The 57671-nt window shown below is 71.1% G+C and carries 46 protein-coding genes (1 of these 46 running past the window's edge); 28 read left to right on the top strand and 18 right to left on the bottom strand.

Annotated elements, in window-relative coordinates:
* The first annotated feature begins 491 nt into the window (after positions 1–491).
* Complete coding sequence (locus tag SYYSPA8_RS25895) at positions 492–890, top strand: RidA family protein (RefSeq protein WP_323449729.1); 399 nt, start codon at positions 492–494, stop codon at positions 888–890.
* A gap of 74 nt (positions 891–964) precedes the next feature.
* On the opposite strand, the gene SYYSPA8_RS25900 is transcribed toward SYYSPA8_RS25895, so the two are convergent.
* On the bottom strand, positions 965–2140 hold the full coding sequence (locus SYYSPA8_RS25900) for a serine hydrolase domain-containing protein (protein ID WP_323449730.1): 1176 nt from the start codon (positions 2138–2140) through the stop codon (positions 965–967).
* A gap of 260 nt (positions 2141–2400) precedes the next feature.
* Between SYYSPA8_RS25900 and SYYSPA8_RS25905 the strand changes: the two genes are divergently transcribed.
* Positions 2401–3951, top strand: coding sequence for an MFS transporter (locus tag SYYSPA8_RS25905; protein WP_323449731.1), 1551 nt, complete (start codon positions 2401–2403; stop codon positions 3949–3951).
* 124 nt (positions 3952–4075) lie between these two features.
* Positions 4076–5569 carry a PP2C family protein-serine/threonine phosphatase gene (locus SYYSPA8_RS25910; RefSeq protein ID WP_323449732.1) on the top strand — a complete coding sequence of 498 codons (1494 nt, stop codon included), beginning with the start codon at positions 4076–4078 and terminating at the stop codon, positions 5567–5569.
* A gap of 83 nt (positions 5570–5652) precedes the next feature.
* Here SYYSPA8_RS25910 and SYYSPA8_RS25915 read toward each other — a convergent pair whose 3' ends face one another.
* The 3 genes from SYYSPA8_RS25915 to SYYSPA8_RS25925 form a co-directional block, all read right to left on the bottom strand.
* On the bottom strand, positions 5653–5976 hold the full coding sequence (locus SYYSPA8_RS25915; protein WP_323449733.1) for a DUF427 domain-containing protein: 324 nt from the start codon (positions 5974–5976) through the stop codon (positions 5653–5655).
* 69 nt (positions 5977–6045) lie between these two features.
* Entirely contained in the window at positions 6046–6864 is an 819-nt protein-coding gene (locus tag SYYSPA8_RS25920) for an ABC transporter permease (protein WP_323449734.1), read from the bottom strand.
* Entirely contained in the window at positions 6857–7831 is a 975-nt protein-coding gene (locus SYYSPA8_RS25925; protein ID WP_323449735.1) for an ABC transporter ATP-binding protein, read from the bottom strand. Before SYYSPA8_RS25925 ends, SYYSPA8_RS25920 begins: the two co-directional genes overlap by 8 nt.
* Positions 7832–7959: 128 nt before the next feature.
* On the opposite strand from SYYSPA8_RS25925, the gene SYYSPA8_RS25930 reads away from it, so the two are divergent.
* The 5 genes from SYYSPA8_RS25930 to SYYSPA8_RS25950 all read left to right on the top strand — a co-directional run bounded on the left by SYYSPA8_RS25930 (position 7960) and on the right by SYYSPA8_RS25950 (position 14089).
* Positions 7960–8679: a TetR/AcrR family transcriptional regulator gene (locus SYYSPA8_RS25930; RefSeq protein ID WP_323449736.1), complete on the top strand. Its 720-nt coding sequence runs from the start codon at positions 7960–7962 to the stop codon at positions 8677–8679.
* A 240-nt stretch (positions 8680–8919) separates the two neighbouring features.
* Positions 8920–9990, top strand: a complete 1071-nt coding sequence (locus tag SYYSPA8_RS25935; RefSeq protein WP_323449737.1) for an iron ABC transporter substrate-binding protein — start codon at positions 8920–8922, stop codon at positions 9988–9990.
* A gap of 20 nt (positions 9991–10010) precedes the next feature.
* Complete coding sequence (locus tag SYYSPA8_RS25940) at positions 10011–11573, top strand: ABC transporter permease (protein WP_323449738.1); 1563 nt, start codon at positions 10011–10013, stop codon at positions 11571–11573.
* Positions 11570–12640, top strand: coding sequence for an ABC transporter ATP-binding protein (locus tag SYYSPA8_RS25945; protein WP_323449739.1), 1071 nt, complete (start codon positions 11570–11572; stop codon positions 12638–12640). The genes SYYSPA8_RS25940 and SYYSPA8_RS25945 overlap by 4 nt, the downstream gene beginning before the upstream one ends.
* Before the next feature lie 393 nt (positions 12641–13033).
* A complete protein-coding gene (locus tag SYYSPA8_RS25950; RefSeq protein ID WP_407706084.1) occupies positions 13034–14089 on the top strand; it encodes an IS701 family transposase in 1056 nt (351 codons plus the stop codon).
* Here the strand turns inward: SYYSPA8_RS25950 and SYYSPA8_RS25960 are convergent.
* From SYYSPA8_RS25960 to SYYSPA8_RS25970, 3 genes are all read right to left on the bottom strand, one after another.
* On the bottom strand, positions 14062–15324 hold the full coding sequence (locus tag SYYSPA8_RS25960) for a glycosyltransferase (protein WP_323449740.1): 1263 nt from the start codon (positions 15322–15324) through the stop codon (positions 14062–14064). The genes SYYSPA8_RS25950 and SYYSPA8_RS25960 overlap by 28 nt on opposite strands.
* A gap of 143 nt (positions 15325–15467) precedes the next feature.
* Complete coding sequence (locus tag SYYSPA8_RS25965; protein ID WP_323449741.1) at positions 15468–16811, bottom strand: MFS transporter; 1344 nt, start codon at positions 16809–16811, stop codon at positions 15468–15470.
* Positions 16808–17521 (bottom strand): HAD family hydrolase, encoded by a 714-nt coding sequence (locus SYYSPA8_RS25970; protein ID WP_323449742.1) that lies wholly within the window; start codon positions 17519–17521, stop codon positions 16808–16810. Before SYYSPA8_RS25970 ends, SYYSPA8_RS25965 begins: the two co-directional genes overlap by 4 nt.
* Between SYYSPA8_RS25970 and SYYSPA8_RS25975 the strand changes: the two genes are divergently transcribed.
* Positions 17507–17668 (top strand): hypothetical protein, encoded by a 162-nt coding sequence (locus SYYSPA8_RS25975; RefSeq protein WP_323449743.1) that lies wholly within the window; start codon positions 17507–17509, stop codon positions 17666–17668. The two genes, SYYSPA8_RS25970 and SYYSPA8_RS25975, sit on opposite strands and share 15 nt — an antisense overlap.
* On the opposite strand, the gene SYYSPA8_RS25980 is transcribed toward SYYSPA8_RS25975, so the two are convergent.
* A complete protein-coding gene (locus SYYSPA8_RS25980) occupies positions 17665–19140 on the bottom strand; it encodes an amidase (RefSeq protein ID WP_323449744.1) in 1476 nt (491 codons plus the stop codon). The genes SYYSPA8_RS25975 and SYYSPA8_RS25980 overlap by 4 nt on opposite strands.
* A 388-nt stretch (positions 19141–19528) precedes the next feature.
* On the opposite strand from SYYSPA8_RS25980, the gene SYYSPA8_RS25985 reads away from it, so the two are divergent.
* The 5 genes from SYYSPA8_RS25985 to SYYSPA8_RS26005 all read left to right on the top strand — a co-directional run bounded on the left by SYYSPA8_RS25985 (position 19529) and on the right by SYYSPA8_RS26005 (position 24521).
* On the top strand, positions 19529–20680 hold the full coding sequence (locus SYYSPA8_RS25985; protein WP_323449745.1) for a 50S ribosomal protein L11 methyltransferase: 1152 nt from the start codon (positions 19529–19531) through the stop codon (positions 20678–20680).
* An 87-nt stretch (positions 20681–20767) separates the two neighbouring features.
* Positions 20768–22186: an iron-containing redox enzyme family protein gene (locus SYYSPA8_RS25990; protein WP_323449746.1), complete on the top strand. Its 1419-nt coding sequence runs from the start codon at positions 20768–20770 to the stop codon at positions 22184–22186.
* On the top strand, positions 22174–22539 hold the full coding sequence (locus tag SYYSPA8_RS25995; RefSeq protein ID WP_323449747.1) for a Rieske (2Fe-2S) protein: 366 nt from the start codon (positions 22174–22176) through the stop codon (positions 22537–22539). The genes SYYSPA8_RS25990 and SYYSPA8_RS25995 overlap by 13 nt, the downstream gene beginning before the upstream one ends.
* Positions 22536–23828: an ATP-grasp domain-containing protein gene (locus SYYSPA8_RS26000; protein ID WP_323449748.1), complete on the top strand. Its 1293-nt coding sequence runs from the start codon at positions 22536–22538 to the stop codon at positions 23826–23828. The genes SYYSPA8_RS25995 and SYYSPA8_RS26000 overlap by 4 nt, the downstream gene beginning before the upstream one ends.
* Positions 23829–23852: 24 nt before the next feature.
* Complete coding sequence (locus SYYSPA8_RS26005; RefSeq protein ID WP_323449749.1) at positions 23853–24521, top strand: LysE family translocator; 669 nt, start codon at positions 23853–23855, stop codon at positions 24519–24521.
* A gap of 56 nt (positions 24522–24577) precedes the next feature.
* Here SYYSPA8_RS26005 and SYYSPA8_RS26010 read toward each other — a convergent pair whose 3' ends face one another.
* Genes SYYSPA8_RS26010 through SYYSPA8_RS26020 form a run of 3 tightly spaced genes read right to left on the bottom strand, consistent with a single transcriptional unit; the run spans position 24578 to position 27691 of the window.
* The gene (locus tag SYYSPA8_RS26010) at positions 24578–25477 is read right to left on the bottom strand and encodes an Ada metal-binding domain-containing protein (RefSeq protein ID WP_323449750.1); all 900 of its coding nucleotides are present in this window, start codon (positions 25475–25477) and stop codon (positions 24578–24580) included.
* Positions 25474–26217, bottom strand: coding sequence for an RNA polymerase sigma factor (locus SYYSPA8_RS26015; RefSeq protein ID WP_323449751.1), 744 nt, complete (start codon positions 26215–26217; stop codon positions 25474–25476). Before SYYSPA8_RS26015 ends, SYYSPA8_RS26010 begins: the two co-directional genes overlap by 4 nt.
* A 4-nt stretch (positions 26218–26221) precedes the next feature.
* Positions 26222–27691: an MFS transporter gene (locus SYYSPA8_RS26020; protein WP_323449752.1), complete on the bottom strand. Its 1470-nt coding sequence runs from the start codon at positions 27689–27691 to the stop codon at positions 26222–26224.
* A gap of 561 nt (positions 27692–28252) precedes the next feature.
* Here SYYSPA8_RS26020 and SYYSPA8_RS26025 point away from each other — a divergent pair.
* The 4 genes from SYYSPA8_RS26025 to SYYSPA8_RS26040 all read left to right on the top strand — a co-directional run bounded on the left by SYYSPA8_RS26025 (position 28253) and on the right by SYYSPA8_RS26040 (position 31315).
* Positions 28253–29032, top strand: a complete 780-nt coding sequence (locus SYYSPA8_RS26025) for a 2OG-Fe(II) oxygenase (protein ID WP_323449753.1) — start codon at positions 28253–28255, stop codon at positions 29030–29032.
* 136 nt (positions 29033–29168) lie between these two features.
* A complete protein-coding gene (locus SYYSPA8_RS26030) occupies positions 29169–29672 on the top strand; it encodes a methylated-DNA--[protein]-cysteine S-methyltransferase (protein ID WP_323449754.1) in 504 nt (167 codons plus the stop codon).
* Positions 29673–29734: 62 nt separating this feature from the next.
* Complete coding sequence (locus tag SYYSPA8_RS26035) at positions 29735–30457, top strand: 2OG-Fe(II) oxygenase (protein WP_323449755.1); 723 nt, start codon at positions 29735–29737, stop codon at positions 30455–30457.
* Between the two features lie 114 nt (positions 30458–30571).
* Positions 30572–31315, top strand: a complete 744-nt coding sequence (locus SYYSPA8_RS26040) for a M24 family metallopeptidase (protein ID WP_407706086.1) — start codon at positions 30572–30574, stop codon at positions 31313–31315.
* 151 nt (positions 31316–31466) lie between these two features.
* Here SYYSPA8_RS26040 and SYYSPA8_RS26045 read toward each other — a convergent pair whose 3' ends face one another.
* The 3 genes from SYYSPA8_RS26045 to SYYSPA8_RS26055 form a co-directional block, all read right to left on the bottom strand.
* Positions 31467–32996, bottom strand: a complete 1530-nt coding sequence (locus SYYSPA8_RS26045; protein WP_323449756.1) for a helix-turn-helix domain-containing protein — start codon at positions 32994–32996, stop codon at positions 31467–31469.
* Positions 32997–33240: 244 nt separating this feature from the next.
* Positions 33241–33732, bottom strand: a complete 492-nt coding sequence (locus tag SYYSPA8_RS26050) for a DNA-binding protein (RefSeq protein WP_323449757.1) — start codon at positions 33730–33732, stop codon at positions 33241–33243.
* A 222-nt stretch (positions 33733–33954) separates the two neighbouring features.
* Positions 33955–34221: a hypothetical protein gene (locus SYYSPA8_RS26055; RefSeq protein ID WP_323449758.1), complete on the bottom strand. Its 267-nt coding sequence runs from the start codon at positions 34219–34221 to the stop codon at positions 33955–33957.
* Positions 34222–34785: 564 nt separating this feature from the next.
* Between SYYSPA8_RS26055 and acnA the strand changes: the two genes are divergently transcribed.
* Entirely contained in the window at positions 34786–37500 is a 2715-nt protein-coding gene (gene acnA / locus SYYSPA8_RS26060; RefSeq protein ID WP_323449997.1) for an aconitate hydratase AcnA, read from the top strand.
* A gap of 79 nt (positions 37501–37579) precedes the next feature.
* Here the strand turns inward: acnA and SYYSPA8_RS26065 are convergent, their stop codons facing one another.
* Positions 37580–41365, bottom strand: coding sequence for a GH92 family glycosyl hydrolase (locus tag SYYSPA8_RS26065; protein ID WP_323449759.1), 3786 nt, complete (start codon positions 41363–41365; stop codon positions 37580–37582).
* A gap of 619 nt (positions 41366–41984) precedes the next feature.
* Here SYYSPA8_RS26065 and ngcE point away from each other — a divergent pair.
* From ngcE to SYYSPA8_RS26110, 9 genes are all read left to right on the top strand, one after another.
* Positions 41985–43433, top strand: coding sequence for an N-acetylglucosamine/diacetylchitobiose ABC transporter substrate-binding protein (ngcE, locus tag SYYSPA8_RS26070; protein ID WP_323449760.1), 1449 nt, complete (start codon positions 41985–41987; stop codon positions 43431–43433).
* Between the two features lie 46 nt (positions 43434–43479).
* Positions 43480–44403: a carbohydrate ABC transporter permease gene (locus SYYSPA8_RS26075; RefSeq protein ID WP_323449761.1), complete on the top strand. Its 924-nt coding sequence runs from the start codon at positions 43480–43482 to the stop codon at positions 44401–44403.
* A gap of 11 nt (positions 44404–44414) precedes the next feature.
* Complete coding sequence (locus SYYSPA8_RS26080) at positions 44415–45335, top strand: carbohydrate ABC transporter permease (protein WP_323449762.1); 921 nt, start codon at positions 44415–44417, stop codon at positions 45333–45335.
* Positions 45336–45593: 258 nt separating this feature from the next.
* A complete protein-coding gene (locus SYYSPA8_RS26085; RefSeq protein WP_323449763.1) occupies positions 45594–46817 on the top strand; it encodes an ROK family transcriptional regulator in 1224 nt (407 codons plus the stop codon).
* 92 nt (positions 46818–46909) lie between these two features.
* Positions 46910–48025, top strand: coding sequence for a substrate-binding domain-containing protein (locus tag SYYSPA8_RS26090; RefSeq protein WP_323449764.1), 1116 nt, complete (start codon positions 46910–46912; stop codon positions 48023–48025).
* Positions 48026–48161: 136 nt separating this feature from the next.
* Positions 48162–48941 carry an ATP-binding cassette domain-containing protein gene (locus SYYSPA8_RS26095; protein WP_323449765.1) on the top strand — a complete coding sequence of 260 codons (780 nt, stop codon included), beginning with the start codon at positions 48162–48164 and terminating at the stop codon, positions 48939–48941.
* Between the two features lie 50 nt (positions 48942–48991).
* Positions 48992–50305 carry a sugar ABC transporter permease gene (locus tag SYYSPA8_RS26100; protein ID WP_407706102.1) on the top strand — a complete coding sequence of 438 codons (1314 nt, stop codon included), beginning with the start codon at positions 48992–48994 and terminating at the stop codon, positions 50303–50305.
* 309 nt (positions 50306–50614) lie between these two features.
* The gene (gene dxs / locus SYYSPA8_RS26105; protein ID WP_323449998.1) at positions 50615–52537 is read left to right on the top strand and encodes a 1-deoxy-D-xylulose-5-phosphate synthase; all 1923 of its coding nucleotides are present in this window, start codon (positions 50615–50617) and stop codon (positions 52535–52537) included.
* 210 nt (positions 52538–52747) lie between these two features.
* The gene (locus SYYSPA8_RS26110; protein ID WP_323449767.1) at positions 52748–54265 is read left to right on the top strand and encodes an amino acid permease; all 1518 of its coding nucleotides are present in this window, start codon (positions 52748–52750) and stop codon (positions 54263–54265) included.
* Positions 54266–54273: 8 nt separating this feature from the next.
* On the opposite strand, the gene SYYSPA8_RS26115 is transcribed toward SYYSPA8_RS26110, so the two are convergent.
* From SYYSPA8_RS26115 to SYYSPA8_RS26125, 3 genes are all read right to left on the bottom strand, one after another.
* The gene (locus tag SYYSPA8_RS26115) at positions 54274–54675 is read right to left on the bottom strand and encodes a PIN domain-containing protein (protein ID WP_323449768.1); all 402 of its coding nucleotides are present in this window, start codon (positions 54673–54675) and stop codon (positions 54274–54276) included.
* 79 nt (positions 54676–54754) lie between these two features.
* A complete protein-coding gene (locus SYYSPA8_RS26120) occupies positions 54755–56884 on the bottom strand; it encodes a 3-hydroxyacyl-CoA dehydrogenase NAD-binding domain-containing protein (protein ID WP_323449769.1) in 2130 nt (709 codons plus the stop codon).
* Positions 56881–57671, bottom strand: partial view of a thiolase family protein gene (locus SYYSPA8_RS26125; protein ID WP_323449770.1) — the 3' portion only. 430 nt of this gene lie beyond the right edge of the window; the window shows 791 of its 1221 coding nt (coding positions 431–1221); its start codon lies off the right edge, out of view; it ends in the stop codon at positions 56881–56883. Before SYYSPA8_RS26125 ends, SYYSPA8_RS26120 begins: the two co-directional genes overlap by 4 nt.

Below are 57671 nucleotides of genomic sequence, written 5' to 3' on the forward strand. Positions count from 1 at the left end.
GGTGCGGGTTGGCGGGGCCTCCGGGCTCACCTCCTCGGGGTCGGCGAGCGTGTTCACGGGGTTGTGTGCGGGTCGGCCTCCGCCGATCCCCTGCGGGGGCGACCCTGCACCCCCGCCCACGGACCAGCCGGAGGGTGGCCGGTACCCCAGGCGGGGGAGGAAGGGGTGCGGGACACCGTACCGACACGGGTCGGGCAGCCGGGACCCCGGACGAGCGCGAGCAAACCGTACCGACACGGGCCAGCAGGGCCAGGCCCTGGACGGGAGGCCGAGGCACCCGTACCGACACGGGCAGGCCACCGGGGCCCCGGACGAGCGCCCCGCACACGTACCGACGCGGCCCGGGCGGCCCGGGGCCTGGACGAGCGCGACGTCCCCGTACCGACACGGGCGGGCAGCGCGAGGCCACCTCGCCCACGCGCGGGTGAGCCCGTACCCCTCGCGGGGGAGAACGGGGGCGAGGACCCCGTTCCGCCCAAGGAGAGGCCACGATGAACCTTCATCGGCACAATCCCGCCGCACTGTCCCCGCCCACCGGCTTCTCGCACGCCGTCACCGCCACCGGCACCCGTCTCGTCTTCCTCGCCGGCCAGACCGCGCTGGACGGAACGGGCGCGGTGGTGGGGGAGTCCCTGCCGGAGCAGTTCGCGACCGCGCTCGCCAATCTGCTCGCGGCGCTCGCCGCCGCCGGGGGCGCCCCCCACCAGCTCGCGCGGGTCACCGTGTACACGACGGACGTCGAGGAGTACCGGAACCAGTCCGCCGAGTTGGGCCGGATCTGGCGGCGGCTGGCGGGCCGGGACTATCCCGCGATGGCGGTCATCGGCGTGGTCCGGCTCTGGGACCGCCAGGCGCTGGTGGAGCTGGACGGGACGGCCGTCCTGCCCTGATCCCTGTGACCCGCGCCGGACGGCGAGACGGCTCTGATCCCTGCGACCCGCGCCGGACGGCGAGACGGCTCTGATCACTGGGACCCGCGCCGGACGGCGGACACGGCGTTCCCACAGAACTCCGCGTTCCGCACGGCCGCCAGGCCGTCCCGCAGCGCGTCCAGTCCGTTGAGGCTGAACGCGAGGGTGTGCCGGCCGTCCTCGGTGGTCATGGCGTCCGTGCCCCAGCCCACGATGCCGCCCGCGTGGCCCCACAGCTTCGTACCGCAGGAGGTGGTGGCGGTGTAGATCCCGAGCCCGTACTCCGTGCCGTCCGCGGCGGGCAGGGTGGTCTTCATGGCCTTGAGCTGCTTCACCGGCAGCACCTCGCCCCCGAGGAGCGCGCTGAAGAAGCGGTTCAGGTCGGCGGTGGTGGAGATCATGTCGCCGGCGGACCAGGCGATGGTCGGGCTGAGTTCGGTGGTGTCGTACCCCTTGCCGGGGTGGCCGAGGTCGTCGTACCCCCGGGCGCTGGGCCGCGGTACCCGGACGGAGGTGCCGGGGCTGGCGGTGTTCCGCAGGCCGAGCGGCTCGGTGACACGGTCGCGGACGGCCTGCCGGTAGCTGGTGCCGGTCACCTTCTCGATGATCAGTCCGGCGACGATGTAGCCGGTGTTGGAGTACTGGTGGCGGGCCCCGGGCGCGAAGTCGCGGCCGAGTGCGAGTCCGGCGCGGATCAGGTCTTCTGGGTCGTGGCGGTCGTAGCGGTGCCCGAAGAAGCCCGGCGCCTGCAAGTACCTGGAGTTGAACGCCTCGTTCCGCAGATATTCGGGCAGTCCGCTGCTGTGGTTGAGCAGTTGGCGGACGGTGATGGTCCGGCCGTCGTTGCCGCCCTCGCGGATCAGCCCGGGCAGGTGCTTCTCCACGGTGTCGTCGAGGCTCAGCCTCCCCTCGGCCTCCAGCTTCAGAAGGACCGTCGCGGCGAAGGTCTTGGTGATGCTGCCGATCCGGAAGCGTTCGTTCGCCTTCCGGGGGGCGCCGGTCCTGCGGTCGGCGACGCCCGCGACGCCCTTCCAGACGCCGTCCGGGGCCGTCGAACGGGCCACGACGCCGGGGACGCCGTCCCGGACCAGCTCCTCGATCGCCTGCTGGGTCGCGTTCCGCTCCGCCGGGCCACCCCGCGTCTGGTCCCCGCTCCGTGCGGGGACCGTGAACGCGGTCACCGTCAGTGCCGCCGCGACCAACCCCACCACACCTGCGCGTACCACCATGGAACATGCCCTCCCGGAATTCGGCTGTCTGTGTACCGGAGGACCGGCCCCGGGGCGGGTTCGGTTGATCGCGTTCCGTTAATCGCCGGATGTTCACCGGATCCGGCCGCCTCCTGGCCGGAACAGCCCCCCTCCGACCGGATCCGAGCGCTCTTGATCGACTGGTGTCACCCGAACGGCGGGGCTACGGTCGGGACGTGGGCGGGCGGACCGCACGGCCCGCCACGCCCGTACGAGGCACGAAACCGTACGAAACCACCATGGCGTCCACGTCGTCCCGCGACCCCGCGCCCGGCACTCCGGTGACCGCCCCGCCCCGGAGCGCGGGCCAGGGCGTCGCGCTCCTGATCATCGCCTCGGCGCAGCTGATGGTGGTCCTCGACATCACCATCGTGAACATCGCCCTCCCGCACATCCAGAGCGCCCTGGGCTTCTCCACGACCGACCTCTCCTGGGTCGTCAGCGCCTACACGCTCGCCTTCGGCGGACTGCTCCTCCTCGGCGGCCGGGCCGGGGACATCCTCGGCCGCCGCCGGGTCTTCCTGGCGGGCATCGCGCTCTTCGCCCTCGCGTCCCTGCTCGGCGGCCTGGCGCAGAGCCCCGGCCATCTGCTCGCCGCCCGCGCGCTCCAGGGCGCGGGCGCCGCCGTCGCCGCCCCGACCTCGCTGGCCCTGATCAGCACGACCTTCGCCGAGGGCCCCGCCCGCAACCGCGCCTTCGGGACCTTCGCCGCCGTCTCGGCCGGTGGCGGCGCCGTGGGGCTCCTCGCGGGCGGCGTCCTCGTCCAGACACTCGGCTGGCGCTGGGTCTTCTTCGTCAACGTCCCGATCGCGCTGGTGATCCTGGCGGTCGCCCCCCGCCGCATCCGCGAGTCCGAGCGCCGTCCGGGACACTTCGACGCGCTCGGCGCCCTGACCGCGACCACCGGCATGGTCACCCTCGTGTACGGGTTCATCCGCGCCGCCCACGACGGCTGGCGCGACCCCGTCACCCTGCTCTCGTTCTCCGCCGCCGCCGTGCTGCTCGCGGCCTTCGCCCTGGTGGAACGGCGCTCACCGCAGCCCATCACCCCCCTGCGGCTGATCGCCGACCGCAACCGGGCGGGCGCCCTGGGCATCATGCTCACCCTCGCCGCCGCGATCTTCGGCATGTTCTTCTTCCTCACCCTCTACGTCCAGGACGTGCTGCACTTCTCCCCGCTCGGGACCGGTCTCGCCTTCCTGCCGGTGAGCGTCATCATCGCGGCCGGCGCCCAGGTCACCTCGCGGCTGCTGCCGCGCTACGGCCCCGGGCCCTTCCTGGTCGGCGGCGCGCTCCTCGCGGCGGCCGGACTGATCTGGCTGACCCAGGTCGACGTCCGCTCCACCTACGCCGACGGGGTACTGGGACCGCTGCTGCTCTTCAGCCTGGGCATGGGCACCCAGTTCGTCTCCCTGACCCTGACCGCGCTGGGCGGGGTCGCCGCCGGCGAGACGGGCGCGGCCTCCGGGCTGCTCGGCACCGCCCAGCAGGTCGGCGGGTCGCTGGGGCTCGCGATCCTCGTCACCGTCTTCGGCACCGCGACCCGGCACGCCGCCCCGGAACAACTGCGCTCCTTCCTGGCCGGCGCCACCCCCGAGCAGCGGCTCGCGTTCCGGCGGACCGGGATCCTGCCCCCGCCCTGGGGCGAGTACGTGCTCACCGCCGGGGTCACCGCCGCTTTCGCCGCCGCGGCGGTCTGTACGGTGCTCGCCGCCCTGATCGCGCTGCTGGTCATCCGGGTCCGCCCCGCCGACCTGGAACGCCTGAGGGGTACGTCGGGAACGGAGTGACCGCCCGGAACCCGAGCGTCCTGTTCCGGTGTGCGGGGGGCCACCGGGACTGGCACGATCGCCAGTGAGCCAGGGAGGTGTACGTGTGTGTGCCGACGCGCCCGCGGGGGCGGGGACCCTCCCGGTGACCGGACTGGCCGTCCTCGACGCGGACGCGCGCTACCTCTTCGCCGACGAGGTCTACTGCCGGATCGCCGGCGAGAGCGCGAAGGGCCTGCCCGGACGCGCGGTCAGCCCCCGCGCCGAGGCCGTCGTCGGCCCCGCCGCCCTGCTCACGGCGGTCCTGGCCGACGGACACCCCCGTACCCACGAATCAGCGCACGGCCGCTGCACCTGGCAGCGGCTGACCATCGCCGGGTGCGGCGAGGGACTCGCCGGCCTGCTCGTCGCCACCGGCACCCGGGACGGGCGGACCCGGCGCCACCCCGACACGTACCCAGGACACGAAGAGCACCCCGCGCACCCCGACCACCCGGCACACCGGCAGCAGCACCGCATCGCGGAGGCCGCCGACCGGATCGGCACCACCCTGGACGAGCGGACCACCTGCCAGGAACTCGCCGGATTCCTCGCCGCCGCCGGCCCGGACGGCCACGGGTCCGCCGCCGTCGCCGTCGACCTCCTCGCCGACGACGTCCGCGAACCGGGCACCCCCCTGGTGCGCCGCGCGGCGGTGGTGGGCCGCGCCGAACTGCTGCCGTCACGGCCGCCGGCCGCCGTACTGCGGGGCGAACCCCGTCTCGACGGGCCCCGCCTCGCGCTGCCCCTCATCCACCGGGGACGGATCCTCGGCGCCGTCCTCGTCGCCCGGGAACACGGCGGGTACGCCGGCCACGAACTCCTGCTCGCCCGCTCCGCCGCCCGCCGGGCCGCCGTCGCCCTCGACCACGCGCGGCTCTTCGGCCACTCCCAGCGCACCGCGGGCGAACTCCAGCGCGCGCTGCTCACCGACCCCGGGCTGCCCCACCCCAATCTGCGGCTCGTGACCCGCTATCTGCCCTCGGGCACCGGCACCCTGGTCGGCGGCGACTGGTTCGAGAGCGTACGGCTCCACTTCGGCCGGACCCTGCTGGTCATGGGGGACGTGATGGGCCACGGCGTGGAGGCGGCCGTCGACATGAACAGCTACCGCCGCGCCCTGCGCGAGGCGGCCGCCGCCGATCTGCCACCGGAGCGGATACTGCGCCGCCTCGACCAGGACATCGCGGGCCATCCCGCACGCCGCCCGGCGACCTGTCTGCTCGCCCAGGTGGACCCCGCCCGGGGCCTCGTCGCCTTCTCCAGCGCCGGCCATCTGCCGCCGGTCGTCATCGGCCGGTCGGGCACGGCCGAACTGACCGGCATACCGGTCGGACCCCCGCTGGGCACCGGGGTGGGCGGCTACGACCGGGCCACCCGCCCGCTGGGCCCCGACGACACGCTGCTGATGTTCACCGACGGCCTGGTGGAGCGCCGGGGCGAGGACATCGACGTCTCCCTCGCCCGGCTCACCCGGCTGCGCCCGGACCCCGGCGCTCCGCTGGACGCCCTGGTGGACACCGTCCTCACCCGGCTGGACGCGGCCCACGCCGAGGACGACGTGGCCGTCCTCGCCGCCCGGATCCGCCTTCCCGACTGACGGCGCCGACTCAAGCGTCAAGCATCAAGCGTCCGGCCTCCGGCCTCCGGTCTCCGGTCTCCTGCGTCCGGCGTCCGGTTCCGTCAGACGACCGTGGTGTCGTAGAAGCAGAAGTGGTCCTTGATCCCGGCCACTTCCGGCTTCGGGTCCGGATAGGCCCACACGAGATCGTCGGCCCCGGGCACCGACCAGTAGGCGGCGTCCCCCTTGAAGGGGCAGTGCGTACGGGTGTCGGAGCGGGTCAGCAGCTCGGTGCGGACGTCCTCGGGCGGCAGGTAGTAGCGGACGGGACAGCCCGTCTCGCGCAGGACGAGGGGCCGTCGGCTCTCGGCGAGCACCCGCCCGTCCCGTACGACACGCACGTGCTCGCTGCCCGGTTCGACGGTGATGGTGTGTCCACGAGTCATGACCGTCTCAGCGCGGTGGGGCGGGAGCTTGTTCCCGTCCGGCCCGATCCGTCGGACGGACCCTGGTGATCAGCCCCGGCGGACCAGGGCGCGGATGCTCACCGCGATCCCCAGCGCGCACCAGAGGACCAGGACGACGACGTCCTGTCCGCTCACGGCGGAGGTGTCCGCGATCAGCCCCGCGCGGAGCAGATCACCGGCGGGCTGGAACGGGAGCACCTCGTGCACCGACCGGAACCACCCGGGCAGCCGGCTCTCCGGGAAGGTGATCGGGGAGAACAGCATCACGAAGAACACCAGCACCTGGCAGACGAGCTGGGCCGGCACCGGGGGCAGCAGCACCGCGATCCCGTAGCCGACGGCGATGGCCGTCACCGCGGTCAGGACCGACGCGGCCACCAGCAGCGGCCCGTCGAGGGCGAAGTCCAGGCCGTACCGCCACTGCGCCACGAGCACCGCGACGGGGATGCCCGGCAGGGCGACGACCAGCCACACCGTCAGATCGGCCAGCAGGAGCAGCGGGCGCGGCACGGGCAGCGCCCGCAGATAGGTGAACGTACCGCTGGTGCGGGACTGCGCCACGCCCTGGGGGACCAGGACGAGGCCGACGACCATCAGGAGCACCGTGGGGGCGCCCGATGACAGGAACTCGGCGGCGGCGGTGTCGATGTCGGGGACGAGGAGCCCGAATCCGACGATGATGCCGGCGGCGAGCAGTGCCTGCACGATGAGGACCAGCGGGAGCACCGCGCCGACCTGCGACATCGTCCAGCGCAGCAGCGTCTTGTAGATCGTCGGGGCGCCGACGCGCGGCGGGACACCGGTGGGCACGCGCGCCGGGCGCGGGCAGACGGTCGCCGGGTGCGTGGAGACGGTCGCCTCAGGCATGGGTGGCCTCCGCGTGGGTGGTGGCCGCGCCCGTGGCGGCGAGATAGACGTCTTCGAGGCTGGTGGGGACCAGGGCGTAGCCCTCGATGAGCCGGTCCGTACGCAGTGCGGTGGCCCAGGCGACGGCGGCCTCCGCGTCGGCAGCGGCGAGGGTCAGCAGCACCCGGCGGCCGGCGCGGACGCGGCGGGTGACCGGGATCGGCACCCCGGCGGGGGCCTCGGAGGGGTCGGCGCCGTCCGGGTGCAGCGACAGTTCGAGACGCAGGTCGTCGTCGCCGGTCCCGCGGAGCCGACCGGGCGAGCCTGCGGCCACCACCCTGCCGTGGTCGAGGACGACCAGCTCGTCCACCACGCGTTCGGCCTCCACGACGTTGTGGGTGACGAGCAGGACGCCCGCGCCGTCGTCGCCGAGCCGGCGGACGGTGTCCCACAGGCGCCGCCGGCGGGCCGCGTCGACGTCGTTGGTGGGTTCGTCGAGGACGACCAGCGGTACGGGGGCGACGGCGGCCATGGCGAACGCGGTCAGCCGGCGCACGCCGCCGGAGAGTCCGCCGCCGTCCGGGGTGGCCCGCCGGTCCAGCCACTCGTGGATGTCCAGCTCGTCGGCGAGGGTCTTCGCGGCGGCCCTCGCGTCCGCCCGGGACATGCCGCGCAGCCGGCCGGCGATCTCGATCACCGACCGGGGCGTGAGGCCGTCGATCGGGGCCTGCGCCTGGGCCTGGAGCGCCACACAGCGGCGGGCGGTCGCCGGATCCGCCACCGCGTCCACCCCGGCCACCCGGATCGACCCGCTGTCGGGCCGGAGCAGCCCCACGATCTGGGAGACCAGGGTGGTCTTGCCGGCGCCGTTGTGCCCCAGCAGCCCGACGACCTCGCCCGGCCCGACCCGCAGGCCCACCCCATCGTTCGCGACGACCCGGCCGAACCTCCGGGTGAGGCCCTCGATCTCCAGCACTGCGTCACCCATGGCGCTCCCTCCTGTCACCCGTCCATCGGGGCGACGACCACATCGGATACCGACGGTATTCAGATACCGTCGGTATTGCAGTGCCATTGGTATCCAGATTCCGCCGGTACGTCAACTAGGATGCGGGCATGGAGCGAAGCCAGTCGACGAACGCGCCCCGGGTGCGGCGAAGCCGCGCCGAGCAGAAGCGGGAGACCCGCGACGCGCTGATCGTCGCGGCGCTCGTGACGTTCGCCCGCGACGGCTACCACGGGGCGAGCCTGGAGGGGATCGCGGGCGAGGCCGGGTTCTCCAAGGGCGCGGTCTACTCGAACTTCGGCGGCAAGGCGGAGCTGTTCCTCGCGGTCGTGGACCACAATCTGGAGGCGCTGCGCGGCGAGGACTGGGACCCGTTCGCCGCGCCGGAGGCGTCCGGCGCCGCCGCGGCGGACGCGGGCGCCGCCCGCGAGGGGGACGCGGCGGAGATGGTGCGCGGCTTCGGGCTCGCGATGCTGGAGTTCATCGCGACCGCCGCCCGCGACTCCACGCTCACCTCCCTGCTCCGCGCCCGGGTCCAGGTGATGCTCGACGCCTACGGGCGGGTCGCCGCCGAGGGCCGGCCGGCCGGCGAGGACCTCGCCGTCGGGGACGTCGCCCAGCTCATGGCCGCGCTCGACCAGGGGGTGTCGGTCCTCGCGCTCAGCGGCGTCGCCTCCGTCGACAGCGAGCTGCTCCGCACCGGCCTGCGCCGGCTCGTGGCTCCGGCGAGCGCCGCGCGGGAGCCGTCGCCGGCCCGGGGTGGCCACCCCTCGCCGCTGCCGGACGTCGAGCGGGTCCGCCGGCTGATCCACGGCACGCCGGACTCCTGAACCTCCAGTCGGTGAGGGGAGGCTGCGTGCGGTCTGCTGAATCAGGCCACCGAGGACGCCCGCTCACGCTCGCGTAAGTAGATGAAAGCGGACTAAAAGGTCAAGTTTTATCGCTTTTCGGTAAGGATCCCTGGCTGAAATTGACAGTTAGGGAAGCCTCGCCATATTTATGGGGTGTTCACTCATCAGTTCCCGCGCAGCCGGAGTCGCCGCGCCCAGCGGGCCGTCCAGGAGGCTTCCATGCCGCGCCGATCCGTCCGCCGGGGTACCGCCCTCGCGCTCTCCGCACTCCTTCTTCCCGTCCTCGCCGCCTGCGGCGGCTCCGAGGACAAGAAGGAGACGGCCGGCAAGGACACCAAGGCCGACCAGAAGGGCTCGGACTCCCTGGTCGTCTACTCGGGCCGCAACGAGGAGCTGATCTCCCCGATCCTGGAGAAGCTGGAGAAGGCCACCGGCACCAAGGTCGAGGTCCGCTACGGCGACAGCGCCGAGCTGGGCGCGCAGATCCTCGAAGAGGGCAAGCGCACCAAGGCCGGGCTCTTCTTCTCCCAGGACGCGGGCGTCCTCGGCGCCCTGTCGGCCGCCGGCATGCTGGCCGAGCTGCCGCAGAAGTCCCTGGACAAGGTCGACGCGGCCTACCGCGGCAGCGACCGGGACTGGGTCGGCGTCTCCGGCCGCTCGCGGGTCATCGCGTACAACCCCGACAAGCTCGGCAAGGGCGAGAAGGCCCCGGACAGCATCCACGAGCTGACCGAGCCGAAGTGGAAGGGCAAGATCGGTTACGCGCCGACCAACGCCTCCTTCCAGGCCTTCGTCACGGGCATGCGCGTCCTGGAGGGCGAGGACGCCACCCTGAAGTGGCTCAAGGGCCTGAAGGCCAACGGCAAGACCTACGCCAAGAACGGCGCCGTGCTGGACGCCGTCGACTCCGGCGAGGTCTCCCTCGGCCTGATCAACCACTACTACTGGTACGAGAAGGTCGCGGAGCTGGGCGAGGACAAGGTCAACGCCAAGATCCACTTCCTGCCGGGCGGCGACCCGGGCGCGCTCATCAACGCCGCCGGCGTCGGCATCCTCAAGGACGGCGGCCAGGGCGAGGCGGCCCAGAAGGCCGTCGACTACCTGCTCTCCGCCGAGGCGCAGAACTACTTCGCCCAGGAGACCAAGGAGTACCCCCTGGCAGCCGGCGTCACCAACACGGTCAAGGGCCTCCCGGCGCTCGACTCCCTGGACGCGCCCAAGATCGACCTGGGCAAGCTGGAGTCCCTCCAGGAGACCCTGACGCTGCTCCAGAAGGCCGGGATGGTCTGACCTCTCCCCGCACCCCTGTGATGAGCACACGACGTTCATCCGCCGTGCGCACCCCTGCCGCCGCGCGACGCGTGGCGGCCGGGGTGCGCCGCGCGCCCCTGGTCCTGCTGCTGCCCGCGACGGCGGCGGCCCTGCTCGCGCTGCTGCCCCTCGGCTACCTCGGCGTCCGCGCCCTGGAACACGGCTGGGGCTACGCCTGGGACATCGCCTCCGCGCCGCGCACCCTGGAACTCCTCGGCAACAGCGCGGTGCTGGCCGCGATCGTCGTCACCGCGTCCCTGGTCCTCGGCATCTCCCTGGCCTGGCTGACCGTACGCACCAGCCTCCCCGGACGGCGGGCCTGGGCGGTCCTCGCCACCCTGCCGCTGGCGGTGCCCAGCTATGTCGCCGCGTTCACCTGGATCTCGGCCGCGCCCTCGCTCGCGGGGCTGCCCGGAGCGGCGATCACCCTCACCTTCGCCTGCTTCCCCTATGTCTTCCTGCCGGTGGCCGCCGCCCTGCGGGGCATCGACCCCGCCCAGGAGGAGGCCGCCCGCTCCCTGGGCAGCGGCGCCTTCCGCACCTTCGTCCGCGTCACCCTGCCCCAGCTGCGGCCGGCGGCGGCGGGCGGCGCGATCCTGGTCGCGCTCTATGTCCTCTCCGACTTCGGCTCGGTCTCCATCACCCGGTACGACACCTTCACCCGGGCCATCCACCTCTCGTACCAGGCGAGTTTCGACCGCACCCCGGCAGCGGTGCTGGGCTGCGTCCTCGTCGCCATGACCGTGCTGCTCGTCCTCGCGGAGAACCGCACCCGGGGCCGCGCCGGACACGCCAGGACCGGGCGCGGCAGCGCCCGCCCGCCCCTGCGGCTGCCGCTCGGCCGGTGGACCGCCCCCGCGCTGGCCTGGTGCACGGCGGTGGCGGGCGCCGCCGTCGCCTTCCCCCTGGCGACCCTCGGCTACTGGCTCACCGTCGGCAGCTCCGGCTGGGAGCCGGACCGGCTGTGGGACGCGACCGTCGCCACCCTCACCGTGGCCGCCGTGGGAGCGGCCGTCACCACCCTGCTGGCCCTGCCCGTCGGCGTCCTCTCCGCCCGCCACCCGGGCCGCCTGGGACGGCTGCTGGAACAGTCCGTCTACGCCGGCCACGCGGTGCCCGGCATCACCGTCGGACTCGCGCTGGTCTTCTTCTCGGTGCGCTACGCCTACCCCCTCTACCAGGAAATGCCCCTGCTGATCGCGGCGTACGTGGTGCTCTTCCTGCCCGTCGCCGTCGGCTCGGCCCGCGCGGCGGTGCTCCAGTCCCCGCCGGTCCTGGAGGAGGTGGCCCGCTCGCTCGGCCGCTCCCCGCTGCGCGTCCTGCGCGAGATCACCGTGCCGCTGGCCGCGCCCGGCATCGGCGCCGGAGCGGCCCTCACCTTTGTGGTGATCATGAAGGAGCTGCCCGCGACGCTCCTGCTCCGCCCCACCGGTACGGAGACCCTGGCCACCCGGCTGTGGACCGAGACCGGCGCGGGCGCCTTCGCGGGCGCGGCCCCCTACGCGGCCGTCATCGTCCTGCTCGCCGCGATCCCCTCCTATCTCCTCGGAAGGCGCTCATGACCGGACTGCGCGTGACCTCGGTGACGACCTCGTACGGGCGCGGCGGACGAGTCCTGGACGGGCTGGACCTGACCGTCGAGGAGGGCGAACTGGCCGCCGTGCTCGGGCCCTCGGGCTGCGGCAAGACGACGCTGCTCCGGGTGATCGCGGGCTTCCTCCGCCCCGACGCGGGGGAGATAGCCGTCGGCGGGCGCACGGTCGGCGGGCCCGGCGTCCACCTCCCGCCGGAGCGGCGGGGCATCGGCATCGTCGCCCAGGAGGGCGCCCTCTTCCCCCATCTGAACGTGGTCCGCAACGTCGCCTTCGGGCTGCGCGGACTGCCCCGCGCCGAGCGCGGCCGGCGCGCGGCCGAACTGCTGGAGCTGGTGGGCCTCGGCGGCTACGGCGACCGGATGCCGCACGAGCTGTCCGGCGGCCAGCAACAGCGGGTGGCCCTCGCCCGGGCGCTGGCCCCCCGCCCGGCACTGGTCCTGCTCGACGAGCCCTTCAGCGCCCTGGACAGCTCCCTGCGGGCGGGGCTGCGCGCCGACGTCCGCACCGCGCTGCGGGCGGCGGGCGCCACGGCCCTGCTCGTCACCCACGACCAGGAGGAGGCGCTGTCCACCGCGGACCGCGTCGCCGTCATCCGCGCCGGCACGGTGGCGCAGTCCGGCACCCCGCGCGAGCTGTACGAACGTCCCGCCGACCCCTGGGTCGCCGCCTTCGTCGGGGAAGCGGTGCTGCTCCCTGCCACCGCCACGGCGGGTGCCTCCCACGCCGGGACGGCCCTCGGCCGGATACAGCTCACCGCTCCGGCCGGCACGACCACCGGAACGGTCGTCCTGCGGCCCGAACAACTGCGGCTGACCGACACCGCGGACGCCGCGCCGGGCCGGGTGACCGAGGTCCGCTACCACGGCCACGACACCCTCGTCCTCCTCGAACTCGCGTCCCTGCCCGAGCCCGTCCCCGTCCGCACCCCCGGCCCGCCCACCGTCCGCCCCGGCGACACCACGGGCCTGACGGTCACCGGCCCGGCACTCTTCCACTCCGCCCCGGCCCCGGCCTCCGACGCCGATCCGGTGTGAAAGGAGAGGTGATTCGGGGCTGCTGGGACTGAAGTCAATTCCGGCCGCGGGTTGTTGTCCTGCCGGGCGTGGCGGATTGATCTTCCGGTCGGCTTCTGTCGTGTTATCGGTCCCACGGAGTGGTCGATCTTGGATTTCTGGATGAATCCGATGAACGGACGGCCGCTGATTGCTCGCGCGTAGCACATTTCCTTGTGGATGACTTCCGGCACGTGGCCGATAATGTACTGGGGAAAGGGATCTTTGCCTCCTATATTGGCCTAGACCTTTTTATCGGCTGGGGATGTGCCGGTTCGGGGTGACGGCTTCTGATGCGGAGGGGCGATGCCAGCAGGCGGAACATGCCGGAGCGATATGGACTGCCCCTTACTGCCCCCTCCGCCGGGAGGCGCTGTGTGGCCGGACCGGCCCCCGGTTCCCGCCGGTGCGACGGATCCCGGGCGGCTGGCCCGCGCGCTGGAGGAGCTGAGCGCGGTCGTCTCGCCCCTCCTGGTGCGCTCCGAGACCAGGGCGCAGGTCAGCAAGTACGTACAGGGGCTGCTGGCCAATACCGAGGGAAAGAGCAGCAAGGACCGGGCGGAAGTGGTCGGCGACGTCTTCCCGTGGCGCACCCAGCGGCTGCTGAATCGGTCGCGCTGGAACGCGGACGAGATGCGGGAGAAGATCGGGTCGTTCGCGATGCGGCGCGTCGGAGACCCGATGGGATGCCTCGTCCTTCTCCGGCACGACGTCGTCAAGTGCGGGGAAACGGTGGTGGCGAGCACCTCGCAGATCACCGGCGACCGGGGCCGCCGTGTCGGACAGAATTACCAGACCGGTCTGTACCTCGCCTATGTCTCCCCCCTGGGAGCGGCGCTGATCGACCGGGAGTTGTATCTCCCCCGGAGCTGGGTCGCCGACCGGGAACGGTGCGTCAAGGCGGGCATACCGGAGGAGCGCATGACCTTCCGCAGCCACGGGGAGATCGCCAAGGACATGCTCGCCCGGGCGATGGGATCCGGAGTGCCCTTCTCCTGGGTGGTGGGCGGACCGGGATTCGCCCAGTACGAGGTGCTGCGCTCCTGGCTGAAGGAGCGCGGCGTCTCGTTTGTCATGAACCCGCCTGGAATGACGGCGATGGGTGTCCGCCAGCGCCTGAGACCCGTGGCCCCGGCGGAACCCATGCCCGGTACGGGACCGTACGGACGCCCCACCCGGCCCCTGGCCCGCTTCCCCGGCGCTCCCGGCGCACCGCGCGGTGAGGCCTACGCCGTACAGGCGAAGGCGCAGGCCGAGGCGTTGCTCGAAACAGCCTGCGCCCGCGCCGGCCTCGACCGGTCCCGAGTGCGCACCTGGACGCCGTGGTACCGGCACACCACCTTGTCGATGCTGGCGCTCGCCGTCCTGACCAACGCCGCCGCCGGTGCCGCGCCGCCGCCGCGTCAGTCGGATGCGTGCGCCGGTGCGTAGACCTCCTCCGCGAGGACGCCTCTCTCCTCCGCGCCACGGTACTTGTCGAGATCGCCGAACCGGGCGTCGGTCGGCCAGCTGCAGAAACCGGCCTGCTCGACATCCTCGTAGAAGGGGGTGCCGTCCGGCTCCCGATGGGGTGCCCTGGGGTGGTGGAGATGAACCACCGGGTCGTGGTGCCGGTCCATCGGGCCGTAGCGCTCCATCCGCCAGACGAAGTCCTGGTCCTCGCCACCCCAGCCCGCGAAGCGCTCGTCCATCCCGCCGATGCGGGTGAACAGGGACTCCCGCAGCCAGACGCAACCACCCGGAGGTCTTCGCAGATACACACCGCGTGCCGAAGCCGGGTCCACGCGCGCCGCGCCGTCGAGGCAGCGTCTGCGCACGGACCGGTGGCTGGAGACGGGGTCCAGGAAGAGGATGTCCGAGAACGGCCAGTGCGCCTGGGTCCCGGGCTCGCGGAACCGGTTGACCGCCCGGGCCACGAAATCGCGGTCGACCAGGATGTCACCGTCGAGGACGCAGACCAGCTCGGCGGGGCGGGCCCCGTGCACCACGCCGACATTCACCGTCCAGGACTTGTTGAACCGTCCCGGGCAGGGGGCGAAGACATAGCTGTCGCAGGCGGGCTCGATGACATCCCGCCGGCGCGGGCGCACATCGCTCTCCACCACGACCACCCGGTAGCGCTCGCGCGGATGGGACTGGTCGGCGAGGGCGGCGAGCACCGCCGCGAGATTGCGGACACGGTCCTCGTCCCCGTCCCCGGCCCGGAAGGGGATCACGACGGCGGCGTCCACCGGGCCGGGCCGCCGATGGGCGGGCCGGTGGTGGGCCGCGACCCGGAACAACTCCTGTGCCGTGGCGGGTTCCACCGGTGTGCCGTCGTCATGGCCCGGGTGCACCAGCAGCCGGGAGAGCACCTCGACCTCCTCCGCGAGCCGGGCGACCGATGCGGTCCGCGGCGCGTCCGCGCCGATGCTGCCGGCGAGTTCCGTGGCCAGCGCCCGGCAGGCGGCACTGTCGTACGGATCCTTCCGGACGCGGTCGACCAGGTCCCCCAGTGCCGGGTCCGTGACCTCCATGAGCGCGTCGGCGAGCGCATGGTGGGCGTCACGGGACCAGTCCCAGTAGTCGGGGGCGACCGCCCGGGCCAGCGGGTCGAGGGTCAACAGCAGGCTGCTCACGGCCGCGTCCGCGAGCGCGGGTGGGTAGTGGGGTCGGGCTGTCGTCACAGTGGTTCTCCTGTCGTGCTGGTCGATGACACACCCGGCACCGGGCCCTTCGATGTGCCACACGGCGGGCAGCGGGGCGCGATGCGGGAAGCGGTACGGGAGGGTTGTGAGGGTGGGAGCGGGGTGCGGGGCGAGACGCAGGGTCAGGCGGGAGCCTTGGCGGGGGAGGGGTCGGTGCCGGCCTCCCGTAACTGCGCCTCACGCGGGAACAACGGCTCGCTGATCCGCAGCACCACTGCGGCGACCGTCACACAGACCGCCACCGCCGCGGGGACCAGCAGGGGGGAGGTGGTGAAGAGCCAGCCGACCAGCCCGGGTCCGACACCGTAGGCGATCGCTCCGGTGACCTGGAACAGCGACATGTAGAAACCACGTCTGTCCTGCGGCGCGATCGCGGCGGCCAGGGCGCTCGCGGTGGGGGAGCACAGCATCTCGCCGACCGCGAAGCAGGTGAAACCGATCAGCACCAGGGCCAGGGCCACGGCCCCCTCGAACCCCGACGCCCCGGAGATGAAGCCCAGCGAGCCGATCAGGGTGAGAGCCCCGGCGATCATCACCCGGGTTCTCCGGTAGGCGCGGACGAGCTGGGTGATCCACAGCTGGGTGGTGAACAGCAGCAGATAGTTGAGTGCGAACGCCAGCGTCGCGTACCACTCGCTCAGATCCAGGGTGTGGATCAGATACAGGGGCAGGAAGGACGCCGGTATCGCCCAGGCGCTGGCCAGCAGCAGCTGGGTGATCAGCAGCCGGCGGAAGGGCCGGTCGTGCAGGATCGCCCGCCACCTCCCCGCAGGGGTGCCGCTCTTCCCGGCCTCGCCCGGGGCCGGGGCCTCAGCCTCCTCCGTGACCAGGCGCGCGGTGAGGATGAGGAGCGCCGCGATCAGTTTGAGCGCGGCGTTGAGCAGCACGACGGCCTTGAGGACGCCGACCCCGCCCTGCGCGAGGAACACGGTGCTCAGCAGCGCGCCGAAGCCCACGCTGCCCGCGGTGATCGCCTGGACGAGGGCGAACCAGGAGTCGATCTGGTCACGGCGGGAGATCTGGATGATCAGGGTCGGCCAGCTGGCGAAGTAGAGCCGGTCCGCCGCCATCACCACGAAGACACAGGCGAAGATCGCCCCGTAGGAGTCGGCGAAGGGGTAGCAGGCGTACCCCACCGCCGTGAGCACATTGCTGGCGACGACGGTCAGCCGCGCGCCCCAGCGGTCCGTCAGCAGCCCGCCGAGCGGGGACAGCACCAGCGCGACGACGGTGGCCGCCGTCATGCTCCAGCCGATCCCCCTGATGGACAGGTCGGTGGTGACGGTGAAGAAGAAGAACGCGAGCGGCAGGAACAGCCCGACGCCGAGCGTGTCGACGCTCAGCGCGACCGCGATCCTCTGATTGCCCCGGAGGTCGGGCAGCATGTCCGTCCCGATCAGACGGCGGAGCCGCCCCGGGCCGGGCCCGCCGCCCGGCCCCGGGGTCGTGGTGGACGGACTGTTCATCTCGCCCCGCCGAGGGGGATGACCTGCGGCCAGCTGATGCCCGCGAGATCCGGCACGACGGCGTCGGCGTGCGCCAGCGCCGCGGCCGGCACGGTGGTGGTCAGCGCCACACAGGCCAGACCGGCGGCCTTGGCGGCGCTGACGCCCGAGGGGGCGTCCTCGAAGGCGACGGCGAGCTGCGGCTCGACACCGAGCGCGAGGCACCCGGCGAGATAGCCCTCCGGATGCGGCTTGCCGTTCACCACGTCCTCCGCCGTGATGAGCGTGACGAACCGGTCACCGGCGTCGATGGTCTCCAGCAGCGCCTCCGCATGGGCGCGCAGCCCCGAGGTGACCACGGCGATCGGCACGCCCCGGTCGGCCAGCGCATGCACCAGCTCCCGTGCGCCGGGCACCGGCAGCGGCGGGGGTATGTCGGGGCCGTTCAGATAGCCGACGGCCTCTTCGAAGAGCTGGTCCACGGTGAAGCCGGGGAACCGGTGCGCATGGTCCGCGATCGCCTCCTGCCCGCGCCGCCCGACGAAGGTGGCGAGCAGGGCGTCGTCGCAGGGCAGCCCATGGGTGGTGAAGAGCTTGGTCCAGGCCGCGCGGCTGCGGTGCTCAGTGGCCACAAGGGTGCCGTCGAGGTCAAAGAGTGCTGCCTTGAACTCTCGGGGCGCGGAAGCTGCGGTGTCCATCGAGCCCTTCTCCCTGGCGTGCGTGGTGTCCATGAAGTCCTTCTGCTGGTGCTGGTGCTGGTGCTGGTGCTGGTGCTGGTGCTGGTGGCGGTGGCGGTGGCGGTGCTCGTGCACCGGGCCCGGCGGCCGGATCGACCCGGCCGTCCGGGACCCGGGCGGCCGGTGCCCGATGGCCGCTAGCGGGTGAGATTCCGGTCGGCATCGGCGTACAGCCCCTGCCAGGGGCTGATCCGCTCGAACGCCGCCGCCGCGGCGACGACGAGGGCGTCGTGGTGACGGCGCGCGGCTATCTGGAGGCCGACGGGCACCCCGTTTCCGGCGACCCCGGCGGGAACCGTGGCCGCGGGGCTGGCCATCAGATTGAAGGGGCTGGTCAGCGACCAGCCGACCAGCTCGTCGACGGCTTCGCCATTGATCTCGCGCGGCCCGACGGTGGTGCGGTCGTCGGCGTTGCGGACGCCGGCGATCGAGTTGACCGGGCTGATGATCAGGTCGTACGAGTCGAAGAGCGTCTCGAAGGTGTCCAGGACCTCGGTCCGCAGCAGATCGTCGAGCCGGCTGCTGACGGCGTCCGGCTCAAAGCCGGCCCGCACACTGTCCAGATAGTCGGGCGAGATCACCGCGCTCAGCTCCGGCCCGAGGAAGTCCAGGCCCTGGCGGCGTGAGATCTCCGCCGACTCGGCGTGCGCGAGCGAGAGATACCGCCGCCACATGGCGGTCAGCTCGGCATGGGGCATGGGCAGCCGGAAGTCGATCTCGGTCACCGTGGCACCGGCCTCCGCGAAGGCGGGAAGCGCCGCCCGGACGACGGACTCCACCTCGCTCTCCACCGGATACCCACCGAGGTCGGGGCTGTAGCCGATGCGCAGACCAGTCAGCGGCCGGGACAGGGCGTCCCGCAGCGGGTGCTCCACGGGGAACGAGAAGGGATCCCTCGGATGCGGGCCCGACATCAGATCGACCCCGATGACCGCGTCCTCGACGCTGCGGGCGAGCGGGGCGTAGCACACCATCGGATTGAGGCGGCGGAAGGCATTGGGGCGTGCGGGCACGGCGACCCGGCCGAACGTCGGCATCAGGGTGAAGACGCCGCAGAAGGCGCCGGGCACCCGCAGCGAACCGCCGGCGTCCGAACCCTGGGCGAGGGGAACCATGCCGGCGGCGACGGCGGCGGCGCTGCCGCCGGAGGACCCGCCCGCATTCATGGCCAGGTTGAACGGGGTGCTCGTGGCACCGAACAGCTCGTTGTCGGTGGTCGCCTTGTGGCCGAACTCCGGGGTGTTCGTCTTGCCGACGACGACGGCCCCCGCGGCGGTCAGCCGCTCGACACACGAGATGGTGTCCGGCGCGATCGCCTCCGCGAAGGCCCTGGACCCCCGCGTGATCCGCACCCCGGCGACCGGGTCCAGGTCCTTCACGCCGATCGGGACGCCGTGCAGGGGCCCGACGGGCTCCCCCGACGTGAGCGCCTCCTCGGCCTGCTTGGCGGCGGCCAGGGCCTCGTCCGCGCAGAGGGTCACGAAGGCGTTGACCGCCGGATTGACGCGGTCGATCCGGTCGAGCGCCGACTGGACCGCCTCCACCGGGGATATCTCACGGCTCCGGATGAGCTGGGCCAGCCGGGCGGCGCTGAGATAGGTCAACTCGTCCATGCGGGGTCCTCTTCGTGATGGGCTGCGGTTTCGTGATGGGCTGCGGTGGGACGCGGGTCGCGGTCGGGGACCGCGCTGTCGTGCGGGTGGCGGGTGGCGCACTGCCGGAGCCGTGCTCCTGAAGAAACACCGGTGCGACGCGATCGGTTGCACCGCGACCGGGAGTGTACGGCCGTCCGGGCCCCGCTGATCCCCATCGGGACCCAAGTACCGCAGATTCGGCTTCCAAATACCGCAGAACCCCGGGATCGTACTGTGATCGGCACCGCATGCTTGCCGTATTCCGATGATCCGGTCTAGAACTGCTAGAGCATCGGAGCCGGGTGGCGACGATCCGCGACGAGCAGCCGAAACGCCCCTCTTCACCTTTCTTGGGAGAAGTCAAAACATGGGCTACAAAATAAGGAACCAGCTCGACGAAAGCACCCTTCTCGAATCCGCTGAAGGTGATTACCGGATCGAACCAGGAGCGCCGTCCGGTGCCGTGCAGGAGAATATTTCGCAGTCGGCGGTGAGAGATCTCCGGCTCTCTCTTGCCCTGCTCCAGTCGCAGGCCGAGGAAATCGTCTCGCGCGCCGCCCAGCTGGCCGAGTCGCTCCGCCGTCCGCTGGAACTGGCCGATGATCTCTCGGCCGGCGGTGTCGACCTGGTGGAGAACTTCGGACACGGCGCGGCCGCCACATCCATACCGCGCTGGCACTTCTCCATGCTGAACGACAAGGAGCGCAACGACGCCCTCGTCGTGGCCGTGGAACGTCAGGTGCGCCCCGGTGCCCATGTCCTGGACATCGGCAGCGGAACGGGACTGCTGGCGATGGCCGCGATCCGCGCGGGGGCGGCTCGCGTCACGACCTGTGAGATGAATCCGATGCTCGCAGAGATCGCCCGGCAGACCATAGCCGACCATGGAATGTCCGATGTGATCACGGTCCTCGGAAAGCGTTCCACGGACGTGGTCGTGGGCCGGGACATCGAGGACCGTGCCGATCTGCTGATATCCGAGATCGTCGACTGCGGACTGATCGGCGAGGGAATCCTTCCCTCGGTCCGGCACGCCCGCGAGCATCTGCTCAGGCCGGGCGCCGACATCTCCCCCCTCAGCGGCCGGATTTTCGGGCAGCTCGTCCAGAGCGAGGCCATCGCCGGACTGAACCACGTCAGCAACGCCGCCGGATACGACGTCTCGCTGGTGAATGTCGCGGCCACCCGCGGCCACTTCCCCGTACGGCTGCACACCTGGCCCCATCAGATGCTCTCCGCCCCGGTGGAACTGACCGCGTTCGACTTCGTCGCCGGTGACCTGGGGCCGGGCACCAGCACACCGGAGTTCGCGGTCACGGCCGACGGCCGCGCGGTCGGGCTGGTCGTCTGGTTCGAACTCGACCTCGGCGCCGGAGTCACCCTCCGCAACTCGCCGGAGAACCTCAGCTCGCACTGGATGCAGGCGTTCATCCCCCACCCGGAGCCGCTCGACGTGACCCGCGGCGACCGGGTCTCCACCACGCTGGAGTGGACGGACGACCGTCTCTACCTCCGCTGACCCCGCCGGCCGTACCGATCCCGCCGGGCGCACCCTCGGTGCCCGCGTTCCCTCGCAAGCTCGATGCCTCCAAGAAAGGGCAGCGGAATGAGTGGAAACCGCTTCACTTACACCCCGTTCGAACTCCGGGGAGATGAACTCAAGGAAGCAGTGCTCCGGTACGCGAGCAATCCGATCTACCTCGACAACGAGGAGTGGGAGAACAGCGACAACCCGTACCGCAGGCAGCTGCGCCCCCAGGTGCTCCGCCATCTCGACTACGACGCGATCCCGGGCCGCGACGGAATTTTCAACTACACGAGCCTCGCCGTGCAGCGATTGCTGACCAGTGTGTACGAGGCGGATCTCGTCTTCTTCCCCAAGGGTGGACTCGCCGGGCAGGAGGAGGATTTCCGCAGGTATTACAGCTCCAGTAACCGCGTCCTCGGGGAAACGATTCGCCCCGCTCTGGAGAAGTACGCCTTCGGCTTCCTCGACAACGAGGTCGAAGTCAGCGGAAACTGGACCCTGGAGAGCCTGGAGACCTATCTCGACTCGCTGGAGACGGACAGCGACGCGCCGTCCCTCTCGGAGAAGTCGATCCTGTCCTCCTCGAACGCGGAACGCGCCGCGCGGATGTGGCTGATCCAGTTCGCCCCCGACTTCCTCTCCGAAGCATCGCCCATGATCCGGAACGTCCTCGGCTACTACGGTGCCGCTCAGTCCGAGTGGTTCAAGATAATCATCGACGAATACGGGTACGGCGTTCACCAGACGAAGCACAGCACGCTCTTCGAACGCACGCTGGAATCGGTCGACCTGGGGTCGGACGTCCACCGTTACTGGCAGTACTACCTCAACGGAAGCCTGCTCGCGAACAACTACTTCCACTACCTCGGCAAGAACCACGAGCTGTTCTTCCGTTACGTCGGCGCGCTCTACTACACCGAGGCCAGCCTGGTCGGCTTCTGCCGCAGTGCCGTGCGCACCCTGGACGAGACGTTCGCGGGACGTGCCGACACCGAGTACTTCTCCGAGCATGTGCACATCGACCAGCACCACGGCCGGATGGCCCGGGAGAAGCTGATCCTCCCGCTGGTCCGGGCCCATGGCGTGGGGATCATCCCCGAGATCGTCCGGGGCATCGAGGAGTACCGGGTCATCAGCGCGGTCGCCGACGAGGACTTCTCCACCCAGATCTCCTGGATGGACGGCGGCCCCCGGTTCAAGGAGCTGCACGCGCCGGTCTACCAGGCCATCAAGGAGGGCCGGGTCACCGCGCCGGTCGCCGACATCGTGGAGCCGTACGGCGAACTCTCCAACACGCACTGCCACGACGGTGACGAGCTGTGCCACATCGTCTCCGGCACCATGAAGTTCGTCAGCGGCTTCGACTCGTACGAGATCCTGGAGGCCGGCCAGGGCACGGTGATCCAGAAGAACCGGCTGCACGGCGCCATCATCGAATCGGACGAGTGCGTCTACCAGATCCACTCGGTGGGGGACTACCAGGCATGCTTGTCGTGACCCTCGCCGCCGAAGGGCGGGGCAACTGCGTCACGGTGGACGACACCCCGTACATCTACGCGCACACCGCACGCGGCGGCTTCCTGATGCGGGCCCGGTGCCCGCATCGGGGCGGGCCGCTGCATCTGGCGGAACTCACCCCCGAGGGGCGGCGACTGGTCTGCCCCTGGCACGAGCGCAAGACCTCGATGGCGGCCATGAGCGCCAACCTGCCCGCCGTGCGCTCGGGATCCACGGTCACCGCGGTCGTCCCGCACGACCCGGGAGCCACCGTCGTCGTCTCGCACGTACCGCTCTCCGCGGACCTCGCACGGGACTGCGCCGCACCGGGACTCGGAAAGGAGGCGGCATGAGCACGACCACCGGTCCCGTCGTCATCGTCGACCCCTTCTCCTCCGGCGCGCAGTACGCGCCGGCGCTCGCCGGGTACGGCGTTCCCGTCGTCGCCGTCAGCTCCCACCCCCGGATCCCCACCGCCTACGCGGCGTCCTTCGATCCCTCGGCCTTCACCGAGGTCATCACCTACGAGGGCGACTTCGATCAGCTCGTCGCCCGGCTCGGGGCCCTGGGCCCCACCGGAGTGCTGCCCGGCACGGAGGTCGCGGTCGAACTGGCGGAGCGGCTCGCCGCCCGTCTCACCCCCGGCCGGGCCAACCTGCCCGGACTCGCCGACGCCCGCCGCCACAAGTACCGGATGGCCGAGGCCGTCGAGGCGGCCGGGGTGCCGGTGATCCGCCAGCGGTGCACCGCTTCGGAGGCGGAGATCGCCGACTGGCTCGTCCGGGAGGGCCTCACCGGCCGGGACCTGGTGGTCAAACCGCCCAAGAGCGGCAGCACGGACGGCGTCACCCGGATCCCGGGCGGCGTGGACTGGCAGACCCCCTTCCGTGCCCAGCTCGGTCAGCTCAATCAGTGGGGCATCGTCAACGATCAGATGCTCGTCCAGGAGTACGCCGAGGGCGTCGAGTACGTCGTCGACACCGCCACCACCGCACCGGGCCGGCACACCGTCGCCAACGTGTGCCGCTACAGCAAGGTGGCCAACGGCTCCTACATGGCCGTCTACGAGTCCATGGACTGGGTCGCCCCGGACGCCCCCGAGGTCCCCGCACTGGTCGCCTACGTCAAGGAGGTGCTCGACGCCCTGGGCTTCCGCTTCGGGGCGGCGCATGTGGAGGTGATGCTGACCGCCGACGGCCCCCGGCTGATCGAACTCAACGCCCGTCCGCACGGCGGCGGCCACCCCCGCTTCAACCGGGCCGCCACCGGCGACAGCCAGGTCGACCGGGTGGTCCGCGCGCTCGTCGGCGAGGACGGCGACCCGGCCGGCGGGGACGGCTACGAGCTGCTGAGCCCCACCCGGGTGGTCTTTCTGATGAGCACCCGCCAGGGCGTGGTCGGCAACACCGCCCCGCTGCGCGCGGTGAGTGGGCTGACCAGCCATCTCCACTCCGACGTACTGATCCGCGACGGCGACCGGCTGGAGGTCACCAAGGACCTGCTCGCCACGCTCGCCATGGGGTTCGTCGTGCTCTCCCACCCCGACCCCGCCGTGATCGAGCGGGACTACCGGGAGATACGCCGGCGGGAGTCCGCACTCGTCTTCGACGAAGCGGCACCGGCGGCCGGGCTGCCGGTATGACGGCGATCACGGGGCGGCGGTGAGATGACGGTGCCGGACGTCGTCAGCTGGGTCTTCATCGGAAGTTCACTGGCTGTGATCGTCACTCCGGGCCCCGACAACGCGCTCGTGGCGCGGCTCGTCCTGCGAGCCGCGCCACGGCGGTTCGTCGGCTCGGTGATCCTCGGGATCATGCTCGCGGGCAGCGCCTACGCGGCGGTGTCGGTGGCGGGTGTCGCGGTGCTCGCCTCCCAGGAGCCGGCGTGGTTCACCGCGTTGCGCTGGTGCGGTGCGGCGGTGCTGCTCGTCTGGGGCCTCCAGGCGCTGATCGGCGCGGCGCGCGCGCCCGCCCCCGATGCCGGGGCGGAGGAGAAGGGCACCGGACCCTCCACCTCGGTGCTGCGGGGAGTGGGCCTCGGACTGCTGTGCACGGGCAGCAACCCCAAGGTGATCCTCTTCTTTGTCGCCTTCCTCCCGCAGTTCGTCCCGCGCGACTCCTCGGAATCCTCCGGACAGGCCGCGCTCGCCCTGCTCGCGGTCTTCTATCTCACCCTGGTGGCCTGTTGGCACATCCTGGTGAGCGAGGTGCTGCTGGTGGTGCGCCGCAGACTCGACGGACGCCGACGGGCCACGCTCGCCCTGACCCGCGCGACGGACGGCCTGATGGGGGTGGTGTTCGTGACGCTTTCCGTACGACTGGTCTGGAGCGGCTGACCCGGGGCCCGGAAGAGCCCGGCACGCGAGCCCCGGCAGGATCCGCCGGACGGACCCTAGGCCGCGATCAGCGGACGGCAGCTCTTGCAGGCCCGGTAGCCCGCCGCCGCGGCCTCGCCGGTCGAGTGGAAGGGCACTTGGTGGCGCGGGGTGATCCGGCGGGCATGCGCGCATGTGGGATGGCAGTAGATCCGGGTCGTGTCGCTGCCCAGAAGGACCACCCCGTCCTGGACCATCCGCTCGACCCGCTCCAGATCCATGCCCTCGGCCGCCCGCAACAGCCGCTCCACGGACGACGGGTGCTCGCCTCCCGTGCCCAGCGGCCGCCCGTCGTCCGCCGTGACCCGATGGCCCGGGACGAGCACCGGCACCGGATTGCCGGCCAGCGCCCGCCCGACCTCGACCGGGGTCGGACCGGTCGTCGCGGGCCCCGCCGCCCCCGCCTCCCGGGCGATCCAGGCCAGCGGACGGAGCTGGCCGCGTGGAATGCTCTGCACCGCTTCCAGCACCGCGCGTTCGACCGGGGAGAGCCCGGTGTACGCGATGCGCAGGCCGCCCGGGCGGCCCGTGCGCAGAGCGGCCCTCAGCCCGGGTGGATACACGGTCGTGGAGACGACACCGCGTCCGGTGCGGAGCCGGTACTCGCCCTCGAACGGCTCGTCTCCCGGCGGGCCGCCGCCCGCGGGCTGCTCGGGGCCCGCGGGATCCCCGGCTTCGCCGGACACGAGCGCCGTCGCGGTCACCGCGCCGTCCGCGCCGTACGCGACAAGCAGTGGCAGTGGCAGCACGGAATCCTCCACCCGCACATACCGGTCGTAGTATTCGGCGGGGATCCGGGCGCTCCGCAGGACCCGATCGGCGAAACCGGTCGGTGCCCGGACAGCCAGACCGGCGAGCTCCGCCTCCAGGGTGTCCTTCGCCGGTCCTTCGCCGGCCCTGTGTCTGGTGTCGTTCATCTCGCCACCTCCTCGGCGTCTTCCTGTACGACTCTGTCGTCCTGTGCTGCCTCAAGGGCCGCGCGCAGCGCCTTCACCCCCCGGGACACCTGAGCCTTCACCGTGCCCGGTGGGCACCCCTGGACCTCGGCCACCTCCTGGTAGCTCAGGCCGATGATGTGCCGCAGCACGACCGGAACGCGATACAGCTCGGGCAGATTCCGTAACGCCCGGGTCAGCCGCGCCCGGTCGTCGGCGAGGGCGGCGCGCTCCTCGGGGCCGGGTCGCTCGTCGGGCCGGGAGAGCACCAGCTCCCGGGTCTCGTCCGTGCCCGTGAGGACGGGGCGGCGGACGGCGGTACGGACGTGGTTGCGCCAGATGTTGGCGGCGATGGCCATCAGCCAGGCGCGGGGCTTGAGTTCGCGGCGGCGCTGGGGCGGATAGTCCCGGAGCGCGGTGTAGGCCCGCAGGAACGTCTCCTGGCCGAGGTCCTCGGCCTCGGCGGGCGAGCCGGTGACCCGCAGGAGGAATCCGTACACCGCGGCGGAGTGGGTCTGCACCAGCAGGGTGAAGCCCTGGTCGAGGGAGAGCGCGAGGCAGTCGGTCAGCGCGCTCTCCGCCGGGTCCGTCGTGGAGGCCCGGGCCGGGCCGTCCGCCGTGGTGCCGTTCGCCCGGGGGGATAAGGAGGGAGGTCGGCGGACCGGTGCCCGCTGTGCAGGCCGCGTGGTCGCGCGCGGCTGCCCGAGTGTCTTCTTCGGCATGGTGTCAGCTCTGCGCTCTCGTCGAATCCGGGTCCCGCACCAGGGGATCCCCCGCCGGGGCGAAGGGACCCAGCCGGGCCAGGGCCCGGGTCGCCGACAGCGCGGCGCAGGCCCCCAGCAGTGCGAGGACCGCGAAGAGCGCGGCCGTCCCCGCGAAGGCGTCGACCGCTCCGGCGCGGTCCCCGGCGGGTGCCCAGCTCGCGTACAGACTGCCGAACGCGGCGACTCCCGCCGCCCCGGCGAGCTGGCCGTTGGTGGTGATGACCCCACTGAGGTCGGTGGCCCAGCGGCTGTCGACGGCCTCGGTCATATGGCCGATCAGGGCATTGGAACTGAGCCCGAGGCCGAGCCCGCCCAGGGCCAGCGCCGCCAGCAGCAGCGGTCCGTCACCCGGGCCGGACCACACCGTCAGGGCGACGGCGATGTACGAGACCGCCAGCAGGGAGCAGCTTCCCGCCGGGACATACCGCACCAGGCGCTCGGGCACCCGGCCCGCCAGCAGCCCGCCGACGCCGAACGCGGCGACCCACGGAACCATCACCATGCCCGAGTAGGCCGGGCTTCTGTCCAGTCCTTCCTGGAGGTAGTGCGCCAGCACGAACAGGAGGGCCAGATAGCTCGCGCTGGTCAGGCCGTGGGCGGCCAGCGCCCAGCGCAGGGGCGGGAACGCTGCCATCCGCAGATTGACCAGGGGGTGTCCGCCGCTCGTGGCCAGGCGCTTCTCCGTACGGACGAACCAGATGGCCGCGGCCGCCGCGCAGAGCACGCACACCCAGATCCACGCGGGCCAGCCCAGCTCACGGCCGAGCACCAGCGGGCCGATGGAGAGCAGGAGGGCGATCGTGAGCAGCCCCACTCCCCGCCCGTCCAGCGGACGCCGCTCCTTGGGGGTCTCCCGGGGCAGCACCCGCAGACCGGCGAGGAGCAGGACCGCGCCGATGGGAAGGTTGATGAGGAAGATGGATCGCCAGCCACTGCCCAGCAGGTCCGCGTGGATCAGGAGCCCGCCCAGGACCTGTCCGGTGATCGCGCCCCCGGACAGCGACACCGCGAACAGCCCCAGGGCGCGACGCCGCGCGGGCCCCTGGAAGTGGAGCTGGATGCCGCTGAGGACCTGGGGGACCATCAGCGCTCCGGCCGAGCCCTGGAGGAGCCGGGCGACGATGAGCTGCTCCGGCCCCTGGGCGAGCCCGCACATCAGGGAGGTCACCGTGAAACCGGCCAACCCCCAGAGGAAGACGCGCTGATAGCCATAGGTGCCGCCCAGCCGGGCTCCTGTCACCAGCAGGACGGCGTGGGCCACGATGTAGCCGGACACCACGAGATCCACTTGGCCGTCGGAGGCCCCGAGGCTGCTTTTGATCGAAGGGCCCGCGGTGTTCACTATCGCCGTGTCGATGTTGGCCATGAACTGGCCGGCCAGGAGTACGACGAGCAGCCACTTGCCCCGCTCCAGCCCGCTGGTGGACGCCACCGCCGGGATCACCGCCTCTCCGCTCTTGCAATCCGCTCGTGAGTCTCCGCGCGTCGGGTCGCTCTCGTCCCGTCGCGTTGTAGAGAACACCGGGGGCGGCGAGAGGGTTGCACCCGCCCGGCGCGTGCCGGGAGCGCGCTGCCCGTTCGCGGGTGCGGGGCGGCTCATGGACGCGGCGTGCGACGCGGCCCGGGGCTGCCGACCCGGGCTGCCGACCGGGACCTCGGATCGGGGCCGCGGACCGGGGCTGCCGACCGGCGCCGCCGGCCTGGAGCGACCGGGACCGGCGTGATACGGCGTGACACGGCGTGAAAGGGCCGGGCCGGATGGGACTGCTGCGGCGTGGGGCGATCGTGAGTATCCTTCCCGATCTCCGGGTCCGGATCGCGCGGGGCCGCCGGGTGGAACCGGCCGGCCCGGCGACACGGGCCACCCCCGTACCCGTCGGCCGGCCCGGCCTCCCACACCGGGCACGATGTCCGAATATCGCCAGCACGAGCGTGTGCGGCTGGCGAGTATCGACGGTGGACAGTCGATGGAACGTCCTGAGGAAGCACCGACATGACCCACACCGCAACCCCCTCGCTCTTCGATCTGCCGACCGGCCCGGACGAGGTGCCCCAGGTCCCGCACAGCGCTGTTCTGCCTGCTCCGGCCCGGTTCGACTGGGCCGCGATCCATGCGGAGCTGGACGCCGGCGGAGTGGCCGTCACCCCGCCGCTGCTGTCGCCCGAGCAGTGCGCCGAGATCGCCGCCACCTTCGACGACCCCGCGCTCTTCCGTTCGACGGTGGTGATGCAGCGGCATGATTTCGGCCGGGGTGTCTACAAGTACTACGCCGACCCGCCGGCGATTCCGCTGCTGGGGGCCCTGCGGGAGTTGCTCTATCCGCCGCTGGCGTGGATGGCCAACCAATGGGCCCCACGACTGGGTGAACGTACCTTTCCGGCCACGCTCGGTGAACTGACCGCCGAGTGCGCGGCGAACGGCCAGACGCGGCCCACCCCGTTGATCCTGCGCTACGGCCAAGGCGACTACGCCTGTCTGCACCAGGACGTGTACGGGGACGTCGTCTTCCCGCTCCAGGTGGCGATCATGCTCAACCGGCCCGGCGAGGACTTCACCGGCGGCGAGAACGTCTTCGTCGAACAGCGTCCGCGCCTCCAGTCCCGCGCGATCGTGATCCGTCCCGGCCTGGGCCAGGGCATGATCTTCCCCGTCCGGCACCGGCCGGTCCCGGGCCCGAACGGCTTTCGCAGGCATCCCGTGCGCCACGGCACCAACGCCGTCGAAACCGGCCGGCGCAACGTCCTCGGAATCATCTTCCACGACGCCCGCTGAACCGGCCCCGCCCCCGGCTCCCGCAGCTATCCCGGCACCCAAAGCCATCAGCAAAAAATACGCAATGCCGCATAACAAAACTTTTGCTCGTTAAGCTCCCGTTTCATCCCCCCATCCCCGAGAGAAGGAGAGCGCGATGACGCTCTACACGACGGTCGACAGTCCGCTGGGCGAACTCCTGCTGGTCGGAGAGCGGTCCGGGACGGCGAAGGACGGCATCGTCCTCGCATCCCTGTCGCTGCCCGGACAGAAGGGCGGCGCCGTGGTCCAGGACGGCTGGCGGCGCGACGACGCGGCGTTCACCGGGACCGCCGACCAGCTCCAGGCGTACTTCTCCGGCGCCACCGACCGCTTCGACATCGAGCACACCACCCGCGGCACGGACTTCCAACGCCGGGTCTGGGCGGCCCTCGACGCCATCCCGCACGGCACCACCACCAGCTACAAGCACATCGCCGAACAGGCCGGATCACCCGCCGCGGTGCGCGCCGTGGGCACCGCGATCGGCGCGAACCCGCTGCTGATCGTCCGCCCCTGCCATCGCGTGATCGGCTCGAACGGAGCCCTCGGCGGCTATGCCGGCGGGGTGGCCGCCAAGCAGCGCCTGCTGACCCACGAAGGCGCCGCTCCGATGGCCTGAAAGCGAACCCCGGTCGCCGGCCCCCGGCGGGCCGGACCCGGCCCGACACCCCGAGGAAGCCCGTGACCACCGATTTCGCCACTCGCACCCGCAACAGCGTGGACACCGCCGACTGGACGGCTCTCTCCACGGAACTCGACGCGTACGGCTGTGCCCTCACCCCCCAGCTCCTGACGCCCGCCGAATGCCGGGAACTGGCCAGACTGTACGACCGGGAGGACCTCTTCCGTACCACGGTGGACATGGCCCGCCACCGCTTCGGCTCCGGCCAGTACCGGTACTTCACCCACCAACTGCCCGATTCCGTCAGCATTCTGCGCGAGGCGCTCTATCCGCGTCTGCTCGTCGTCGCCCGGGCCTGGGCCGAGAAGCTGCGCCGCCCCGCCCCGTGGCCGGACACGCTCCAGGAGTGGACGGCGATGTGCCACGACGCCGGTCAGGCCAAATCGTCGCAGATCCTTCTCCGTTACCAGGCCGGGGACTGGAACGCGCTGCACCGGGACATCTTCGGGGAGATGGTCTTTCCCCTCCAGGTCGTCATCGGCCTCGACGAGCCGGGCGTCGACTACACCGGCGGCGAGTTCCTCCTCGTCGAACAGCGGCCCCGGGCCCAGTCCCGCGGCACCACCACCGTCCTCGCCCAGGGCCATGGCCTGATCTTCACCTCCCGCGACCGCCCCGTGGCATCCGCGCGCGGCTTCTCCACCGGACCCGTACGCCATGGAGTGAGCGTCGTACGCTCCGGCCGGCGGCACGCACTCGGACTCGTCTTCCACGATGCGTGAACGAAGCCACGGCAACCGCCGGCCCGCCCGCCCCGCCCGGCGGCCTCCGACCCCGCCCGACCCGTTCACCGGGAGAGCGGTGACACCTTTACCTGACGAAAGAGGTTGTTCCGTATGACAGTCGACGCTTCCCACGACGCCTCCCAGGAGCCGGAGGTGCGGCGGGCCCAGGAACGGGAGGCCCGGCGGGCCCAGGGTCTGGTGGCCGCACAGGAGAAGGCGATAGCGCTGTTCGCCGAGGTCGAGGCCCGCGGTCTGGTCCGCCCCGGCGTCGGTGAACGGGAGACCAGCGACCGGATACGCGACCTGGCCAACGACATGTTCGGCACCACCAAGCACTGGCACAAGCGCATCATCCGCTCCGGGCCCAACACCCTCTCGCCCTACAAGGACAACCCGCCCGATCGCGTCATCGCCCCCGACGACATCGCCTTCGTCGACTTCGGCCCCATCTTCGAGGAGTACGAGGCGGACTTCGGCCGCACCTACGTCCTCGGCGACGACCCCGACCACCACCGGCTCCTGCGGGACCTGCCCCGCATCTTCGACGCGGGCCGCGCCCACTTCGCCGCCCACCCCGACATCACCGGCGCCCAGTTGCACACCGAGGTCGAACGCCTCGTCACCGAGGCCGGCTGGACCATCGGCACCTGGTACACCGGCCATCTCGTCGGCGAGTTCCCCCACGAGACCATCGACGGCGCCAAGGCCGAGTCCTACATCACCCCCGACAACCACACCCCGCTGCGCCGCACGGACCGGGCGGGCCGGGTCTGCCACTGGATCCTGGAACTGCACCTCGTCGACCGGGAGCGCGGTTTCGGCGGCTTCTACGAGCAGCTGCTGGACCTCGCGTGACCACTGCCGTACGGGGATCCGCCCCGGTGCCCTGACGGCCGGCGGGTCCCCGGGGCCGGGTGCACTCCCGGCCCCGGGGACCCGGGGCGGACCACCGGCCGCCGCGCCCCCGCCCCCGGAGCGGACGGGGCTGGGGCGCGGCGGCCGTATGTCAGATGTCGCGGAAGATCTCGATCTGCGCGCCCACCGAGTTCAGCCGCTCGGCCAGCTCCTCGTACCCCCGGTTGATCACATACACATTGCGCAGGACCGAGGTCCCCTCCGCCGCCATCATCGCCAGCAGGACGACCACGGCGGGCCGCAGCGCGGGCGGGCACATCATCTCGGCGGCGCGCCAGCGGGTGGGGCCCTCGACCAGGACCCGGTGCGGGTCGAGCAGCTGGAGCCGGCCGCCCAGGCGGTTGAGGTCGGTGAGGTAGATCGCGCGGTTGTCGTAGACCCAGTCGTGGATCAGCGTCTGGCCCTGGGCGGCGGCCGCGATCGCCGCGAAGAAGGGGACGTTGTCGATGTTCAGGCCCGGGAACGGCATCGGGTGGATCTTGTCGATCGGCGCTTCCAGCTTCGACGGGCGCACCGTCAGGTCCACCAGCCGGGTGCGGCCGTTGTCGGCGGAGTACTCGGTGGAGCGGTCGTGGTCGAGCCCCATCTCCTCCAGGACGGCCAGCTCGATCTCCAGGAACTCGATCGGGACGCGGCGGATCGTCAGCTCCGACTCGGTCACCACGGCGGCGGCCAGCAGGCTCATCGCCTCGACCGGGTCCTCGGAGGGGGAGTAGTCGACGTCCACGTCGATGGTGGGGACGCCGTGCACGGTCAGCGTGGTGGTGCCGATGCCCTCCACCCGTACGCCCAGCGCCTCCAGGAAGAAGCACAGGTCCTGGACCATGTAGTTGGACGACGCGTTGCGGATCACGGTCACACCGTCGTGGCGGGCGGCCGCCAGCAGGGCGTTCTCGGTGACGGTGTCCCCGCGCTCGGTCAGCACGATCGGGCGGCCGGGGACGGTGGAGCGCTCCACCCGTGCGTGGTAGAGGCCCTCCGTCGCGGTGATGTCGAGGCCGAACCGGCGCAGCGCGATCATGTGCGGCTCGATGGTCCGGGTGCCGAGGTCGCAACCGCCCGCGTAGGGCAGCTTGAAGCCGTCCATCCGGTGCAGCAGCGGGCCGAGGAACATGATGATCGAACGGGTACGGCGGGCCGCGTCCGCGTCGATGGCGTCCATGTCCAGCTGGGCGGGGGGCACGATCTCCAGGTCCACGCCCTCGTTGATCCAGCGGGTGCGGACGCCGATCGAGTTGAGCACCTCCAGGAGCCGGAAGACCTCCTCGATGCGGGCCACCCGGCGGAGCACGGTGCGGCCCTTGTTGAGGAGGGAGCCGCAGAGCAGCGCCACACAGGCGTTCTTGCTCGTCTTCACATCGATCGCCCCGGAGAGGCGGCGGCCGCCGACGACCCGCAGATGCATGGGTCCGGCGTAGCCCAGGGAGACGATTTCGCTGTCGAGCGCCTCGCCGATTCGGGCGATCATCTCAAGGCTGATGTTCTGGTTGCCGCGTTCAATGCGGTTCACCGCGCTCTGGCTGGTGCCGAGCGCTTCCGCCAGCTGCGTCTGTGTCCAGCCGCGATGCTGCCTGGCGTCCCGAATGAGCTTGCCGATCCGTACGAGGTAGTCGTCTGCCATGCGCTTGAGGCTATCTCAGATATGAGATGTGCCGCGCGCTGGGGGTGGCGGACGGGTGAGAAACGGCCGTCGTTCGACTCCCTGACGATCCATCGGTCCCGAGGGGAACGCAAGCGAAAGGGGACCATCCGGGTATGTCGGATGATCCCCCATATATGTAACCCGTGGTGCGGGCGCGGAGTCGGTGCCCCGCGACCCGCCGCACCTCGGCACTCGCCCCGCTCGGGCCCCGGTCCTCCGGCTGTCAGACCTCGGGCGAGGCGGTCCGCCCGGCCAGCCGCTCGTACCGCTGCCGCGCGGCCTGCGGCGTCCCGAGCCCCAGCCCGAACGCGATCTCCGGCCAGGTCATCCCCCGCCCCCGGGCCATCCGGAGCAGCCCGGCCTCCAACTCGTCCAACTCCCCGCGCACCAGCGGGACCAGCGTCAGCGCCGCCGTGATGTCGGCGTGGTCGACCCCCGGTTCGTCCTCGTCGGGCAGGGCGGCCCCGCTGAGCAGCAGGGCCACCAGCCGTACGGCCTCGTGCGGCGCGAGGACCGAGGGGTGGGTCTGCCGGGCGCGCTGCGCGCCGGTGGCCGCGTGCCGCCCCGCGATGCGGAACAGCGCCTCGGGCACCCGGCGGGCCCGCGCGCGGTCCGGGTCCGGGGGAGTGAAGGGGTCCGACGGGATGGCCGGGTCCGAGAGGGCAGTGGGATCGGCAGGGCCGGTGGGATCGGTGGGGTGCTCCGGTGTCGGCATGGCGCCAGCCTCGCCGCTTCACGATGTGCTGTCAACGAATGATGGTGAACGAATTACAGTGAACGAAATGTTTGCATCGCGGGCGGACGAAAGGCGGGCCACCCGGCCGCAACGGGGGCCCGCCCGATGTTCACCGGCGGTCCGGCCGGCCGCACCCGGAGCCCCGGCGCCCTGCGGGAGGCGCGGAACGTCCGGGCGCGGCCGGAGCCGGACCGGGGCCGGCTACTTGAAGAGCTTGCCGTCGAACTTCGCCCAGTCGTACATCTGGTGCACGGCCTGGCCCAGGATCGGGATGCTGATGTGCTCCAGGACATCCTCGAAGATGTCGAAGTCACCGGTGTTGTAGATCAGAGGACCGGTGATGTTGATCAGGCCGCCGGAACGAGGGGCCGGCTGCTGCTCCTGGGCGTGCGCGGTGCCGCCGGACATCGCCAGCACCGCCCCCATCATCGCGACCGCCACACCCGCGCTGCGCACACGACGCTTCATTCGCTCTCCGTTTTTACTCAGGGTGGTCAGGAACTCCGGGCCGCGCCGAGCCACCGGCAGGAAGGGTGAATCGAGGGTGATGGCCGCCGTGGCGCCGAAGTGAGGAGCAGCTTGCCAGCAGGCAAAGGGCAAGTAAATAGCCAGGTCAGAACTTTGTTGATCTTCCTTTTGGGGCCTGTGGAGCAGTCGTGTCGATCATGTGAAGGAGGTTTGGCGCGCCACTCGGACATGGCGGGAAACGGGCCGGAAAACGCGACAGAAGCGCGGAGTGGAGAAGTCGCGGGAGGGGCCTGGTCCGGGGTGCACCGGCGGGTCCGGCGAGGTAGGGATGCGGCCGAAGGAGGGCCGGGGTGGGGTCATGGCGGACCCCGGCCGCGGGTACCCGGGCATGACCGGACGCGTGCCGATGTACTAGAGTTATCTCGACATCGAGATATCTGCCGAAGACGTGCCGCAGCCGCCATCGGGTAAGGGTGACCTAACTAAGCCCTACCTTAGCGGATCGGTGAGGAGCCGTGGCGGCAGCATGGACGTAGTACGCGCACATTGATGAAGGAGACTGTCGTGTCGGCGAACAGCTTCGACGCCCGCAGCACGCTGCGCGTGGGCGACGAGTCGTACGAGATCTTCAAGCTGGACAAGGTCGAGGGCTCCGCACGCCTTCCGTACAGCCTGAAGGTGCTCCTGGAGAACCTGCTCCGTACCGAGGACGGCGCGAACATCACCGCCGACCACATCCGGGCGCTCGGCGGCTGGGACTCCCAGGCGCAGCCCAGCCAGGAGATCCAGTTCACGCCGGCCCGCGTGATCATGCAGGACTTCACCGGTGTTCCCTGCGTCGTGGACCTCGCGACCATGCGCGAGGCCGTGAAGGAGCTGGGCGGCGACCCCGCGAAGATCAACCCGCTGGCCCCGGCCGAGCTGGTCATCGACCACTCCGTCATCGCCGACAAGTTCGGCACCCACGACTCCTTCGCGCAGAACGTCGAGCTGGAGTACGGCCGCAACCGCGAGCGCTACCAGTTCCTGCGCTGGGGCCAGACCGCGTTCGACGAGTTCAAGGTCGTCCCGCCCGGCACCGGCATCGTCCACCAGGTGAACATCGAGCACCTGGCCCGTACCGTCATGGTCCGCAACGGCCAGGCGTACCCGGACACCCTCGTCGGCACCGACTCCCACACCACCATGGTCAACGGCCTCGGTGTGCTCGGCTGGGGCGTCGGCGGCATCGAGGCCGAGGCCGCGATGCTCGGCCAGCCGGTCTCCATGCTCATCCCGCGCGTCGTCGGCTTCAAGCTCACCGGTGAGCTGACCCCCGGCACCACCGCCACCGACCTGGTGCTCACCATCACCGAGATGCTGCGCAAGCACGGCGTCGTCGGCAAGTTCGTCGAGTTCTACGGCGAGGGCGTGGCCGCCACCTCGCTCGCCAACCGCGCCACCATCGGCAACATGTCGCCGGAGTTCGGCTCCACGGCCGCCATGTTCCCGATCGACGGCGAGACCCTGAAGTACCTGCGCCTGACCGGCCGCTCCGAGCAGCAGGTCGCGCTGGTCGAGGCGTACGCCAAGGAGCAGGGCCTGTGGCTGGACCCGGCCGCCGAGCCGGACTTCTCCGAGAAGCTGGAGCTGGACCTCGCCACGGTCGTCCCCTCCATCGCCGGCCCGAAGCGCCCGCAGGACCGGATCGTCCTCGCGAACGCCGCCGAGCAGTTCGCCATCGACGTGCGCAACTACGTCTCGGACGACGAGGAGGCGGGCAAGGAGTCCTTCCCGGCCTCCGACTCCCCGGCCACCAGCAACGGCATCCCGTCGAAGCCGACCACGGTGACCGCCCCCGACGGCACCACGTACGAGATCGACCACGGCGCCGTCACCGTCGCCGCGATCACCTCCTGCACCAACACCTCGAACCCGTACGTCATGGTCGCCGCCGCGCTGGTGGCCAAGAAGGCGGTCGAGAAGGGCCTCACCCGCAAGCCGTGGGTGAAGACCACGCTCGCCCCGGGCTCCAAGGTCGTCACCGACTACTTCGACAAGGCGGGGCTCACCCCCTACCTCGACAAGGTCGGCTTCAACCTCGTCGGCTACGGCTGCACCACCTGCATCGGCAACTCCGGCCCGCTGCCGGAGGAGGTCTCCAAGGCCGTCAACGAGGCCGACCTCGCCGTCACCTCGGTGCTCTCCGGCAACCGCAACTTCGAGGGCCGGATCAACCCCGACGTCAAGATGAACTACCTGGCCTCCCCGCCGCTGGTCGTCGCGTACGCCCTCGCGGGCTCCATGAAGGTGGACATCACCCGCGAGGCGCTCGGCACCGACACCGACGGCAAGCCGGTCTACCTCCAGGACATCTGGCCGACCGAGGCCGAGGTCAACGACGTCGTCGCCAACGCCATCGGCGAGGACATGTTCAACAAGTCCTACCAGGACGTGTTCGCCGGTGACGCCCAGTGGCAGGCGCTGCCCATCCCCACGGGCAACACCTTCGAGTGGGACACCGAGTCCACCTACGTCCGCAAGCCCCCATACTTCGAGGGCATGACGATGGAGACCACCCCGGTCTCCGACATCGCCGGCGCGCGCGTGCTGGCGAAGCTGGGCGACTCGGTCACCACCGACCACATCTCCCCGGCCGGTGCGATCAAGGCCGACACCCCGGCCGGCAAGTACCTCACGGAGCACGGCGTCGAGCGCCGCGACTTCAACTCCTACGGCTCCCGCCGTGGCAACCACGAGGTCATGATCCGTGGCACCTTCGCCAACATCCGGCTGCGGAACCAGATCGCGCCGGGCACCGAGGGCGGCTTCACCCGCGACTTCACCCAGGTGGACGGGCCGGTGTCGTTCATCTACGACGCCTCCCGCAACTACATCGACCAGGGCATCCCGCTGGTGATCCTCGCGGGCAAGGAGTACGGCTCCGGCTCGTCCCGCGACTGGGCCGCCAAGGGCACCGCGCTGCTGGGTGTGAAGGCCGTCATCGCCGAGTCGTACGAGCGCATCCACCGCTCGAACCTCATCGGCATGGGCGTCCTGCCGCTCCAGTTCCCGGAGGGCGCCTCCGCGCTGTCCCTGGGGCTGACCGGCGAGGAGACCTTCTCCTTCACCGGTGTCACCGAGCTGAACGAGGGCACCACGCCGCGCACCGTCAAGGTCACCACCGACACCGGTGTGGAGTTCGACGCGGTCGTCCGCATCGACACCCCCGGTGAGGCGGACTACTACCGCAACGGCGGCATCATGCAGTACGTCCTGCGGAACCTCATCCGCGGCTGACGCACAGCGCCGAAAGGGCCGCTCCCCCCACCCGGACCGGGCGGGGGGAGCGGCCCCTCGCGTTTCCCCTCAAGGCGCCTCAGGCGATCAGTTCGATCTCCGCCAGGGTCGCCCGGCCGTCGGGCACCAGCCGGTACCGCGCCCACTCGCCGGGCCGCTCCACCGAGAAGACCCGGGTCTGCCGGTCCCAGGCGAACCGCTCCCCGGAGCGCCGGTCCAGATCGACCCACTCGGCGCCGTCCCGGGAGCCCTGGAGCACCCAGCCGCCCGGTGCGCTCGTACGGTCCGCCGAGGTCAGCGTGTACTGCGTGGCACGGCGGGATCCCACGACCGGCAGCTCCACGGCCCCGGTCTCCCCCGAAGTCGCCGATGTGTCGTCGAAGAGCGGACCGGTGCCGGCGAGGACGTCCCGGCGGGGCTCGGGCACCCGGTCGTCACGGGTGATCGAGACCGGTGCGGCGCCCCGGCCCGTCCCCCAGGCCGACGGGCGGTCGCCCATCGCGAACTCCAGCGTGCCGCCGCGAGCGAGCAGCCGGTGCGGCAGCGCGGTGGAGTTCCAGCGCTCGCCGTTGACCCGCACGCCCTGGACGTAGATGTTCCGGTCGCTGTTGCGGGGGGCCTTCACCACCAGCGTGCGGCCGTTGTCCATGCGGACCGTGGCCTTGGTGAAGAGGGGCGAGCCGATGGCGTACTCGCCGCTGCCCATCACCAGCGGGTAGAAGCCGAGCGCGGAGAACAGCCACCAGGCCGACTGCTCGCCGTTGTCCTCGTCCCCGTGGTAGCCCTGGCCGATCTCGCTGCCGGTGTAGAGCCGGGACAGCACCTCGCGCACCTTCTCCTGCGTCCGCCAGGGCCGGCCGGCCGCGTTGTACATGTACGTGACATGGTGGGCCACCTGGTTGGAGTGGCCGTACATGCCCATCCGGACGTCCCTGGCCTCCGTCATCTCATGGATGACGCCGCCGTAGGAGCCCTTGAACTCCGGGGACGCGGTCTCCGGCGTGGCGAAGTAGGTGTCCAGCTTGCCGGCGAGCCCGGCCCGGCCGCCGTAGAGGTTGGCGAGCCCCCGGCTGTCCTGCGGCGCGGTGAAGGCGTACCCCCAGCCGTTGGTCTCGGTGTAGTCGTACCCCCAGATCCGGGGGTCGTACGTGTCGCTGGGCACCCGCCAGGCGCCCCGCTCGTCCCGGCCCTGGAAGAAGCCGGCCTTCGCGTCGAAGAGGGACACGTACTGCCGGGCCCGGTTGCGGAAGTACTCCGACTCCTCCCGGTAGCGCTCCTTCCCGGTGCTGCGGTGCAGGGCGGCGCCCATCTCGGCGAGCCCGTAGTCGTTCAGATAGCCCTCCAGCGACCAGGACAGGCCCTCGTGGGTGCTGGTGGGGGCGTACCCGGTGAACGGCGAGACCGCCATGCCCTTGCGGCCCACGCCCGAGGACGGCGGGACCACGGTGGCGTTCTTCAGGGCCGCCTCGTACGCCGCCCGCGCGTCGAAGCGCACGCCCTTCACATGGGCGTCGGCGAAGGCCACGTCGGAGCTGGTGCCGGTCATCAGATCGGCGTAGCCCGGCGAGGACCAGCGGGAGATCCAGCCGCCGTCCTTGTACTGCTGGACGAAGCCGTCGACCAGCTCGCCCGCCCTGCCGGGGGTGAGGAAGGAGTACGCGGGCCAGGTGGTGCGGTAGGTGTCCCAGAAGCCGTTGTTGACGTAGACCTTCCCGTCGACCAGCTTCGCGCCGGTCTGTGTGGGCGTGTCGGGGCCGGTGGCCGGTGAGAAGGGGCTCGCGTAGCGGTGCGCCGGCCGCTCGCGGGTGCCGGTGTTCTCGAAGCCGGAGTTCGGGTAGAGGTAGAGCCGGTAGAGCCCGGAGTAGAGGGTGACGAGCTGGTCATGGGTGGCGCCCTCGACCTCCACCCGGCCGAGCAGCGCGTCCCATGCCCGCCGGGCCCGCTCCTTGACCTCGTCGAAGCCGGCGTCCGGTGCGATCTCCAGCGCGAGGTTCCGCTTCGCCTGCTCGACGCCGATGAGCGAGGTCGCGATCCGCAGGGTGACGGTACGGTCCGCCCCGGCGTCGAAGCGGAAGTGGCCCTTCACTCCGGTGGCGGCCGACTGGGTGACGGGCGCGTCGAAGACCCCGTGGACGAAGAGCCGGGTCGCCCCCGTGGACAGGCCGCTCTTCACATCGGAGTAGCCGGTGAACGAGCGGGTGGCCGGGTCCAGGGTGAGCCCGCCCTCCTGGGTGACGTTGTCAAAGACGACGGACGCGTCGTCCCCGGGGTAGGTGAAGCGCATCACGGCCGCGTGGTCGGTGGGCGCGATCTCGGCCCGCAGCCCGTTCTCGAAGGTGACCGCGTAGTGGTGGGGGCGGGCGGTCTCGTTCCCGTGCCGGAAGGGGAGCGCCCGCTTCACCGGATCGGTCTCCGGGGTCCCCGGCGCCGCCGACGGCAGCAGCTGGAAGGTTTGCCGGTCGCCCATCCAGGGGCTCGGCTCATGGCTGACCGCCAGCGCCTGGAGGGTGGGGAGATTGTCCGCGTTGTTCGCCCGCGCGTACTCGTAGAGCCAGCTCTTCGAGCCGGCGTTGGTCACCGGCGTCCAGAAGTTGAAGCCGTGCGGGACGGCGGTGGCGGGGAAGGTGTTGCCCCGGGAGAAGGCGCCGCTGGAGTTGGTGCCCCGGACGGTCGACGCGTAGTCGGCGAAGCTGTCGTACACGGGATCCGGCGTCTTCGGCCGCAGCGAGACGTCGTCGATCCAGCCCTGGAACCTCGCCGGGCCCCGGGCCGCGTCGTACGCCACCAGGATCCGGTCCACCGTACGGCCCGCGGCGACCTCGCCGATCATGGACCGCACCTGGTTCCACTGGTTCACGTAGAGCCGCTTGGCGTCGCCCTGCCCCTGCGGGCTCAGCGTGCCCCCGTGCGCGTCCCGGGCCCCCAGCTCGCTCAGCAGACTGCCGTCGGTGAACGCCAGATCCACGGAGACATGCGTGGCCGGATAGGACAGATCGGTCTCCGGCATCGAGGGGAAGACCCGGTACGCCAGCTCGGTGTCACGCCGTACCGGCAGATCGACATCCAGGATCCGGTTGTACGAGTAGGCCCGGCCCCGCTCCCGGTGGGTGCCGGCGTACCGCAGCGCCCGCTTGCCGGTGAAGCCGGCCCGTGCCTTGGCGGTGGGGGAGGAGGTCGGCCCCTGGTCCACCAGGGAGCGCATGTCGTCGGGGACGGGCGCACTCGTGTCGCCGTCGGAGAACTGCACATCGGCGAGCTGGGTGAGGTCCGCCCCGTTGTTCCGGGTGATCTCCAGCCGGTAGTGCGCGTACGCGGCCACCTGGCCGGGGGCGCCGACGGTGAAACTCCTGGTCGAGAGGCGCTCCCCGAAGCGCTCCCCCGTCCGGGTGTCGAGGACGGTCCACTGGCGGCCGTCGGCGGAGCCCTTGAGGGTCCAGTCCTGCGGATCGCGGCTCTCGGCGTCGTTCGCCGAGGTCAGCGCGTAGGTGGCGACCCGGACGGGGGCGGCGGTGTCGAACTCGATCCAGGAACGGTTCGCGAACTCCAGCCATTTGGTGGCGGGGTCGAGATCGACCAGATTCTCCTTGATCTCTCCCGCCGCCGTGTGCTCCCCGCTGGCGCGGACCTCCTTCACCTGATCGGTGATGTTGCCCGGAATTCCGGTGGAGAAGCCGCCATGCACCCCGGCGGCCCTTTTCTGGCCATCTGCTCCTACGTCTGGGGAATTGCGCCAGTCGAGCGGGGGGTCTTCCGCCTCGAAGGAGGTGCCGAATTCCGGGGCGGCAGAAGGGCGTTCGGACGGCTGCGCGGGCAGGGCGACGACGGCGGACGGGGCCGTCAGCGTGAGCAGGGCGGCGGCCGCCACCAGGGCGGCCGCACGCCCCGGGCCCCGCCGCGAGGGGCCGCCCGGGCGGCCGGTCCATGGGTATGCGCCTGTTCTGTACCGTCCTTGGGATCTCCGCTGTGCTCCGAGCCAGGCCATCACGGGACTGTCCTCCAGGGGGAAGCGGTACCGGACAACGTTGTCACAGTGAAACGCAAGCTCCAGTAGGGAGGCGCGTTGCGCCCGGTGTCAAGGGTTCTGACGGCACGTCACGGCTGGAATCGTCCCTTCCGTGACATTCCGCGTGGTCGAATGGGTGCGGACAGTGCTCAGATATCCAAGAGGTCTCAACTCGGGAAAGACTGCCGCCCAACCATGCTTTCGATCTTGCTCCGTTGACGTCGAGTGGACTATACCTATCGGCACCCCGCCTGCCGCTCAGGTCGGCCCGGGGCAGGGGGAGCAGGGGAGTTGGGCCCGGACACCGGTGTGTCGTGACCGTCGCCTTCTTTCTCTCCGCCGACACAGTGAACCAATCTTCATCGATTTCCCTCTTGGGAAAACGCAGCAACTGAACGCGGTGGCGGGGCCCTTCGCCTGAGGCGATGAGTACGGGCGACTTGTTCACCGCCTGAGTCCTGATGAAGGCGAGGACTTGAGCATGGGATCCACCTCCGCGCACGGCCACGAGGGGCTGGGCCGCCGGAATCTGGTCAAGCGCTCCGCGGCGCTCGGCCTGATCGCCGTTCCCACCATGGGTTTTCTCTCCGCCTGCGCGACCGGCGGCGGGGGCGACGAGAACAAGACCGACAAGCCCAAGGGTGAGGTCACGGAGAAGAACCCGCTCGGTGTGAAGGAGGGCGCCCCCCTGGAGGCGTTCATCTTCAAGGGCGGTCTGGGCGACCAGTACGCCAAGGACGCCGAGGCGGACTACAAGACCACCTACAAGGCGGACGTCAAGCACACCGGCACGCAGGCCGTCGGCCCCAAGCTGACCCCGCGCTTCTCGGGCGGCAACCCGCCGGACGTCATCGACAACTCGGGCGCCGACCACCTGGACATGAACCGGCTCTCCAGCCAGGGCCAGCTCCAGGACCTCAAGGAGCTGCTCGACGCCCCCTCGATGGACGACCCCGCCAAGAAGATCCGGGACGTCATCCACCCCAGCACCCTGGAGAAGGGCAAGCACGGCGACAAGGTCGACGTGCTCTACTACGCCTTCACCGTCTACGGCACCTGGTACTCCCAGAAGCTCCTCGCCGACAAGGGCTGGGCCTACCCCAAGTCGTTCGAAGAGATGATCAAGCTCTGCGGCGAGATCAAGAAGGACGGCATCGCGCCCTGGACGTACCCGGGCAAGTACCCCTACTACGTCCACTTCAACCTCTTCGCCCAGATCGCCAAGATCGGCGGCCTGGAGAGCTGGATCGCGATCGACAACCTGGAGCCCAACGCCTGGACCAGCAACGACGCCGTCAAGCAGACGGTCGAGTTCTACGAGGAGCTGGCGGCCAAGAAGTACTTCCTCGCCGGCACCGAGGGCATGACGCACATCCAGTCGCAGACCGCCTGGACGAAGAACAACGCCGTGTTCATCCCCAACGGCTCCTGGCTGGAGAACGAGGCCGCCCCCACCACCCCGAAGGACTTCGGGATGGCCGTCGGCGCCCTCTTCGACGGCTCCAGCGCCGACAAGATGCCCCAGGGCACCCTGCGCGGCGAGCCCAGCGAGCCGTACATCGTCGCCGCGAAGGGCAAGAACCCGCGCGGCGGCATGGAGCTGCTGCGCATCATGCTCTCCAAGAAGCACGCGCAGAACTTCGCCACCAAGGTGAAGTCCCTGACCTGTGTCATGGACGCCACCGAGGGCATGACCCTCTCGCCGGGTCTCTCCTCGGCCAGCAACGCCTTCAAGGCCGCCGGTACCAACCTGATCAACCTCCAGCTCCAGGAGTGGTACCCCGCGCTCACCGACCAGAAGATCGGCGGTCTGACCGGCCAGCTGCTCACCGGTGACCTCAAGGCCGCCGACTGGATCAAGAAGACCCAGGCGGAGGCGGACAAGGTCGCCCGGGACAGCAGCATCGCCAAGTTCAAGCGCACCAGCTGACACCGACGGTCATTCAGTCCTGAAGAGGGGAAGGGCCGGGAAGCACATGCAACACGGCAAATACCGATTCATCGTGGGCTTCCTGGCCCTACCTTTGTCCATTTACGTGCTGTTCCTCATATGGCCGTTCCTCCAGGCCTTCCAGATCTCCATGACCGACTGGTCGGGTCTGTCGGGCACCGCGAACTTCGTCGGCTTCGACAACTTCCAGCGGCTCTGGGAGAGCGACGATTTCTGGAACGCGCTGACGAACAACGTCTATATGCTGATCCTGGTCCCGGTGGTGACCCTGGGGCTCGGACTGTTCTTCGCCTTCATGCTCAATGTCGGCGGCAAGCGGCGGAAGAACGAGGTCGTCACCGGCGTCGCCGGGTCGAAGGTCTACAAGTTCGTCTTCTTCTTCCCCCAGGTCATCTCGATCGCCATCATCGCGGTCATCTGGGCCAACATCTACAACCCGGACCCCAACGACGGCATGCTCAACGCACTGCTGGGCACCGTGGGCCTGGACTCCTGGCAGAACTCCTGGCTGGGCGAGAAGTCGGTCGCGCTCTGGGCCATCAGCGCGGTCATGGTCTGGGGCCATGTCGGCTTCTACGTGGTCCTCTTCTCCGCGGCCATGGCCTCCATCCCCCGGGACATCTACGAGGCGGCGCTGCTGGACGGCGCCAACCGCTTCCACACCTTCTTCCGGATCACCCTCCCGCTGCTGTGGGACACGGTGCAGACCGGATGGGTCTACATGGGCATCATCGCCCTGGACGCCTTCGCGCTGGTCCAGATCATGTCGGTGGGACCGGGTGGCCCGGACGGCGCCACCGATGTCATGCCGCTCCACCTGTACCAGACCGCTTTCCGTGACAGCCAGTTCGGCTACGCCTCCGCGATGGGTGTCGCGATGCTGGTGGTCACGATGACGTTCGCCCTGCTCACCATGCGCTTCGCGCGGCGTGAGCGGATCGAGTTCTAGGGGTAGCGCTGATGACGACCGAACAGATCAACACGGTACGGAAGCAGGACTCCCCGGCCACCGGACCGAAGGCCCCGCCCGCCCGGCGCGTCGCCCCCGAGGGCACGGTCCTCAATGTCTTCTCCCACGGCATCCTCATCGTCTGGGGGCTGATGGTGGGGGTGCCGCTGCTGTGGGTGCTGTGGAGCGCCTTCAAGGACACCAACAGCATCCTCACCGACCCCTGGGGCCTGCCCACCAGCCTGCGCTGGGAGAACTGGTCCAACGCGTGGAACGACGCGAACATGGGCCAGTACTTCTTCAATACGCTCATCGTGGTCGGCGGCTCGGTGATCGGCACCATGGTGCTCGGCTCCATGGCGGCGTACATCCTGGCCCGCTTCGAATTCCCGGGCAACAGGTTCATCTACTACCTGTTCGTGGCCGGGATGTCCTTCCCGGTCTTCATGCTGGTGATCCCGCTCTTCTTCGTGATGCGGGACTTCCCCGGCTCGACGCTGCTGGCGACGTACCACGGGCTGATCCTGGTCTACATCGCCTACTCGCTGCCGTTCACGGTCTTCTTCATGACCTCGTTCTTCCGGACGCTGCCGAACTCGATCGGGGAGGCGGCCATGATCGACGGGGCCTCGCACACCCGGACGTTCTTCCAGGTGATGCTGCCGATGGCGAAGCCCGGTCTGATCAGCATCGGCATCTTCAACTTCCTGGGGCAGTGGAACCAGTACCTCCTGCCGATGGTCCTCAACCAGCAGGAGGAGAAGTACGTCCTCACCCAGGGGCTCGCGACGATCGCGCTCCAGCAGGGGTACGAGAACGACTGGGGTGCGCTGATGGCCGGCATGATGATGGCCATGCTCCCCGTGCTCGCCGTCTACGCGATCTTCCAGCGGCAGGTCCAGGCGGGCCTGACGGCGGGCGCGCTCAAGTAGCGCCCACTCCTCCTGCGCGCTCCGGACACGGTCCCGGACCCCCGCTCGCACCGGCCCCCGGCGGATCCCTCCGCCGGGGGCCGGCCGCGTTCCCGGCCTTTCCCGGGCAGGGGCGGAGGTCAAGCTCTTGACGGCATGACCGGCCGATGGCCACCGTGGGGCTTCACAAGTTGGAAAGACGCCGGGACCCTCCGCACGGAGCGGCCCGGCCGGGGGCCGGCCGGCGTGCCGCTCCCCGGGGCAGGAACGGACGGGCCGATGGAGACTCCGGGATCGCAGACCTCCCTGCACCGGGCCAATCTGGAGCGTGTGGTGCGGGCCGTGCGGATGGCGGGCTCGCTGACCCAGGCCGAGATCGCGCGGACCACCGGCCTGTCGGCGGCCACGGTCTCCAACATCGTCCGGGAACTGAAGGAGCACGGCACCGTCGAGGTCACCCCCACCTCGGCGGGCGGCCGCCGGGCCCGCAGCATCTCGCTCAGCGGGGACGCCGGGCTGGTGATCGGGATCGACATCGGCCCCACCCGGCTGCGGGTCGCCCTCGCCGACCTCGCCCACCGGGTGCTCGCCGAGGAGAGCGAGCCCCTGGCCGGGGACCACTCCGCCGCCGACTGTCTGGACCAGGCGGCCGCCCTGGTGGAACGGCTGATCGCGCGGGCCGGCAGCGACCCGGGGAAGGTGATCGGCGCCGGGCTCGGCGTCCCCGGGCCCGTCGACACCGCCTCGGGGACCCTCGGCCCCACCACCCTGCGCGGCGGCTGGGCCGGCACCCGCCCCGGCGAGGAGCTGGGCCGCCGGCTGGGCGTCCCGGTCCACGTCGACAACGACGCCAACCTCGGCGCCCTCGGCGAACTCCTCCGGGGCGGCGGCCGGGGCGTCGCCGACCTCGTCTACGTCACCGTCGGCACCGGGGTCGGCGCCGGCCTGGTGGTCGGCGGCCGGCTCCTGCGGGGCCCCGGCGGCACCGCGGGCGAGCTGGGCCATGTCGTCCTCGACCCCGCCGGACCGGTCTGCCGCTGCGGCAACCGGGGCTGCCTGGAGACCTTCGCCGCCGCCCCCTACGTCCTGCCGCTGCTGCACACCAGCCACGGCCCCGGGCTCACCCTGGGCGACGTGGTCCGCCTCGCCCGGGAGGGGGACCCGGGCTGCCGCCGCGTCGTCGCCGACACCGGCCGGCACATCGGCACCGCCGTCGCCGCGCTCGGCACGCTGCTCAATCCCAGCCGGGTCCTCCTCGGCGGCGACCTCGCCGACGCGGGCGATCTGGTGCTCGACCCGCTGCGCGACTCGGTCGCCCGGTACGCCTTCCCCGGCGCCGCCGCCCGCCTCACCGTCGCCGCCGGCACCCTCGGCCCCCGCGCCGGGGTGCTGGGCGCGATCGCCCTGGTGCTCGGCGAGATGGGCGACACCGGGCTCCTCAACTCCCCCTTCTCCCCATCGACTTCACTTAGAGAACGGATGGCACCGTTGTCATCTCGTTAAGGATTTACTCCTTGACCCCGTCTGTGCGGCCGAGTTGACTTCCAGCCACCTCGGCCGCACCGGTGCGGCCGTGCCAGGGGAGGTTTCCACGGATGAACGCACCTCTGCGCCGGGCGGCCGCCGCCACCGCCGCCACCGTGACCGCCCTCGCCCTCGCGGCCTGCGGCAGCGCCAAGGAGGCCGGCGACAAGGCGAAGGAGTCCACCGGGCCGAAGAAGGGCGACGCCATCAAGGTCGGCCTGCTCCTGCCGGAGAACCAGACGGCCCGCTACGAGAAATTCGACAAGCCCCTCATCGAGAAGAAGATCGCCGAACTGACGAAGGGGAAGGGCGAGGTCGTCTACGACAACGCCAAACAGGACGCCACACTCCAGAGCCAGCAGGTCGACGCCATGATCACCAACAAGGTGGACGTCCTGATCCTCGATGCCGTCGACGCGAAGGCGGCCGCCCAGGCGGTCCGCAAGGCCAAGCAGGCGGGCATCCCCGTCGTCGCCTTCGACCGGCTTGCCGAGGGCCCCATCGACGCGTACACCTCCTTCGACAACGAGGAGGTCGGCCGGGTCCAGGGACAGGCCCTCCTGGACGCCCTCGGCGACCGCGCCAAGGACGGCCAGATCGTCATGATGAACGGCTCCGTCACCGACCCCAACGCCGCGCTCTACAAGAGCGGTTCGCACGAGGTGCTGGACGGCAGGGTCACCATCGGCAAGGAGTACGACACCAAGGAGTGGAAGCCCGAGAACGCCAACACCAACATGGAGGCGGCGATCTCCGCCCTCGGCAAGGAGAAGATCATCGGGGTCTACTCCGCCAACGACGGCATGGCGGGCGGCATCATCACCGCCCTCAAGGCCGCCGGCCTGACCAAGCTGCCCCCCGTCACCGGACAGGACGCCGAACTCGCCGCCGTCCAGCGGATCGTCGCCGGTGAGCAGCACTCCAGCGTCTACAAGCCGTACGCCGGGGAGGCGGACGCGGCCGCCGCCATGGCCGTCGCCCTCGCCCGCGGCGAGAAGCTGTCCGCGATCGCCAAGGACACCGTCGACAGCCCCACCACGAAGGCCGTGCCCTCGGTCCTGGTCCCCGTGGTCCCCCTCACCCGGGAGAACATCGCGGACACCGTCCTCAAGGACGGCATCTACACCCTCGCGGAGATCTGCACGCCCAAGTACCGGTCCGCCTGTGCCGAGATCGGCCTGAAATAGCCGCCTCCGCCGGGTGTCCGCGCCCGTGGTCAGGGACGGCGGGCCCGGCACGGCCCGGTTCCCGCCGTTCCGCCCCACGGGCCGACCCCCGGCGGTGGTCCCCGCCCGCGCACCACCGTACGGCGAAGGAGTCCGTGTGTCCGCTGTGCCCGTGCTGGCCCTGCGAGGGGTCTCCAAACGGTTCGGCGCCGTCCAGGCGCTGACCGATGTCGCGCTGGAGGTCCGCCCGGGGGAAGTCCTCGCCCTGGTCGGCGACAACGGCGCCGGCAAGTCCACCCTGGTCAAGGTGATCGCCGGGGTCCACCCCATCGACGAGGGGGCGATCGAGTGGAACGGGGTGCCCGTGACCGTCACCCGCCCGCACGACGCCCAGCACCTCGGCATTGCCACCGTCTACCAGGACCTCGCGCTCTGCGACAACATCGACGTCGTCGGCAATCTCTTCCTCGGCCGCGAGCTGCGCCGCCGGGGGGTCCTGGACGAGGTCGAGATGGAGCGCCGGGCGCGGGTGCTCCTCGACACCCTGTCCATCCGCATCCCCAGCGTCCGCATCCCGGTCGCCGCGCTCTCCGGCGGCCAGCGGCAGACCGTCGCCATCGCCCGCTCGATGCTCGGCGAACCCCGGCTGGTCATCCTGGACGAGCCCACGGCCGCGCTCGGCGTCGAGCAGACCGCCCACGTGCTCGACCTGGTGGAACGGCTCCGCGAGCGCGGCCTCGCCGTCATCCTCGTCAGCCACAACATGGCGGACGTCAAGGCCGTCGCGGACCGGGTCGCCGTGCTGCGGCTCGGCCGGGGCAACGGGGTCTTCGACGTCCGTTCCACCTCGCAGGAGGAGATCGTCTCCGCCATCACCGGCGCCACGGACAACGCCGTGACCCGCCGGGCGGCGCGCACCGGGGAGGGCCGGCCGTGACGGACCGCGTGGATCCGAACCACCTGAACAAGGCCGACCTGCACAAGGACCTGAACAAGAAGACGGGCGCGACGGGGAGCGCGGAGGCGACCGGAAACGCGGACGCGGCGGGAACGGCGGACCCGGCCGGGAAGGCCGCCGCCGTACCCCCCGCCGACCCCCGGCTCCTCGTCCGCGAACAGGGCCTCGCGGGCTACGCCACCGTGATCCGCCGCAAGCTGGCCGCGGGCGAGCTGGGCTCCCTCCCCGTCGTCCTCGGCCTCGTCGCCATCGCCGCCGTCTTCCAGAGCCTGAACAGCAACTTCCTCTCCGCCCAGAACCTCAGCAACATCGCCGTCGCCATGGTCGGCACCGGGATGATGGCCGTCGGCATCATCTTCGTGCTGCTCCTCGGCGAGATCGACCTCTCCGTCGGCGCGGTCAGCGGGGTCTCCGGCGCGATCGTCGCCGTGCTCAGCGTCACCCACGGCGTCGACGAATGGCTCGCGGTCCTCGCCGCCGTCGCGGGCGGCGCGCTCATCGGCGCCCTGCACGGCTTCTTCTTCGCCGTCGTCGGCGCCCCCGCCTTCGCCGTCACCCTCGCCGGGCTCCTCTTCTGGCAGGGCTGCATGCTCCAGATCCTCGGCTCCAGCGGCACCGTCAACCTCGACCCCGACGGGCTGGTCGGCCAGCTCAACACGTATTACTTCACCGACGTGGCCGCCGCCTACGGCCTCGCCGCCGTCGCCGTGACCGTGTTTCTTCTCACCGCCCTGGCGGACTCCCGCCGCAGGACCGCCGCCGGCATCCCGGCCCGCCCCACCGCCGACGTGCTGCTGCGTACGGGAGGACTCGCCGCGGTGGCGTTCGCGGCGGCCTGGGTGCTCAACCAGTACAAGGGGCTGCCCCTGGCCCTGGTGCTCTTCCTCGCGGCCCTGGTGACCACCGACTTCGTCCTCCGCCGCACCGCCTACGGACGCCAGGTGCTCGCCCTCGGCGGCAGCGTCGAGGCCGCCCGCAGAGCGGGCGTCCCGGTCGCCCTCGTCCGTATCTCCGTCTTCGCCGTCGCGGGGACGTTCGCCGCCGTCGGGGGCCTCTTCATGGCCTCCAAGATCGCCGCCGCCAACCAGAGCGCGGGCGGCGGCGAGCTGCTGATGAACGTGATCGCGGCGGCCGTGATCGGCGGCACCAGCCTCTTCGGCGGGCGCGGGCGCACCTGGCACGCCCTCCTCGGCGTGATGGTGATCGTCTCCATCCAGTACGGTCTGGCGCTGGAGGGGATCAAGTCGCCGGTCCAGTTCATGATCACCGGTGGGGTGCTGCTCGCGACCGTGGTGATCGATTCGGTCACCCGGAGGACTCAGCGGACCGCGGGCCGCGCCTGAGCGGCGCTCCGGATCCAACGCCGCCGGCTGCGGGGCCACGCCCGGGGCGACAGCCCCGGCGGGTTCCGCAGGGCCGGGAAAGGCCGGGCATTCTCCCCTGACCGGACCCACTTCCGCAGGGTATCGGCCAATGGCGTGGGCCATAGGGCACCGCCCGAGGACCATGGCCCTGGACGGAACACTAGACTCACCCCCATCGGCAAGGCTCGGACCAGCTCCAATGACGCCCGGCTCACTACGCAAGGAGGCAGAGTGAAGGATTCGCGCGAAGCGCGTCGTTCGAGGGTCGTGGTGGGCGACGGGGAAGGACTGCTGTCCGGGATCACCGGCCCGCGCGATCTCGACCGGCTCGCCCCGGAGCAGCTCGTCCAGCTGGCTGCCGAGATCCGGACCTTCCTCGTCGACGCCGTCTCCAAGACCGGCGGACACCTCGGCCCCAACCTCGGTGTGGTCGAGCTGACCATCGCCCTGCACCGGGTCTTCGAATCGCCCAGGGACAAGGTCCTGTGGGACACCGGCCACCAGAGCTATGTGCACAAGCTGCTCACCGGCCGCCAGGACTTCGCCCGGCTGAAGATGAAGGGCGGCCTCTCCGGCTACCCCGCGCGGGCCGAGTCCGACCACGACGTCATCGAGAACTCGCACGCCTCCACCGTGCTGGGCTGGGCCGACGGCCTCGCCAAGGCCAATGAGCTGCTGGGCCGGCAGGACCATGTGGTCGCCGTCATCGGCGACGGCGCCCTCACCGGCGGCATGGCCTGGGAGGCGCTGAACAACATCGCCGCGGCCAAGGACCGCCCGCTGGTGATCGTCGTCAACGACAACGAGCGCTCGTACGCGCCCACCATCGGCGGCCTCGCCAGCCACCTCTCCACCCTGCGCACCACCGACGGCTACGAGCGCTTCCTCGCCCGGGGCAAGGACCTGCTGGGCCGTACCCCGGTCGTCGGCAAGCCGCTGTACGAGACCCTGCACGGCGCCAAGAAGGGCCTCAAGGACGTCATCGCCCCCCAGGGCATGTTCGAGGACCTGGGGCTGAAGTACGTCGGCCCCATCGACGGCCACGACATCGAGGCCCTGGAGTCCGCGCTGTCCCGCGCCAAGCGGTTCGGCGGCCCCGTGATCATCCACTGCCTCACCGAGAAGGGCCGCGGCTACCAGCCCGCCCTCCAGGACGAGGCCGACCGCTTCCACGCCGTCGGCAAGATCCACCCGGACACGGGGCTGCCGATCGCCAGCTCCGGCCTGGACTGGACCTCCGTCTTCGGCGAGGAGATGGTCAAGCTCGGCGAGGAGCGCCAGGACATCGTGGCGATCACCGCCGCCATGCTCCAGCCCGTCGGCCTGGACCGGTTCGCCAAGGCGTTCCCCGACCGGGTCTACGACGTGGGCATCGCCGAGCAGCACGGCGCGGTCTCCGCCGCCGGTCTGGCGTCCGGCGGGGTCCACCCCGTCTTCGCCGTCTACGCCACCTTCCTCAACCGCGCCTTCGACCAGGTGCTGATGGATGTCGCCCTGCACCGCTGCGGAGTGACGTTCGTCCTGGACCGGGCCGGCATCACCGGCACCGACGGCGCCTCCCACAACGGCATGTGGGACATGTCGATCCTCCAGGTCGTCCCCGGCCTGCGGATCGCCGCCCCGCGCGACGCCGACCAGGTCCGCGCCCAGCTCCGCGAGGCCGTCGCGGTCGACGACGCCCCGACCGTGGTCCGCTTCTCCAAGGGCGCGGTCGGCCCGGCGGTCCAGGCCGTGGGCCGGATCGGCGGCATGGACGTGCTGCGGGCCCCGGCCCGGGCCGACGCGGACCGTCCCGACGTGCTGCTGGTCTCCGTCGGCGCGCTGGCCCCGATGTGCCTGGAGATCGCCGATCTCCTCGACAAGCAGGGCATCTCCACCACCGTGGTTGACCCGCGCTGGGTCAAGCCGGTGGACGAGGCGCTGGCGCCGCTCGCCGAGCGGCACCGGGTCGTCGTCACCGTCGAGGACAACAGCCGCGTCGGCGGTGTCGGCTCCGCCGTCGCCCAGGCGCTGCGGGACGCGGGCGTCGATGTGCCGCTGCGCGACTTCGGTATCCCGCCGCGCTTCCTGGACCACGCCTCCCGGAACGAGGTCCTCGCCGAGATCGGACTGACGGCCCCGGACATCGCCCGGCAGGTCACCGGTCTGGTCGCCCGCCTGGACGGCCGCTACGACGGCGCGGAGCAGACGGCCGAGCCGGTCCGCGACTGAGCCGTTCCCGTCCGCCGCACGCTGCCACCGCTCCCGGGCGGTGGCAGCGTGCGTTCGGCCCTCCCGGGGCACCCTTGAGCGCCCCGGAGGCGAACCGAGCCTGAAAACGGGTGGTCTAACCGGCCCATTCGCGTGAAAAGCACCCGTACGGCCGCCCCTGGGCCCTCCGCCGTCCCGATCATTTGGGGACGACAAGCGTGGAGGTGCACGGTGACCACAGACACCGACCCCGGCGGCCGTACGGGCGTCTTCCGGACCAAGAGCGTCGAGCAGTCCATCAGGGACACGGAGGAGCCCGAGCATGCGCTGAAGCGCTCTCTCACCGCCCTCGACCTCACGGTCTTCGGCGTCGGTGTGATCATCGGCACCGGTATCTTCGTTCTCACGGGGGCCGTCGCCAAGGAGACCGCGGGTCCCGCGACCGCGCTCGCGTTCGTCGCGGCCGCCATCGCCTGTGGGCTCGCCGCCCTCTGTTACGCCGAGTTCGCGTCCACCGTGCCCGTCGCCGGGTCCGCGTACACGTTCGCCTATGCCTCCCTCGGTGAGCTGCCGGCCTGGATCATCGGCTGGGACCTGGTGCTGGAGTTCGCGGTGGGTACCGCCGTCGTCGCCGTCGGCTGGTCGGGCTATCTGCGCTCCCTCATGGACAATGTGGGCTGGCATCTGCCGCAGGCCCTCTCCGGTACCACCGCCGAGCACGGTTTCGCCTTCGACCTGCTCGCCTTTCTGCTGGTCCTGGCCCTCACGGTGATCCTCGTCCTCGGGATGAAGCTGTCCGCGCGGGTGACGACCCTGGTCGTCGCCATCAAGGTGGCCGTGGTGCTCATCGTGATCGTCGCCGGTTCGTTCTTCATCAAGGCGTCCAACTACGACCCGTTCATCCCCCCGGCGGTCAAGCTGCCCGGGGAGGCGGGGCTGCAACAGCCCCTGGTGCAGCTGATCTTCGGGTACGAGGCCACCAGCTTCGGCGTGATGGGCATCTTCACGGCCGCCTCGATCGTCTTCTTCGCGTTCATCGGCTTCGACGTCGTCGCGACCGCCGCCGAGGAGACGAAGCTGCCGCAGCGGGACATGCCCCGGGGCATCCTCGGTTCGCTCTTCATCTGCACCCTGCTGTACGTGGCGGTGTCGATCGTCGTCACCGGGATGCAGCACTACACGGAGCTGACGATCGACGCTCCGCTCGCCGACGCCTTCAAGTCCACGGGTCACCCCTGGTACGCGGGTGTGATCAGCTTCGGCGCGGTCATCGGCCTCACCTCGGTCTGTCTGATCCTGCTGCTGGGGCAGACCCGGGTCTTCTTCGCGATGAGCCGTGACGGACTGCTGCCCCGGTTCTTCTCCCGGACCCACCCGCGCTACCGCACCCCGTACCGCGCCACCGTGCTGCTCGGGGTCGTCATCGCGATCGTCGCCGGCTGCACCAACATCGAGGAACTGGCGGCGCTGGTGAACATCGGTACGCTCTTCGCCTTCGTCGTGGTGGCCCTCGGCGTGATCATCCTGCGCCGGACCCGGCCCGATCTGCCGCGTGCCTTCCGTACGCCGCTGGTGCCCCTGCTGCCGATCGTCTCGGTGGCCGCCTCGTTCTGGCTGATGCTCAACCTGCCCAGTGAGACCTGGCTGCGGTTCGCGCTCTGGATGGCGCTCGGGGTGGTCGTGTACCTGGTCTACGGGCGCCGCCACAGCCGTCTGGAGCCGGGCGCTTCCGTGCCCCACCAGGGCTGAGAGCGGCCCTACGGGCGCCTTGAGGGGCCGTGGACGGTACGGGGGCCGATCACCCGGGCGCCCGCCGCCAGGACCCGCGCACGCAGCCCCCGGTCGGCCGTGACCACCACGCACGGGCGGCCCCTGGCGGCGGCGGCCAGCGCGGCGATGAGGTCGTCGCCGCTGCCCGGTGCCTCCTCGACGCGTACTCCCGGTACGGAGCCGGTGCCCCGGGCCGCGCCCTCCACGACGAGGACGATCTCCAGGGGGCCCGGCACCCCGGGCAGGGCGCCGGGGCCGCCGGCCGCGTACCCCGCGAGCCGGTCCCGCAGCCGCTTCGCGGCGCCCCGCCGGTCGCGCCACCAGCCGTCGGGCACGGAGCCGACGACATTGGCGCCGTCGACGATCAGCAGAGTGGACTCCTCGGTCATCGGCGGTGAGCCTACCCGGGGGTAAGCGGAAGGGCCGTACGGGGAGTCCCCGTACGGCCCTTCCGTCGGTCCGTGGCGGTTACGCCGGGACGCTCGCCGTGCCCGGCGTCAGGAACGGCTTCCCGTTCACGCGCTCGGAGACGCCCTCACGGTCCAGGTACGGGGTGATGCCGCCCAGGTGGAAGGGCCAGCCGGCGCCCGTGATCAGGCAGAGGTCGATGTCCTGCGCCTCGGCGACGACGCCCTCGTCCAGCATCAGGCCGATCTCCCCGGCCACCGCGTCCAGCACCCGGGCCCGGACCTGCTCCTCGGTGAGGACGGTGGCGCCCTGCTTCAGCAGCGCGGCGACCTCCGGGTCCAGCTCGGGGCGGCCGGAGTCGTACACATAGAAGCCCCGCTTGCCCGCCTTGACCACGGCGGCCAGGTTCTCCGAGACGGTGAAACGGTCCGGGAAGGCGCGGTTGAGGGTCTCGGAGACATGCAGACCGATCGCCGGGCCCACCAGCTCCAGCAGCACCAGCGGGGACATCGGCAGCCCCAGCGGCTCCACCGCGCGCTCCGCGACGTCGACGGGGGTGCCCTCGTCGATGACGTTCTGGATCTCGCCCATGAAGCGGGTCAGGATCCGGTTGACGACGAACGCGGGGGCGTCCTTCACCAGGACCGCGGTCTTCTTGAGCTTCTTCGCCACGGCGAAGGCGGTCGCCAGCGACGCGTCGTCGGTGCGCTCGCCGCGGACGATCTCCAGCAGCGGCAGCACGGCGACCGGGTTGAAGAAGTGGAAGCCGACGACCCGCTCGGGGTGCTTCAGCTGGGCGGCCATCTCGCTGACGGAGAGCGAGGAGGTGTTGGTGGCGAGGACGGCGTGCGCCGGGGCGACGGCCTCGACCTCGGCGAACACCTGCTGCTTGACGCCCATCTCCTCGAAGACGGCCTCGATGACGAAGTCGGCGTCGGAGAATCCCTCGGCCTTGTCCAGGACGCCGGTCACCAGGCCCTTGAGCCGGTTGGCCTTGTCCTGGTTGATCCGGCCCTTGCCGAGGAGCTTGTCGATCTCGGCGTGGACATAGCCCACGCCCTTGTCGATCCGCTGCTGGTCGATGTCGGTCAGCACGACCGGCACCTCCAGCCGGCGGACGAAGAGCAGCGCCAGCTGGGAGGCCATCAGACCGGCGCCGACGACGCCGACCTTGGTGACCGGGCGGGCCAGGCTCTTGTCCGGGGCCCCGGCCGGGCGCTTGCCGCGCTTCTGCACCAGGTTGAAGGCGTAGATGCCGCTGCGCAGCTCCCCGCCCATGATCAGATCGGCGAGGGCCCGGTCCTCGGCGTCGAAGCCGGCCTGGAGGTCGCCGTCCTTGGCGGCGGCGACGATGTCCAGCGCGCGGTAGGCGGCGGGGGCGGCACCGTGCACCTTGGCGTCGGCGATGGCCCGGCCCCGGGCGACGGCCGCGTCCCAGCCCTCGCCTCGGTCGATCTCCGCGCGCTCCACGACGGTGTCGCCGTTGAGGACGGAAGCGGTCCAGGTCAGCGAACGCTCCAGGAAGTCCGCGCCGTCGAAGATCGCGTCCGCGATCCCGAGGTCGAACACCTGGGCGCCCTTGAGCTGGCGGTTCTGGCTCATCGAGTTCTCGATGATGACGGTGACCGCGCGGTCCGCGCCGATCAGGTTCGGCAGCAGGGCGCAGCCGCCCCAGCCCGGTACCAGACCGAGGAAGACCTCGGGCAGCGAGAACGCGGGGATGGCCCGGGAGACCGTACGGTACGAGCAGTGCAGCCCAACCTCGACGCCGCCGCCCATCGCCGCGCCGTTGTAGTACGCGAAGGTCGGCACCGCGAGCGCGGAGAGCCGCTTGAAGACGTCGTGTCCGCTCCTGCCGATGGCGAGGGCCTCGTCGTGGGAGCGGAGCAGTTCCACGCCCTTGAGGTCGGCGCCGACGGCGAAGATGAACGGCTTGCCGGTGAGGCCGGCGCCGGTGATGGCGCCCTCGGCGGCCTCCCGCTCGACCTGGTCGATCGCGGCGTCGAGGTTGGCCAGCGACCGGGGGCCGAAGGTGGTGGGCTTGGTGTGGTCGAGCCCGTTGTCCAGGGTGATCAGGGCGAAGCGCCCGGCCCCGGCGGGGAGGTCGAGATGGCGGACGTGCGCCTGGGTGACGACCTCGTCCGGGAACAGCTCGGCCGCGCCCTTGAGGAGTTCGGCGGTGTTGCTCACTTGGTGCCTCCGTCGAAGTGCGGGTTCTCCCAGATGACCGTGGCGCCCATGCCGAAGCCGACGCACATGGTGGTCAGGCCGTAGCGGACGTGGGGCTGGTCCTCGAACTGGCGGGCGAGCTGGGTCATCAGCCGGATGCCGGAGGACGCCAGGGGGTGCCCGTAGGCGATGGCGCCGCCGTACTGGTTGACGCGGGCGTCGTCGTCGGCGATGCCGTAGTGCTCCAGGAAGGCGAGCACCTGGACGGCGAACGCCTCGTTGATCTCGAAGAGGCCGATGTCGCCGATGGCGAGGCCGGCCTGGGCGAGGGCCTTCTCGGTGGCGGGGATCGGTCCGTACCCCATGACCTCCGGCTCCACGCCGGCGAAGGCGTAGGAGACGAGCCGCATCTTCACCGGGAGGTCGTGCTCGCGGGCGAAGTCCTCGGAGGCGACGATCGCGGCGGTGGCGCCGTCGTTGAGACCGGCCGCGTTGCCGGCGGTGACCCGGCCGTGCGGACGGAACGGGGTCTTCAGGGAGGCGAGGTTCGCCAGTGTGGTGCCGGGGCGCATCGGCTCGTCCTGGGTGGCCAGGCCCCAGCCGGTCTCACCGCCCTCGGCGTTGGTGCGGCGGACGGAGATCGGCACCAGGTCCTGCTGGATCTTCCCGTCGGCGTAGGCCTTGGCGGCCTTCTCCTGGGAGCGGACGGCGTACTCGTCGGCGCGCCGCTTGGTGATCGACGGGTAGCGGTCGTGCAGGTTCTCCGCGGTCATCCCCATGAACAGGGCGGACTCGTCGACCAGCTTCT

Source organism: Streptomyces yaizuensis (assembly GCF_034961445.1).
In the GTDB taxonomy this organism is placed as follows: Bacteria; Actinomycetota; Actinomycetes; order Streptomycetales; family Streptomycetaceae; genus Streptomyces; species Streptomyces yaizuensis.

Bases quoted from the DNA above. Each gene is read 5' to 3' on its own strand.
- SYYSPA8_RS25895 (WP_323449729.1), top strand. From the start codon at position 492: ATGAACCTTCATCGGCACAATCCCGCCGCACTGTCCCCGCCCACCGGC.
- SYYSPA8_RS25900 (WP_323449730.1), bottom strand. From the start codon at position 2,140: ATGGTGGTACGCGCAGGTGTGGTGGGGTTGGTCGCGGCGGCACTGACG.
- SYYSPA8_RS25905 (WP_323449731.1), top strand. From the start codon at position 2,401: ATGGCGTCCACGTCGTCCCGCGACCCCGCGCCCGGCACTCCGGTGACC.
- SYYSPA8_RS25915 (WP_323449733.1), bottom strand. From the start codon at position 5,976: ATGACTCGTGGACACACCATCACCGTCGAACCGGGCAGCGAGCACGTG.
- SYYSPA8_RS25920 (WP_323449734.1), bottom strand. From the start codon at position 6,864: ATGCCTGAGGCGACCGTCTCCACGCACCCGGCGACCGTCTGCCCGCGC.
- SYYSPA8_RS25925 (WP_323449735.1), bottom strand. From the start codon at position 7,831: ATGGGTGACGCAGTGCTGGAGATCGAGGGCCTCACCCGGAGGTTCGGC.
- SYYSPA8_RS25930 (WP_323449736.1), top strand. From the start codon at position 7,960: ATGGAGCGAAGCCAGTCGACGAACGCGCCCCGGGTGCGGCGAAGCCGC.
- SYYSPA8_RS25935 (WP_323449737.1), top strand. From the start codon at position 8,920: ATGCCGCGCCGATCCGTCCGCCGGGGTACCGCCCTCGCGCTCTCCGCA.
- SYYSPA8_RS25940 (WP_323449738.1), top strand. From the start codon at position 10,011: ATGAGCACACGACGTTCATCCGCCGTGCGCACCCCTGCCGCCGCGCGA.
- SYYSPA8_RS25945 (WP_323449739.1), top strand. From the start codon at position 11,570: ATGACCGGACTGCGCGTGACCTCGGTGACGACCTCGTACGGGCGCGGC.
- SYYSPA8_RS25965 (WP_323449741.1), bottom strand. From the start codon at position 16,811: ATGAACAGTCCGTCCACCACGACCCCGGGGCCGGGCGGCGGGCCCGGC.
- SYYSPA8_RS25970 (WP_323449742.1), bottom strand. From the start codon at position 17,521: ATGGACACCACGCACGCCAGGGAGAAGGGCTCGATGGACACCGCAGCT.
- SYYSPA8_RS25980 (WP_323449744.1), bottom strand. From the start codon at position 19,140: ATGGACGAGTTGACCTATCTCAGCGCCGCCCGGCTGGCCCAGCTCATC.
- SYYSPA8_RS25985 (WP_323449745.1), top strand. From the start codon at position 19,529: ATGGGCTACAAAATAAGGAACCAGCTCGACGAAAGCACCCTTCTCGAA.
- SYYSPA8_RS25990 (WP_323449746.1), top strand. From the start codon at position 20,768: ATGAGTGGAAACCGCTTCACTTACACCCCGTTCGAACTCCGGGGAGAT.
- SYYSPA8_RS25995 (WP_323449747.1), top strand. From the start codon at position 22,174: ATGCTTGTCGTGACCCTCGCCGCCGAAGGGCGGGGCAACTGCGTCACG.
- SYYSPA8_RS26000 (WP_323449748.1), top strand. From the start codon at position 22,536: ATGAGCACGACCACCGGTCCCGTCGTCATCGTCGACCCCTTCTCCTCC.
- SYYSPA8_RS26005 (WP_323449749.1), top strand. From the start codon at position 23,853: ATGACGGTGCCGGACGTCGTCAGCTGGGTCTTCATCGGAAGTTCACTG.
- SYYSPA8_RS26010 (WP_323449750.1), bottom strand. From the start codon at position 25,477: ATGAACGACACCAGACACAGGGCCGGCGAAGGACCGGCGAAGGACACC.
- SYYSPA8_RS26015 (WP_323449751.1), bottom strand. From the start codon at position 26,217: ATGCCGAAGAAGACACTCGGGCAGCCGCGCGCGACCACGCGGCCTGCA.
- SYYSPA8_RS26025 (WP_323449753.1), top strand. From the start codon at position 28,253: ATGACCCACACCGCAACCCCCTCGCTCTTCGATCTGCCGACCGGCCCG.
- SYYSPA8_RS26030 (WP_323449754.1), top strand. From the start codon at position 29,169: ATGACGCTCTACACGACGGTCGACAGTCCGCTGGGCGAACTCCTGCTG.
- SYYSPA8_RS26040 (WP_407706086.1), top strand. From the start codon at position 30,572: ATGACAGTCGACGCTTCCCACGACGCCTCCCAGGAGCCGGAGGTGCGG.
- SYYSPA8_RS26045 (WP_323449756.1), bottom strand. From the start codon at position 32,996: ATGGCAGACGACTACCTCGTACGGATCGGCAAGCTCATTCGGGACGCC.
- SYYSPA8_RS26050 (WP_323449757.1), bottom strand. From the start codon at position 33,732: ATGCCGACACCGGAGCACCCCACCGATCCCACCGGCCCTGCCGATCCC.
- SYYSPA8_RS26055 (WP_323449758.1), bottom strand. From the start codon at position 34,221: ATGAAGCGTCGTGTGCGCAGCGCGGGTGTGGCGGTCGCGATGATGGGG.
- ngcE (WP_323449760.1), top strand. From the start codon at position 41,985: ATGGGATCCACCTCCGCGCACGGCCACGAGGGGCTGGGCCGCCGGAAT.
- SYYSPA8_RS26075 (WP_323449761.1), top strand. From the start codon at position 43,480: ATGCAACACGGCAAATACCGATTCATCGTGGGCTTCCTGGCCCTACCT.
- SYYSPA8_RS26080 (WP_323449762.1), top strand. From the start codon at position 44,415: ATGACGACCGAACAGATCAACACGGTACGGAAGCAGGACTCCCCGGCC.
- SYYSPA8_RS26085 (WP_323449763.1), top strand. From the start codon at position 45,594: ATGGAGACTCCGGGATCGCAGACCTCCCTGCACCGGGCCAATCTGGAG.
- SYYSPA8_RS26090 (WP_323449764.1), top strand. From the start codon at position 46,910: ATGAACGCACCTCTGCGCCGGGCGGCCGCCGCCACCGCCGCCACCGTG.
- SYYSPA8_RS26115 (WP_323449768.1), bottom strand. From the start codon at position 54,675: ATGACCGAGGAGTCCACTCTGCTGATCGTCGACGGCGCCAATGTCGTC.